The organism is Chengkuizengella axinellae (assembly GCF_030730905.1).
GTDB lineage: Bacteria > Bacillota > Bacilli > Paenibacillales > KCTC-33759 > Chengkuizengella > Chengkuizengella axinellae.
Genome location: NZ_JAVAMP010000006.1, coordinates 173,015 through 216,132, shown reverse-complemented (window position 1 = coordinate 216,132; position 43,118 = coordinate 173,015). Strand labels below are relative to the sequence as shown.

The 43,118-nt window shown below is 34.7% G+C and carries 53 protein-coding genes, 1 pseudogene and 1 riboswitch (1 of these 55 cut by a window edge); of the genes and pseudogenes, 42 read left to right on the top strand and 12 right to left on the bottom strand.

The annotated features are described in order from the left end of the window. The 6 genes and pseudogenes from Q5Y73_RS14210 to Q5Y73_RS14185 form a co-directional block, all read left to right on the top strand. Positions 1-823: pseudogene (locus Q5Y73_RS14210) on the top strand (hypothetical protein); the annotation flags it as partial. A 5-nt stretch (positions 824-828) separates the two neighbouring features. Then, on the top strand, positions 829-948 hold the full coding sequence (locus tag Q5Y73_RS14205; protein WP_305992574.1) for a CD1375 family protein: 120 nt from the start codon (positions 829-831) through the stop codon (positions 946-948). Between the two features lie 40 nt (positions 949-988). After that, complete coding sequence (locus Q5Y73_RS14200; RefSeq protein WP_305992573.1) at positions 989-1,126, top strand: CD1375 family protein; 138 nt, start codon at positions 989-991, stop codon at positions 1,124-1,126. A 34-nt stretch (positions 1,127-1,160) separates the two neighbouring features. After that, the gene (locus tag Q5Y73_RS14195; protein ID WP_305992572.1) at positions 1,161-1,478 is read left to right on the top strand and encodes a hypothetical protein; all 318 of its coding nucleotides are present in this window, start codon (positions 1,161-1,163) and stop codon (positions 1,476-1,478) included. Beyond that, entirely contained in the window at positions 1,479-2,261 is a 783-nt protein-coding gene (locus Q5Y73_RS14190; RefSeq protein ID WP_305992571.1) for a peptidoglycan recognition protein family protein, read from the top strand. It abuts the gene before it with no gap. Between the two features lies 1 nt (position 2,262). Beyond that, the gene (locus Q5Y73_RS14185) at positions 2,263-2,502 is read left to right on the top strand and encodes a hypothetical protein (RefSeq protein WP_305992570.1); all 240 of its coding nucleotides are present in this window, start codon (positions 2,263-2,265) and stop codon (positions 2,500-2,502) included. Positions 2,503-2,551: 49 nt separating this feature from the next. Here the strand turns inward: Q5Y73_RS14185 and Q5Y73_RS14180 are convergent, their stop codons facing one another. Continuing rightward, positions 2,552-3,070 carry a hypothetical protein gene (locus tag Q5Y73_RS14180; protein WP_305992569.1) on the bottom strand — a complete coding sequence of 173 codons (519 nt, stop codon included), beginning with the start codon at positions 3,068-3,070 and terminating at the stop codon, positions 2,552-2,554. Positions 3,071-3,168: 98 nt separating this feature from the next. Here Q5Y73_RS14180 and Q5Y73_RS14175 point away from each other — a divergent pair, with 98 nt between their 5' ends. Beyond that, on the top strand, positions 3,169-3,510 hold the full coding sequence (locus Q5Y73_RS14175) for a YolD-like family protein (RefSeq protein WP_305992568.1): 342 nt from the start codon (positions 3,169-3,171) through the stop codon (positions 3,508-3,510). Positions 3,511-3,749: 239 nt separating this feature from the next. Here the strand turns inward: Q5Y73_RS14175 and Q5Y73_RS14170 are convergent, their stop codons facing one another. Next, complete coding sequence (locus tag Q5Y73_RS14170) at positions 3,750-3,941, bottom strand: hypothetical protein (protein ID WP_305992567.1); 192 nt, start codon at positions 3,939-3,941, stop codon at positions 3,750-3,752. A gap of 75 nt (positions 3,942-4,016) precedes the next feature. After that, entirely contained in the window at positions 4,017-4,988 is a 972-nt protein-coding gene (locus Q5Y73_RS14165; RefSeq protein ID WP_305992566.1) for a radical SAM protein, read from the bottom strand. Between the two features lie 139 nt (positions 4,989-5,127). On the opposite strand from Q5Y73_RS14165, the gene Q5Y73_RS14160 reads away from it, so the two are divergent. Next, a complete protein-coding gene (locus tag Q5Y73_RS14160) occupies positions 5,128-5,673 on the top strand; it encodes a flavoprotein (RefSeq protein ID WP_305992565.1) in 546 nt (181 codons plus the stop codon). 430 nt (positions 5,674-6,103) lie between these two features. Beyond that, positions 6,104-6,253, top strand: a complete 150-nt coding sequence (locus tag Q5Y73_RS14155; RefSeq protein WP_305992564.1) for a hypothetical protein — start codon at positions 6,104-6,106, stop codon at positions 6,251-6,253. Between the two features lie 322 nt (positions 6,254-6,575). Here the strand turns inward: Q5Y73_RS14155 and Q5Y73_RS14150 are convergent, their stop codons facing one another. Continuing rightward, positions 6,576-6,800: a helix-turn-helix domain-containing protein gene (locus Q5Y73_RS14150; protein WP_305992563.1), complete on the bottom strand. Its 225-nt coding sequence runs from the start codon at positions 6,798-6,800 to the stop codon at positions 6,576-6,578. A 201-nt stretch (positions 6,801-7,001) separates the two neighbouring features. On the opposite strand from Q5Y73_RS14150, the gene Q5Y73_RS14145 reads away from it, so the two are divergent. From Q5Y73_RS14145 to Q5Y73_RS14125, 5 genes are read left to right on the top strand one after another with little or no spacing between them, the layout of a single operon-like run. Beyond that, positions 7,002-7,811, top strand: a complete 810-nt coding sequence (locus Q5Y73_RS14145; protein ID WP_305992562.1) for a ParM/StbA family protein — start codon at positions 7,002-7,004, stop codon at positions 7,809-7,811. After that, the gene (locus Q5Y73_RS14140) at positions 7,795-8,013 is read left to right on the top strand and encodes a hypothetical protein (RefSeq protein ID WP_305992561.1); all 219 of its coding nucleotides are present in this window, start codon (positions 7,795-7,797) and stop codon (positions 8,011-8,013) included. The genes Q5Y73_RS14145 and Q5Y73_RS14140 overlap by 17 nt, the downstream gene beginning before the upstream one ends. A 13-nt stretch (positions 8,014-8,026) precedes the next feature. Next, the gene (locus Q5Y73_RS14135; RefSeq protein WP_305992560.1) at positions 8,027-8,161 is read left to right on the top strand and encodes a hypothetical protein; all 135 of its coding nucleotides are present in this window, start codon (positions 8,027-8,029) and stop codon (positions 8,159-8,161) included. Between the two features lie 56 nt (positions 8,162-8,217). Further along, positions 8,218-8,499: a hypothetical protein gene (locus Q5Y73_RS14130; protein WP_305991682.1), complete on the top strand. Its 282-nt coding sequence runs from the start codon at positions 8,218-8,220 to the stop codon at positions 8,497-8,499. Beyond that, positions 8,492-8,950, top strand: coding sequence for a hypothetical protein (locus tag Q5Y73_RS14125; RefSeq protein ID WP_305992559.1), 459 nt, complete (start codon positions 8,492-8,494; stop codon positions 8,948-8,950). The genes Q5Y73_RS14130 and Q5Y73_RS14125 overlap by 8 nt, the downstream gene beginning before the upstream one ends. A 37-nt stretch (positions 8,951-8,987) precedes the next feature. Here the strand turns inward: Q5Y73_RS14125 and Q5Y73_RS14120 are convergent, their stop codons facing one another. Next, on the bottom strand, positions 8,988-9,431 hold the full coding sequence (locus tag Q5Y73_RS14120) for a hypothetical protein (RefSeq protein ID WP_305992558.1): 444 nt from the start codon (positions 9,429-9,431) through the stop codon (positions 8,988-8,990). A gap of 129 nt (positions 9,432-9,560) precedes the next feature. Here Q5Y73_RS14120 and Q5Y73_RS14115 point away from each other — a divergent pair, with 129 nt between their 5' ends. The 3 genes from Q5Y73_RS14115 to Q5Y73_RS14105 all read left to right on the top strand — a co-directional run bounded on the left by Q5Y73_RS14115 (position 9,561) and on the right by Q5Y73_RS14105 (position 11,335). Further along, complete coding sequence (locus tag Q5Y73_RS14115; protein WP_305992557.1) at positions 9,561-10,070, top strand: accessory gene regulator ArgB-like protein; 510 nt, start codon at positions 9,561-9,563, stop codon at positions 10,068-10,070. 40 nt (positions 10,071-10,110) lie between these two features. After that, positions 10,111-10,794: a hypothetical protein gene (locus tag Q5Y73_RS14110; protein ID WP_305992556.1), complete on the top strand. Its 684-nt coding sequence runs from the start codon at positions 10,111-10,113 to the stop codon at positions 10,792-10,794. A gap of 181 nt (positions 10,795-10,975) precedes the next feature. Beyond that, entirely contained in the window at positions 10,976-11,335 is a 360-nt protein-coding gene (locus tag Q5Y73_RS14105; protein WP_305992555.1) for a hypothetical protein, read from the top strand. Between the two features lie 327 nt (positions 11,336-11,662). Here Q5Y73_RS14105 and Q5Y73_RS14100 read toward each other — a convergent pair whose 3' ends face one another. After that, a complete protein-coding gene (locus tag Q5Y73_RS14100) occupies positions 11,663-11,902 on the bottom strand; it encodes a helix-turn-helix domain-containing protein (RefSeq protein ID WP_305992554.1) in 240 nt (79 codons plus the stop codon). Between the two features lie 232 nt (positions 11,903-12,134). On the opposite strand from Q5Y73_RS14100, the gene Q5Y73_RS14095 reads away from it, so the two are divergent. The 18 genes from Q5Y73_RS14095 to Q5Y73_RS14015 all read left to right on the top strand — a co-directional run bounded on the left by Q5Y73_RS14095 (position 12,135) and on the right by Q5Y73_RS14015 (position 28,422). Further along, positions 12,135-12,356, top strand: a complete 222-nt coding sequence (locus Q5Y73_RS14095) for a hypothetical protein (RefSeq protein ID WP_305992553.1) — start codon at positions 12,135-12,137, stop codon at positions 12,354-12,356. A gap of 208 nt (positions 12,357-12,564) precedes the next feature. Further along, positions 12,565-12,786, top strand: coding sequence for a Flp family type IVb pilin (locus Q5Y73_RS14090; protein ID WP_305992552.1), 222 nt, complete (start codon positions 12,565-12,567; stop codon positions 12,784-12,786). Positions 12,787-12,942: 156 nt separating this feature from the next. After that, on the top strand, positions 12,943-14,205 hold the full coding sequence (locus Q5Y73_RS14085) for a TadA family conjugal transfer-associated ATPase (protein ID WP_305992551.1): 1,263 nt from the start codon (positions 12,943-12,945) through the stop codon (positions 14,203-14,205). Positions 14,206-14,219: 14 nt separating this feature from the next. Continuing rightward, positions 14,220-14,594, top strand: coding sequence for a hypothetical protein (locus Q5Y73_RS14080; RefSeq protein WP_305992550.1), 375 nt, complete (start codon positions 14,220-14,222; stop codon positions 14,592-14,594). Positions 14,595-14,693: 99 nt separating this feature from the next. Then, positions 14,694-14,777, top strand: a complete 84-nt coding sequence (locus Q5Y73_RS24875) for a putative holin-like toxin (protein ID WP_371320215.1) — start codon at positions 14,694-14,696, stop codon at positions 14,775-14,777. Between the two features lie 219 nt (positions 14,778-14,996). After that, positions 14,997-16,526, top strand: coding sequence for an S-layer homology domain-containing protein (locus Q5Y73_RS14075; RefSeq protein ID WP_305992549.1), 1,530 nt, complete (start codon positions 14,997-14,999; stop codon positions 16,524-16,526). 2 nt (positions 16,527-16,528) lie between these two features. After that, positions 16,529-19,123 carry a hypothetical protein gene (locus Q5Y73_RS14070; protein ID WP_305992548.1) on the top strand — a complete coding sequence of 865 codons (2,595 nt, stop codon included), beginning with the start codon at positions 16,529-16,531 and terminating at the stop codon, positions 19,121-19,123. Positions 19,124-19,134: 11 nt separating this feature from the next. Continuing rightward, positions 19,135-20,460, top strand: coding sequence for a hypothetical protein (locus Q5Y73_RS14065; protein ID WP_305992547.1), 1,326 nt, complete (start codon positions 19,135-19,137; stop codon positions 20,458-20,460). A gap of 247 nt (positions 20,461-20,707) precedes the next feature. Next, positions 20,708-21,334, top strand: a complete 627-nt coding sequence (locus Q5Y73_RS14060; protein WP_305992546.1) for a Tad domain-containing protein — start codon at positions 20,708-20,710, stop codon at positions 21,332-21,334. A 10-nt stretch (positions 21,335-21,344) separates the two neighbouring features. Further along, complete coding sequence (locus Q5Y73_RS14055) at positions 21,345-21,770, top strand: TadE/TadG family type IV pilus assembly protein (protein ID WP_305992545.1); 426 nt, start codon at positions 21,345-21,347, stop codon at positions 21,768-21,770. Positions 21,771-21,781: 11 nt separating this feature from the next. Further along, entirely contained in the window at positions 21,782-22,183 is a 402-nt protein-coding gene (locus tag Q5Y73_RS14050; RefSeq protein ID WP_305992544.1) for a prepilin peptidase, read from the top strand. Next, positions 22,164-22,730, top strand: coding sequence for a TadE/TadG family type IV pilus assembly protein (locus Q5Y73_RS14045; RefSeq protein ID WP_305992543.1), 567 nt, complete (start codon positions 22,164-22,166; stop codon positions 22,728-22,730). Before Q5Y73_RS14050 ends, Q5Y73_RS14045 begins: the two co-directional genes overlap by 20 nt. Positions 22,731-22,760: 30 nt before the next feature. Then, positions 22,761-25,265: a glycine-rich protein gene (locus tag Q5Y73_RS14040; RefSeq protein ID WP_305992542.1), complete on the top strand. Its 2,505-nt coding sequence runs from the start codon at positions 22,761-22,763 to the stop codon at positions 25,263-25,265. 21 nt (positions 25,266-25,286) lie between these two features. Further along, the gene (locus tag Q5Y73_RS14035) at positions 25,287-25,520 is read left to right on the top strand and encodes a response regulator transcription factor (protein WP_305992541.1); all 234 of its coding nucleotides are present in this window, start codon (positions 25,287-25,289) and stop codon (positions 25,518-25,520) included. A 72-nt stretch (positions 25,521-25,592) separates the two neighbouring features. Then, complete coding sequence (locus tag Q5Y73_RS14030) at positions 25,593-25,886, top strand: acetyl-CoA acetyltransferase (RefSeq protein WP_305992540.1); 294 nt, start codon at positions 25,593-25,595, stop codon at positions 25,884-25,886. Positions 25,887-25,999: 113 nt separating this feature from the next. Beyond that, positions 26,000-26,335 carry a PadR family transcriptional regulator gene (locus tag Q5Y73_RS14025; RefSeq protein WP_305992539.1) on the top strand — a complete coding sequence of 112 codons (336 nt, stop codon included), beginning with the start codon at positions 26,000-26,002 and terminating at the stop codon, positions 26,333-26,335. Between the two features lies 1 nt (position 26,336). After that, a complete protein-coding gene (locus Q5Y73_RS14020; protein ID WP_305992538.1) occupies positions 26,337-27,044 on the top strand; it encodes a permease prefix domain 1-containing protein in 708 nt (235 codons plus the stop codon). A gap of 148 nt (positions 27,045-27,192) precedes the next feature. Next, the gene (locus Q5Y73_RS14015; RefSeq protein ID WP_371320212.1) at positions 27,193-28,422 is read left to right on the top strand and encodes a sugar efflux transporter; all 1,230 of its coding nucleotides are present in this window, start codon (positions 27,193-27,195) and stop codon (positions 28,420-28,422) included. 66 nt (positions 28,423-28,488) lie between these two features. Here Q5Y73_RS14015 and Q5Y73_RS14010 read toward each other — a convergent pair whose 3' ends face one another. Next, entirely contained in the window at positions 28,489-29,727 is a 1,239-nt protein-coding gene (locus Q5Y73_RS14010) for an MFS transporter (RefSeq protein WP_305992537.1), read from the bottom strand. Positions 29,728-29,775: 48 nt separating this feature from the next. On the opposite strand from Q5Y73_RS14010, the gene Q5Y73_RS14005 reads away from it, so the two are divergent. Both Q5Y73_RS14005 and Q5Y73_RS14000 read left to right on the top strand, forming a co-directional pair. After that, positions 29,776-30,090 (top strand): aminoglycoside 6-adenylyltransferase, encoded by a 315-nt coding sequence (locus Q5Y73_RS14005; protein WP_371320214.1) that lies wholly within the window; start codon positions 29,776-29,778, stop codon positions 30,088-30,090. 207 nt (positions 30,091-30,297) lie between these two features. Beyond that, positions 30,298-31,083 (top strand): CPBP family intramembrane glutamic endopeptidase, encoded by a 786-nt coding sequence (locus Q5Y73_RS14000; protein WP_305992536.1) that lies wholly within the window; start codon positions 30,298-30,300, stop codon positions 31,081-31,083. 176 nt (positions 31,084-31,259) lie between these two features. Here the strand turns inward: Q5Y73_RS14000 and Q5Y73_RS13995 are convergent, their stop codons facing one another. Next, positions 31,260-31,784 carry a DUF4871 domain-containing protein gene (locus tag Q5Y73_RS13995; RefSeq protein ID WP_305992535.1) on the bottom strand — a complete coding sequence of 175 codons (525 nt, stop codon included), beginning with the start codon at positions 31,782-31,784 and terminating at the stop codon, positions 31,260-31,262. Between the two features lie 223 nt (positions 31,785-32,007). On the opposite strand from Q5Y73_RS13995, the gene Q5Y73_RS13990 reads away from it, so the two are divergent. Then, the gene (locus Q5Y73_RS13990; RefSeq protein ID WP_305992534.1) at positions 32,008-32,601 is read left to right on the top strand and encodes a hypothetical protein; all 594 of its coding nucleotides are present in this window, start codon (positions 32,008-32,010) and stop codon (positions 32,599-32,601) included. Between the two features lie 86 nt (positions 32,602-32,687). Here the strand turns inward: Q5Y73_RS13990 and Q5Y73_RS13985 are convergent, their stop codons facing one another. Continuing rightward, on the bottom strand, positions 32,688-34,610 hold the full coding sequence (locus Q5Y73_RS13985; protein WP_305992533.1) for a glycoside hydrolase family 30 beta sandwich domain-containing protein: 1,923 nt from the start codon (positions 34,608-34,610) through the stop codon (positions 32,688-32,690). A 269-nt stretch (positions 34,611-34,879) separates the two neighbouring features. Here Q5Y73_RS13985 and Q5Y73_RS13980 point away from each other — a divergent pair, with 269 nt between their 5' ends. Then, the gene (locus Q5Y73_RS13980) at positions 34,880-35,362 is read left to right on the top strand and encodes a DinB family protein (RefSeq protein ID WP_305992532.1); all 483 of its coding nucleotides are present in this window, start codon (positions 34,880-34,882) and stop codon (positions 35,360-35,362) included. Positions 35,363-35,410: 48 nt separating this feature from the next. Here the strand turns inward: Q5Y73_RS13980 and Q5Y73_RS13975 are convergent, their stop codons facing one another. Both Q5Y73_RS13975 and Q5Y73_RS13970 read right to left on the bottom strand, forming a co-directional pair. Further along, complete coding sequence (locus tag Q5Y73_RS13975) at positions 35,411-36,916, bottom strand: glycoside hydrolase family 30 protein (RefSeq protein WP_371320211.1); 1,506 nt, start codon at positions 36,914-36,916, stop codon at positions 35,411-35,413. Positions 36,917-37,173: 257 nt separating this feature from the next. Continuing rightward, complete coding sequence (locus Q5Y73_RS13970; protein WP_305992530.1) at positions 37,174-39,150, bottom strand: HelD family protein; 1,977 nt, start codon at positions 39,148-39,150, stop codon at positions 37,174-37,176. A gap of 58 nt (positions 39,151-39,208) precedes the next feature. Here Q5Y73_RS13970 and Q5Y73_RS13965 point away from each other — a divergent pair. Further along, positions 39,209-40,563, top strand: a protein-coding gene (locus tag Q5Y73_RS13965; RefSeq protein WP_305992529.1) for an IS3 family transposase whose coding sequence is annotated in 2 segments (ribosomal slippage) — positions 39,209-39,662 and positions 39,662-40,563 — 1,356 coding nt in all. Because the reading frame shifts where the segments join, the coding sequence is not laid out codon by codon here. A gap of 33 nt (positions 40,564-40,596) precedes the next feature. Here Q5Y73_RS13965 and Q5Y73_RS13960 read toward each other — a convergent pair. Next, positions 40,597-40,734 carry a hypothetical protein gene (locus tag Q5Y73_RS13960; protein ID WP_305992528.1) on the bottom strand — a complete coding sequence of 46 codons (138 nt, stop codon included), beginning with the start codon at positions 40,732-40,734 and terminating at the stop codon, positions 40,597-40,599. Between the two features lie 208 nt (positions 40,735-40,942). Beyond that, positions 40,943-41,134, top strand: a riboswitch (cobalamin riboswitch). A gap of 193 nt (positions 41,135-41,327) precedes the next feature. Between Q5Y73_RS13960 and Q5Y73_RS13955 the strand changes: the two genes are divergently transcribed. Further along, entirely contained in the window at positions 41,328-42,332 is a 1,005-nt protein-coding gene (locus Q5Y73_RS13955) for a helical backbone metal receptor (protein ID WP_305992527.1), read from the top strand. Next, on the top strand, positions 42,333-43,118 hold the 5' portion of the coding sequence (locus tag Q5Y73_RS13950) for a FecCD family ABC transporter permease (protein ID WP_305992526.1). 252 nt of this gene lie beyond the right edge of the window; 786 of the gene's 1,038 nt are visible here — the first part of the coding sequence; it begins with the start codon at positions 42,333-42,335; the stop codon falls past the right edge of the window. It abuts the gene before it with no gap.

Genomic DNA, 43,118 nt, shown 5'->3' with positions numbered 1-43,118 from the left:
GCCACAGCCACTTGAAATAGTAATTAATGATGTACATTTAGAAGGTTTAATCAAACAAGTTCCTGATATCATCCAGCAGCATAAAACAGATGAAGAAGGGAATCTATTGTATTTACTTCCTCAGGAGCCTTTAGAGGTTGTTGAGCAGATCCCTAAAACCATTGAAACGACTGAGACAACAGATGATCCAGTAATGATTAAAAAGCCATATCGTGTACCAGTGCTTAATGAAAACGGAGTTCAAAAACAGTATGAGCAAACGGTTAGAGGCGAAACAACAGAAGTCACAGATGAACCGATTATGGAAAAGGTGTGGGATGAAGTAAATGAGCTTTACAATGATGTTCAAAAAGTAGATGAAGATGGAAACCCTTTGTATTGGGGATTAGTTGGTACTGGAAGAATGATTGATATATTCACCACTGAAGAAGTTGAGGAACAAAAAACGGATGATAATGGTGAACTGCTGTTTTACCAAGAAATCACCGAACCACATATAACATATGAGGACCAGGAGCCACTAGAGATAACAGAAGAACATGAATCTTGGACAGATCAGCTTACACCAGCTCTTGAAGATATTAACCAGGTTAAAACAATCAAATTTGAGGACCAACCATCTTTATTTACTCACGATGATATTGTTAATGCTCCAAAAGTTCCACCTTCAGAGATTGAAACCTTACAAGAAGATAACCTCATGATTATGGAAGCCGCAGCAGATATATACGAACAAAATTTACAGACTCAAGATGAACTTTTAAACACTATGGATGCACTCGCAACAGTATATGAACAAGTCTTGATATTACAAGGAGGTTAGTTCCTATGTGGGGAGATATTTATTACAAGTTAGTAAAAGAAGGGCGTAGAACCATTGACCAAGTACCAGAACATTTAAAGGAAGAAGTACAAACCAAACTGGATGCTGATAACGATGTTACTTAATTTAGCCTTACTCATATTACGCTTGAGAGGGGGTGTAAACATGGTTGATATTTATGTCGCTCTCATTATTTATGGACGTAGAACATTTGAACAGGTTCCATCTATTTTACAGACGAAAGTAGAGGAAGAACTAAACGCACTAGCTTTAAATACAGATGGATCACCGCAACGCCAGTAGGCGTATTTTTTATACCTTTTTAGGGGGTGGGGAAGTGGAAAACAATGAAATGTTGGCTGACATTAGAGAAAGAATTGCAGTAGTAGAAACCAACCAAGAGAACATAAATAAAGCAATCCTTTCTCTTGCTTCTAATACAGAGAAATTAGTCGCTAAATTAAATGAATCAGATGATATTGCAAAAGCTGCAGATCAAAGAGCAAAATCAGCACACCTTAGAATTGATGATATTAAAAAAGACATAGAAGACATTCAAAAAAATAAAAGATGGTGGAATCGTTTAGTAATCGGTGGGTTTATCACTGGAATTATATCTATTGCATTAAATTTTTTTAAGGAGGGATTTGGATAAATGACCTTTAAAAATAAATATCCAATCACTAAAAAATACCTCACTAAAGGAACAAAAAGACGATCAGGTTTTCAGATTCCAGAAGTGGGGTTTATCGTTGCTCATGATACAGGTAATGACGGATCTACAGCATTACAAAATATTGCTTATTACGAAAGATCAAATAATGTCATGAGTGCTTCTGCACATATATTTGTAGATGATACAGGGATTTATGAATGTATTCCATTACTAACTGGTGAAGCAGAAAAAGCTTGGCATGTGCTGTATGAGAAGCCCTTAGACAATCAAATTTTTGGGGATGATGCAAATGATATAGCTGCAGGAGTGGAACTGTGTTTTTCTCATCTGAGAGGAAGTATAAACAACGAGGAGTCTTATAAACGGTATGTGTGGGTTTTAGCTTATATATGTTTCAAATTTGAACTAGATCCTACAAAAGCAATTATTGGTCATCACATACTTGATCCACAACGTAAAACAGACCCACAAAACGCTTTATCTAAAATGGGTAAATCATATGACCAGTTATTACAGGATGTAGTCAAAGAATACTATGATTGTTTACCGAAGGAGGAAATCATATTGAAATTAAAATCATGGCAAATCAAAATGGCGCATATCGCGCTTGATAATTTGAATGAAAAAGGGTTAGTTAGTGATTCAGAAGATTGGAAAAAGAAAGTTGAGGACAAGCCCCAAGAGGTTTTGAATGACATCCCTTGGTTGTTTTTCGTTATGTTAGATCGATTATCAAATAAAACACTGGAAGGTGGAAATTAATATGGATTTTCAAGTATATGATATTGCAATTGTGCCGATTATAGTCGCTTTAGTTCATTTAGCAAAACAAATAGGGTTAAGTGCTAAGTATCAACCAGTATTATCCTTAGTTTTAGGTGTAGTTACTGGTATTGTTTATGTAGCTCCTAGTGATCCAAAACAAGCTATTCTAGTTGGTATTGTAATGGGATTAGCTGCTAGTGGATTATGGAGTGGTGCAAAGAATATAGTGCGGAAATGAGTTAATCCCCACTGGCTTAGTAGCTGGTGGGGAAAGCACATCTAAGTCTTCATTTTTTATATGCTATATATCCAACTGCACATGGTAAATTTTTATCCCAGTCATGTCTACCTCCTATTCGTACTTGACCAGGTCTTCGTTGTTCCATGTAAGTGTAACAATTTACGTCTCCGAAATGAGGACTACCTAAACTTGGATTCCATTCTGTAAAAGAACCTGCTATCGGACCATCGCCTTCAACATTTAATGTTGCTTTAAAAAAAACACTATTATTGCCTGATCCTACATATACATATGCCCATGTACAATAATCATTTTCTCCGTAAATGTACGGAATTTTACTTTCTACTTTGTTTATAAAACCTGTTGTTGTATGTTTGCCGATTTTGGGAGACATAAGATCCACAGTAGTTATTATTTCGGGTCCATCTTCAATTGGAATACAGCTTTCTAATTTCTCAATCCGATTCCTCAAGTCAATAATATCTATTCCTATTTGATAATCAGAAATTTTATAAACCTCCTCAAGAAATAAAATACGTACTTTAATATTATGCTCACAATTCATTAAAGCATACCTAATAATAATTTCTAAAAAAAAATATTTGAATTAAACAACTTACCTCTTATATAATAAGAACAAATGTTCCATTAGAGGTGAATCAAATGAAAGAAAATAAACTAACACCAGGATCTAATATGATGTGGGAGGGAAGTAGAATAATACTACCAGAACACAGAGAAATGATGAATCTTTATCAAAAAGAACGTAACCGAAAAACGAAACCAGAGTTAGCAGAAGAAGAAGTCAACATTATATCTGAGCAATTATCAGAATCTATGATAAATGAGAGTGAAATCACAATCGAATTGTTTACTGCTTTTGGAGAAAATACCTTAAAAACTGGTACAGTAACTAAATTCGATACTCAGCTTAGGCAAATTAAGCTTGAGTCAAAAGATGATTATGAATGGATCAAGTTTAGTGAAATACTAAGTGTGAGGTGATATTCTTATGAATACAAAATTAATCAAGTTAACAAAAATTATTAATGATTGGGACCCCTAATTTATTTCCTGATGCACCAAAAGATGGAAACACAATTGATAAAAAAACACAAAATTTTTTAGTTTCAATCTATGTATAGGATGAAAATGACGAGCTGTGAAGGGATTACTAGACAATTATAAAGAAAAGCTAACACTATAATAAGTGTTAGCTGCAATCTAGAATTATTGTTATCCTCTTAGCAAAAATTGTTATTAATAACACCAGCTGATATTAAATCCTCAGGCTTAATAACATGTCCCTCAGTATTCATAACATTATCCAAGTTTGAATTCATACTAACACCTTTAATAAAATCTATGATCTCTGGATGATTAATAGTAATTTTTCCTGTTTCATCAGCTGTAATTAGATTGTTTTCAGTAGCCATTATTTTACCTCCTAAATTGTTAATATTATCTAAACTTAAATAAAACGTTTTAAAAAAATAGTTCATTGATGAATTTTAGTCATTCAACAATGGACAACTTAAAGTTGCAAGGTCTAAAGTTGAAAAACCACGTAACCAATATGCTATTTTTTGTTCATTTAGTTCGAGAGTACCATTTGGGTTTAACTTCCCTATATTATTACGTGAATCATTTAAAGCAACAGTACATTTCCCTATACTACCATCTGCACGAATCGTTAAGGAGTTAGGTCTTGAAGCATAACAGACATACGGCTCTTCAGTCTCAACAAAATCTTTACCATAAAGTTTATGTTTTAGTGTTTTGAGCGCTATTTTTTTTTCTTCGAAGGAGAATACCTTTATTTTGTCATCATTTGGACCTCCTAAACGATCTATTGTCTTGAAGAGAACAGAAAAACGTATATCATGTATAAACTCCCGCTTAATATCTTCAATCAATTGATCAATTTGCGTAATCGTTTCGCTATCAAAATGCACACGAAGTGTGATTGTAACAGGCTCTGAACTATCACGAATACTTAGTAAGTTTTCCCAAATGATATCAAAAGTTTCTTTTCCTCCAGATAAAATTCTTGTACGATCATGTGTCTCCTTTGATCCATCAAGAGATATTTGGTAGTCTAAAACCCCCACTGCTGTCAATTTAGAAAATGTGGGAGGTGTTAAATAATATCCGTTAGTTGTCATAGAAGATCGATACTTTAATCCTGGATACATCTGTATCAGTTGAGAAGCATAAGCAGATATATCAAGAACAATATCATCCGCTATTAAAGGCTCTCCTCCAAACCAAGATATGTATAAATTATCTAGATCTGAGGCGCGTCGTTTAAATAAAGCTTTCACTCCTGAAATAGTATCTTTAGACATACGTCCAAGTGTGTAGTCTTCATAGCAATATGTGCATCTGAAGTTGCATTTTTCTGTAGGGAAAATAATAAACTCTTGTGATCTATCGGATAGATACTTACCGAGTACTGATATATCGAGAGCTGAGTTATTCATTAAAAATGATACACCTCCTTTTCAAAAAATATTATGGATAAACCAGTATAATATTATACATTTGAGACAATTATTTTTATTATAACTATAAAGTTACAATTTTTAAATAAACATTGAAAACATATGGAGGGTGAAATCTATGGATAATGATTTAAAGATATTAATTGGAGTAACAGGTACGATAGGTGCCATTAATTTACCTATATATCTGTCTTATATAAGAAAAAAAATAAATTGTTCTCTTGATATTATTTTAACTAAGAATGCTAAAAAATTTATTAGTCCACTTGCATTAATGTCTACTTGTGACCATGTTTATGATGATCTATTCCAATTTCAAGGATTAAAAGTTCCCCATGTTAATTTAGTAGTTAATATAACAAAGTTTCTTATTATCCCATGTTCGGCTAACTTTCTATATAAAATTGGAAATGGAGTGGGAGATGACTTATTAAGTTGTTGTGTTCTAAACTACGACAAAACAATTTATATTGCTCCAAATATGAATAATACAATGTGGAATAAACAAAGTGTTCAAAGAAATGTAAATAAAATAAAAAAAGATGGACACGTTTTGTTGAATGTTAGTGATAATGGATTCAAAGCTGCTAACAGAACCTTTGAACACACAGAAGCAGCATTACCCCAACCTGACGAATTGTTTGAAAGAGTCTTTGATTTATAAAATAAGGCTGTATTACCTGTATATTAAATCTTAACGGTAAAAAGTAATTACAATTATTATAGTGAAACATGTATTCCTTTCCTTAACTATTAGGTGTGTATAGCAATTTTAGAATACCCACCATTTTAAATTGATTAGTTTCACAATACATAGGGTTTCTCCCAACAAAACAATGTCGTATTACAAATAGTAATGTTTCTTTTTTGTATATGTAAAGGTGGCTATATAGAATGTAATAGTGGAGATACACAAGATATAAAGATTATTATGGCTAGGGATTATGATTCACCATTTGGAAGATAATAACCACCTTTATGGATGGTTATTTTTCGTTTAGGAGTAAAATATGCGCTTGTCTAAGATCACCTGTCCTATACCAAATCAGGTCTATTAACATAGTATATAGTATGAAAATATGGAGGTGAAAGATATGAGCTCATTTATAGCAGTGGTGTTAGTGTTGATTATTTTATTGGTTATAATTTTACTTGGGGTTAGAGATTATACACTGGAACAACAAATTGATTCTGGTAGTTTTGGAATTAATACTCCTGGAATAATACAAGCAGGAGGAATATAAAATCTTTTCTAACGATGCTCCAAATGATTTTTTTAAATATAAAAAAAACCACCGACTATTAAAAGTCAGTGGTTCGGCTTCATCCCTAGTGAAACCATGTGGAAAAATGAGCGCATACATTGTCGGTGGTATGCAGTTCAAGTGTAATTCTATTATATCAAAACTTCTAATATTTTACAAATAGTTGCATTCTAACAGCTTAAAGATAATAATTGCTCCATGTTTCTTTTAATTTTTAGTTTTTTACATTTATTATTGCAAAAGTTATGTTTCTTACTAATCTGCTTTTTACAGTATAAACATTTCATTTTTTCATCCCCTTTCATAAATCCCAAAATTGATCAGCTTTAACAGAAGGATCTACTTCTCTTAGGGCTTTTATTATTTTTTGAGCATTTCTATATGTAGGTACTCTATCATCATTTATTGCTAACTGACTAATGGTACCGTGACTTACACCACTTTTGTTAGAAATCCATTGTTGTTTCAAACCTTTCCTATCAATCCATTTACCAAAATTACTACGTGGTTTCCCCAATCCGAACATGAATTATCATTCCTCCCTTTAATTACTATCATTTTGTCCAAATTTATAACTAATTAAACATTTTGAAAATTAATTTGAATAACGGACAAGCAGTACCTCATAAGCTTTTAACAAATCGCAAAAAGATAATATCCAGATAACATCTAAACAACTATTTTAGGTGCTAGATAATATCTAGATAACATCCAAAGGAGTGGTGAAATGATTACGATCGGTGCAGACGTTGGGAAGTACAAAACAAAGATCAAATGGAGAGGAGGCATACAAAGTCATTTATCAAGTGTTTCAACATTCAGAGAGTTAAGAGGGGAAATACCTCTGGATGATCAAAACATGATCATAGAATACGAAAATCAAAAGTTTTTTGTGGGTGATCTTGCTGACAGGGAAGGGCAAAACTATCTTAACTCTCCAGATTGGCACAAATCGAACACAGTAACTTTAATTAATTTATTTGCAGCTGTAAGTAGAATACCTTCAACAGATTTTAGCATTGTGGTCGGTAATCCTTTTGGCATAAACACACCAAAGGAAAGAGAAAGGCTTAAAAGCATGATAGTTGGTACAAAACATTTTAAAGTCAATCACAAGGATTATAGAGTAACAATTCATAATGTTGGTGTGGCTCCTGAAGGGATGGCAGCTTATTACTCAGTACCATTACATAATGACTTAAACATCCTTGATTTTGGATCATCTACTATCCACGCTATCGCGATCCGCAATCGAAGGTTAACAGACAGCCGAAGCCATACCTTTGATTTTGGATTTGAAAGCTTAGTGGATACAGATTATAGATCAATTATGCAGGGTATTAAATTTAAGCTAGAAAAGAAATGGGGCGACTTTAACAAAAGGATCATGTTGATTGGTGGAATGGCTTCTGAAATGGATGCTTTTGTAAAAGAACAGTACCCAAACAGTCAAATAACAATTCACCATAATCAACACTTCGCTAACGCTCTAGGAATGTATGAAATGGGGAAGGTGGCATATGAAAGGGCAAATTAATGTTCAAGTAGTTTTCAACCCAAAGAATCAGCACCACATGAATATTTTAAGTTGGTTAAACGAGCAGAGTAAAAATCGTTCTTCATATATAAGAGAGTTATTGTTCAACAGGATGGAAGGAAAGGAAAAAGCGGTTGTTCACCCAGTCAATAAACCAGTTTCCAATAATGATGAAAGCGAGATTTTAAATTTATTAAATTAGGGAGGAAGTTAACATGAAAGATCAATTGAAACGATTGTTTGAAAAATTAGAACAAGAGGGAATTACAGTGTTAATTACTGCAGAAGGAGAGGAACAGCTAAAATTAGAGGATGATAAACCCTCTCCCCTATCAAAGAAACGAGTGTAACAGCGTAACATTGTAACACCTTCAAATTTTGAAATTACTAAGGAGGGAGCAAAACAATGTTCAAAAAGGACAGTAGGGGAGTAGGGGGGAAAAAGGTAAATAGGGTTAATGTTTCCCTTTCCAATTTTGATTTCATAAACCTAAAAAGATTATCAATTTCATGTGACCAAAGGCACACTTCACTAGCTGAATTTATTATTACTACAGCTTTGAACGATCCGCAATTTGTGAGAAGCGTACAGGATAAATATAACGTTAATGAATTTTATAGAGTCACACCATACCTAGATCATCAAACTGGAAAAAGAGAATTATTAGGAGGTGGGGGAGTTGGGTAGATGTAAAGTGTGTAACAATACTCAAAAAATGGTTGATCCTTGTCCAGAAGAAGATTGCAAAGATGGTATTGCAAATGGGAGCAAATGTGATGTGTGCAAAGGGAAAGGATCGGTTTATAACCCTTGTAGGTATTGCTACTATAAAATCAAGCCATCTAAACGATTTTATGAAGATGAAATCGAAGATGATGAAGAAGAATACGAAGAAGAATTTAATTTTAAAAAGTTGTTTTGGGGTGTAGCTATATTTACAGCATTTTATTACTTTGTAGTACGTGATCCAGCAGCAGTTTCAACAATTGAAAATCAATATGAGATTATAAGTGTATACAAAGGAGCAATCCAAGCATACGATTCTAGTGGTAATATAGTTCAATTCTTTGATAATAATTTAGTCAATCAAGCTCTTAACGGTTCACTTAAACAAGGTGATGTTATTAAAGTAAAATAGCAATATAAAAACCCAGTCATTATTGATTGGGTTTAGTTCATTTAGGAATTAACCATTGACCTTTTTTATCGATAAATGCCCCTTTAAACTCTCCTTTTTCTAGTCGTTCGATTATACTCTCTTCGGTAGAAGATAGACTGTCAGACATTTCTTTTACTGTGTAGTAGGAGTTCTTGTTGTATGATCTCGGTGGAATTACAACTACTTTTTCTAATAACTCAATAAGTTTATTTAGTCTAGTTTGATCTAATTCAACTTTTAATTGTGAAAATGGAATTTGCATTATATATCTTACTGTTATTCTATGGTCAAGGACGAGTGTTTTTTCTTCCATTTCAAAAACTTTGGGTAAATTATTTATTAATGCATCCCAATATGGAGCGCGAATCGCTACGACTCGTTTTAAAGGTATATCTATTGAACGTTTTAATAAAGTTATAAGTTGTTTTCTCTCTGTCATTTTAATGATTGTCTTTTTCAAATGCTAAATTTTCCTTTCTAGTTTTTTGTCTAATTATACACTGGAAAGAAAATGTATATAAAGAAGAAAAATATTCCATTGATTAGATTGTTGAATATATCTATAGTTGAATTTAGGGAGGACACAACAATGATAGAATCATTCGCAAACAAAATTTCCCAAGAAATAAAAAAACACGAACCCTCAGCCGATGTTGAAATAATGAACTACAGCTTAATTGTGTTATTGAATACTATTTTAGTGATTGTATTTACGGTAATTGCAGGGTTGTTATTAGGTGATTTGAAAGGTGCAATAGTAGCTATATCAAGCTTTGCATTATTAAGAATATTTTCGGGTGGATTTCATTTTAAGTCAGTTGATGTATGTACTATAGTTTCAGTGTTATTGTTTGTTCTTGCTTTTTTAATCAATTTATCACCAACATTAGTATTTACATTCAATGTCATTAGTTTGTTAATAGTATTGATTTTTTCTCCGTCAAATGTTCAAAAAAACACAAGGATACCTAAATCAGTTAATCCATACTTTAAAGTTATATCAGTTATAATTGTATCTAGCAATTTTGTTTTACAATCATCTGAAATTGCTTTTTGCTTTTTTATTCAAGCAATATCATTAATTAGGTTAAGGGTATAATACAGTTAAATTAAAATAAAAAAAGGTGGGATTAAAAAAAGTGAATTCAGAAGGCTATTTGTATCTATTTCTTGGGATTTTAGATACGTTTGCTATATTAGTGGTTATTTTCAAGCTTTTTACAATGCCTATATTAAGGTACTGGTTTCAAATATTTTCAATAGCATTTATTAATTCATTTTTATCTTATGTATTGCGAATTGAATGGGGTTTAGTATTGATTGACACATTTGTTCAATTGTTAATACTAATTAGTTTTTTTGTATTAGTTTTAAGAGTAAGGGTAGTGAAATCTTTTATTATTACTGTTGTGGGAGCTGCAACTTTTATCTTAATTCAACTTTTAGCAATCAATTTACTATCACTAGATATAGTGAATCAGACAGGGTTTATACAAATAGTTACTTCTGCAATATGTTACATATTAGCATTTATAATATTCTATTTTGATAAAGGTTTTAACTTTGTGGAGTTACCACCACATTCATTTTATGATCAACGCAGTGATTTAAGAAACTATAAAGTCATTTTTTTAGTATCGATATTAGTTATGTTTGCTATATCACTTGTTGTATTGTTTTTATTAGATAAAAATGACCCAACCTTTGTTTTCTTTCCACTATTTATATCTTTTGTCATAGTGCTTGTGTTTTCCAAAAAAAAAGATAGGCAAATAATAGAAGATAGAATTAATCAACATTCTAACTTTAAAGGCGACATTTAATTTCAGACAGGACAGGGGGAGTTAATTAATTATGGGCAAGACATCAAAAGAAAAATTCGCAACGAATATATCAAAAGCTTTATCTGCTTTTGCCATTCTATCAATTTTCATCACCAAATTTCTGATAAGTAACCCTAAACCGCCAAGAAAAATACTTATCAAGAAAAAGGGGTAAATAATATTGAGCAACGAAGATTATCTACATCATAGAGAAAAACCGTTACGTCTTAAAAACAAGAAAGGTGAAATATTATATCCTAATCCAAGTGATATATATAAAGTTAGCAAAGGTAATGATAAACTTTTATATCACAGTGATTATGACGGTATTTTGACAGACCCAGACTCTCTAAGAACGGGAATCATTTTTTTAGAGCAATTTGGGTTTCATCATACTCACCATGTGAATTTATTAAATATTAATAGACCAGATGCAAAATTTGATGGAAAAAGGGTATACTTTCGTAATGGAGATTATGGAAGGATAACAGATCAATATCTTCAATACCTCAAAAAAATAGGTTTCTTCAAAAAGAAGTAAAATAAGCCGATTATTAAAATATCGGCTTATTTTTTTGAAAATTCTTAAGTATAACACAAAAAAATAAAATTATAAATAGATTGAACAAACAAAGGGGGGCTTGTTTAAAAGATTTCCATTCGACAATTTTTCGACATTTTTCTTATGGTATTATATACATACTTTCAAAAATTACCCAAAATATTGTTGAACTTTGACAAAGAAAAGAGAAAAATTGAAAACGGTGAAATTTATTTAAAAAGAATGAGGAAGGAGGTGTGAAAAAATAAGAAATGAAAAAGTTTGACCTATTGGGGAAAACCCTCTTGGAAGGCGAGTAGATATTTTCTACTCAATGTCGCTTTCGTAATTAGGGACAACATCCCAATCGTATAGATCATCTATATAGCAATTTAAGACCATGCTTGCTTCTTTTGCTTTGTTTAGTGAAAAGGTTTTCTCTCCACTAATGATTTTGGAAACAAAAGAATCTGATACATTTATACGTTTTCCGAACTCTCTTTGATTCATCTTGTTCTGTTTCAGAAGTTCGGGTAAGCGACACCTTCCAGCTCGAAGGCGTGGCATAGGCTCTCCTCTAAAAAATAAAGTTTCCCTGACAATTGCAGCAACAATTATTAGGGACAAATGAAAAATAAAACATACTTGTATTATATCTATTCCCTCTTGATATTGTACACAGGGAACAAATGATCGATAATCTCTAAGTCAGATAAACCTTAAATCGATAACGTAGAACCAAATTAATACGTGTGGTTATTAAACTAACCCTCTTATAAGGAGTGAATTATATATAACTATGAATATTTTTACTTACACCATTGAAACAGATGAATTTACGAATCTAGGAATGCATGAAGGAGATATTCTAATTATCTTGCCTAGAATAAAATATAATAATGATGACCTAGTACTGACTGTCGATTTTGATTCAGAAAGAAAATATATAAAAATATTTCATGAGGTAGCTGTAGATGAACACGTTTTGGGAAGGGTTATGTCACGCGAAATGATTGTGTAAAAAATGTGTAAAAAAAAAACGATTTTAGTCTTGGTTAATCGAACCATGATGAATTGATACTTGCAGATAAAAACCATCCAAACGTTGATATATCAACTTTTGGATGGTTTTTATTAAATTTTAAAATTAACGTGTGGAGTCGTAATGTCGTTCATTCAGAACGGCTTTTTCTATTTATGAAGGGAAAATATTTAGGAGGATGATAAAAATGCAAGGATTTTCTGCAAGAACTTACTTGTTTGTACAAAAACTAAAAAATATGTTGAAAGGAAAAGAGGGTGACTTTGTTCAGCAAGGATTGTTATGGACACTGATCGCAATCGCAGGAATTGCAGCTCTTACCACAATGGGTAGTGCAATTGCAGATAAATTTGGTGATTTATCAGATACTTTCGGAGAGACAGATCCAGATGATATCAAAACGGAATAAGACAAATGGCTTCTATTCGCCTATAGTCACATTCTGAGACTAACAAAGTTAGTATATTAAGCATAAGTCTATCTTTCAGTGGGGGGCATGACTCAAGGCCTCTCCATTGATAGATAAGTAGTCTTAATAGAGGGTTGGAAAGGAGGAAAGAACGTTATGAAAACTTCCATTTTTAAAGATATGGATTCTCAAAGTGGGGATCAAATGAAAAGAGAAGAAATGACTCAACTGGCGAGACAATATCTTACTCAAGAAATACGTCAAAAATCACTAGATTTTTCTGAGGAAGAAAGGGTAGCTAAAAAGCTGCAGGATTTTCTTCAGAATAAAGGCTGCAATTATCAATTATGTACTCATATTGTAGATAGTATATTGGTAGATATTCGTGGATATGGTGTCATTGATTCTTTAGCTAATGACCCTTTAGTTACAGACATTATTATTCATAAACATAATGATATTACATATGAAAAAAACGGACAGAAGCACAATTATACAAAAGGTTTTCGAGATCAAAATCACTTGATGATGTTTATTGAAAAATTGGCTTATCTTGCAAAATCAAGAGTGGATATTTCTAATCCCTTAGCCACATTTACATTGCCTAGCGGGTGGCGGACAGCGGTATCTATTCCTCCAATCTCATTGCATCCAAGTGTTGCGATTCGGAAGTTCGCAAAGGTGCCAACAGTACAGCAATTGAGTGAAAATCAGTATTTTTCAGAAAAAGCGGGATTGTTTTTTAAAGCAATCATAGAAAGTAAAAGAAACATATTATTCATTGGCGGTATGGGTTCGGGTAAAACAACGATGATTGCGATTGCGAGCAGTTTATTCAAAGATGAAGAGCATCCTTTATTGATTGAAGAAGTGATGGAGTGCCCAATGGATGTCCCTCATTTAAGAAGATTAGTTGCAAGACCGCCTAGTGTTGAGGGTACAGGTGCCATTCCATTAGCGCTTCTGTTAAAACAGGGATTAATGATGAAGCCTACACGAGTGATCGTTTCAGAAGTTCGAGATGGTGCTATCTTTTATATGTTTCAAGCGATGCTTGTAGGTCACGAAGGTTCAATGTCAACAATCCATGCGAATTCAGCACAAGAAGCACTGATGAAACGGATACCATCCATGCTTTCTATGAGTAAGGAGGCTTCGTTATTATCCCAAGAAGAGAAAATCGCTTATGCGGCCTCTGCTTTGCATTTTATAGTCCATCTTGAGCAGGATCCTAAAACAGGGAAGCGTTATTGTAGAGCTATTAGTGAAATTGTAGAGGAACCAGAACCAAAAGTGATTGATGTTTTTGTTAGAACAGGAGAAACAATGAGAGCAACGGGACATATCCCTTATAGAGCAATAAAAGGCGCAGCTCATTATAAATATGAATATGAGATGGAATGGTTTAAAAAGAAATAGATTTGGAGGAGTTATTGCTGAAAGCTTTAGGGAAGTATCTAATACTTAGTTTATTATTTGTATGTATTTTAATTGCAACACTATATACCATGTCACAACTTGCATTAGAACAAGCTCAAACAAATATAAATGATGATAATACTGTACTTCATACTACACCAGACGAATTGAATAAACATACTCATTCTGGAAAGGTAATAGTGCAAAATGGTCAAAACATAGTTATACAAAGCGGTACTGCAGAAGAAACCTATCGTATAAACCAAAATACTAAAGTTCAAGCAGGGGTTGTTTCTGATGGAGATTTAAATATGGTTGTTCCAGGTGTGAAAGTGAATATATTAGCTTTTAACGGTGTTGCGAGAGTAGTTCATGTAAAGATTGAGTGAAAAATAATAGATGAAATGGAATATTATGCTATACTAGGAAGGTACAATAGTTGGCAAGGGCGGTAGGCAAATCCTCCACATAAAAGGAGGTGATGCCGAATGACAGTTTATCAAAGTATTTCAATAATGATTATGTTTGGAATACTCATTGTAGCCATTCTGTCGTTTAACCATAAAAAATAGACCGCCCACCTTCTTGCCATAGGAAGCGGTCTATTTTAATAGTACGTAAACCTACCGTTTTTAAACGGCTATTGTATGAAACCGTTAGGTGTTACAGCACCTAGCGGTTCTTAAGTAGTATATGAATCTTTTAAATATATTATACACTATTTATTTGTGAACCTACAAATTTACATTTTTATTTTTGAATAAATAATGACAGGAATGAGGTAATGATACTTGATTAAATTAATTAAATACATCTTGATACTTACATTTGTATTTTTAGTAGTTTCAACTAGTGCTATTGCAGGTGCATCCAGCTTTACAGATACGAAAAGTCATTGGGCTGAATCTTCTATAGAGAAAATGAGTGAAGAGGGTCATATTGGAGGTTATCCAGATGGCTCTTTCAAACCAGAAGGTCAAATTACAAGAGCGGAGTTTACAGCAATATTAACTAGAATAGTAGGAATTGATGAAGTAAAGAATCCATTTCAAGATGCAAACGATGCAAAATGGGCTGATGGGATCATCGGTGGAGCAGAAGAAGTAGGGATGATAGAGAAGTCCGAATATGGAAGTAACTTTAACCCAAATACACCAATTACCCGTTTAGAAATGGCGAAAATGATTGCTAGAGCCTTTGTTTTAGAAGATGAATATGAAGGAAAGTTTGATACTTATATTTCATATGATCAGAACGATTTGATTTTTAAAGACGCAAAAGATATTAAGGATAAGGATGCGCAATACGTAGCATTCGCTACAGACTTAGAAATTATCGGAGGCTATCCAGACAAAACGTTTAAACCATCCAATCAAGCAACAAGAGCAGAAGCAGTGGTTATGTTGCTTAGATTTATGGATAACGATATAGACGATAGTGGCTCAACGAGTGGAAGTGGAGATATCCATCCAAATCCAGATGATAGTGTGAGTGAAAACCCTGCGTATGATCCCAATCTTAGTGAAGTGAATCAGTGGATTAATACTACTAGAATCTCACCTTCATACCTTAAATATAGAGCTTGGATTAAAGCTGATATAGAAAATGGAACAGCTCGCCCTCGTGACGTGCATGATTTTAGGTTCAACGTAGAAGAGCTTCTTTGGAACTATTATCAAGGTGAAATTCCTTTAAACAGTTATGAAGAAGAAGTCATGGAACGAATTGCACACAGCAAAGATGAACCTTCATGGGAGGACATGTCCGAGTATGATAAAGCTCGTTACAGCTCTTATAGTGGAGATATATCCGAAGCAATGTTGTTAAGCTTTAGTTTTGATAAAAACGATAATTTAGATTGGGTTGTCGTCCGTCCTGTAGGCATGCGACATGCTTTTAAAATTACTGTAGATGATCCTTTGGGAAGTGTTGTACTTAATAGAGCATGGGCAGGAAGGCAAGATGATAAATTTGACGCTGTTTTTGCAGAAGTAGCTACTCCTCAATTGTTAAATCAAATCATTGAAACAGGGGCTGTTATTGGTGTTTACCAAAACTCAAATCCCGATGATGTACCAGATCACATGGGACTTCCAGCTTTAGCTGAAGACTGGAATCTAAGAGAAAGGGAGATCAGACGCACACACTCTGATAACGTCGTAAAAACGATTTACGGCGGAGACTTTGCACTTGAAATAGGGGGGATCTTCAAAACAAATGCTGACATTGTTTCTGGAAGCACCATCATTCCGAAAGAGTTTCTAGAAATTAAACCGTACACCAAAGGCTCTGTCAAAACGAATCCTTTGGAGTTGTATTAATCATGAAAGTTAAAAAATCATATATCAGATTAGGTATAGGGATGCTTACAATGATTTTGTTCATTGTGGGCATCCTTCCTCTTTTTGCGAGTGGACCCTTTGATATCCATCTAACCACTAATTACAGTGATTGGTATGAAATTGAACCCCCATTAAGTTTCAAAGAGCAGACAGGTGGAATTGTATACGCTATAACAATAGAGGACGTAAAAGCTAAAATGCAAATAACCTCTGAGGGATCTAAAGTCATGTTAAACTACCAAGATATTTTTAAAAATGACCCTATAATCAATGATGCATGGGACGCAACAGTTTCTTATATTACACCAAATACAAGACAAGCTTCCCAACTACAAAATGATATGTTCTCATCTTGGACATGGTGGGTGAGAAATGCTTCTAACATTTATGTTGATCCTGAGGATTATGTCTTCTTCGAGGAATTAAAACAATTTGTAGGTCAGATCAAAGAACCAGAACTATTTTATTGGCAAGGAGTTACCTATATTGCTGATGGTATGGTTATCGGAGCGTTTGAAGGGAAGAAAGCTACGATACAAGTAGATCAATATTTACAAGACGGAACTGAGGATTCATACGGTATATTTAAAGTTGATTTAAGACTAGTGGTAAAAGCACAATATGACATGCTAGGTTTCGTACATACTACAAAAACGTATTGGTTTAATCACTTTACCGAAGTATCTTTGAAGCAGTTTGCCTTTTCTGCTACGAATACCGCTCTAAGTGGAGGGCCAAGAAATAGTGCTGACGTTGTTGGAGACCTAGAGGTTTTAGATCGTGACGATACACTTAACGTCACTTTGTTGAGTACCTTCAACGCAGCTTCCCCAACTGACAACTATAATGAAGATCAATGGATAAAAGACAGGAAAAATCCAAAAGCACACGGTCCAATGAACGTACCGACCTATTTATATTCAATCTATATAAATTATGACCCCACAACAGATGAATTTAGCTTACACAATGAAGCCCTTGTAGAAACATCAACAATATGGTCAACCCAATTATCTTCTGAATCACCACGAGTAAGTACAAAAATCAACCCTGACTACGGAGATTATGTCTTAATTATACCTATATTGAATGTTTTTCGATTCTATGAAGACATCGGGAATCCAGATAATAAATCCAAAGTAGGCGCAGTAAATTGGAGTGATGTGACTAATAAACTTGAGACAAAATTTAAAGAAGTTCTATCAGGTGGAGACAGTGAAAATCGAGGTTTTCGCAAGATCGTCAACGATATCAATATCAAGTATGAAAAGAATCTCGATGACATAGCGATATCGGATAATCTAGCAAATCAAGCCTTTGATCAGATCATGGAAAAAATGAAGATCGGATATGAATCGATTGATTTATCCCAATATCATGATATTCCTTATATTTCAGACAACAGAGTTCAATCCTTAATGCATGATAGACTCCTTCCCGCAACTCCTGAAGGAAGAGCAGAGATTATATCCTTTGCTAAAAATGCAGATCTAGCGAATGGAAATCAAATTGAGTTAGATCAACAGATGAAACGATTATATGAAAAGCATTATGAAGTTCAAGATATTGTAGATGCGTGGTTCTCAGACTCACAAGAACTCATGACAAGAAACATTCTTGCAGTCCCGTTTAAAGTTAAAGAATCAGATGACTTAGAAATTGTCATTACAGATACAGGAATTACACCGAAAGTTGCAAATCAAAACGAGGCTATTGGGATGGAGGAATATGAGAATCAAGCGCAATTTAATAAAGAACCGAGTCAATCCAGTTATGGTATTCCTGGAAAACAATATACTGCAACACTAACGTTAACAAACAATTCTGACTTTCCAGTAACCAATATGGTGCTTAGAAATTATGTGGTTAGTTCCCAACCAGGTGGAGGGAATGCACCAATCATATATAACTCTACAGATGAGCAAAACATGGGTATGTTTTTTGGAAAACAATATGCTTTTGAAGATAATAATGGAATTAAAATGGTACCAACTTACCCAGCCAACGCACAAGTAGATCCCTCACTTGTAAACGTGAAACAATTTAATACAACAGGGAAGAATGCAGGGTTTTTAGATGCAGGGGAGACCTTTGAAACAACCTTTCAATGGCGCATGCCCACAGAAACACAAAATCCAGACAAAGACCCCATCTACCTTTATGTGACGGTAGGGGAAGAAATAGATCAGCATAGCGCTATGATCCAGTCAGGTGGAAGTGGAAATGTAAACTGGGAACCTGCATTTAAAAACACACTGCTTCAATACACTGTAGATGGCACCCCAGCAACACTCATTTCCTTTACACCAAGTGAAATCAAACCTAGAAATGAAAGTCCAGAAATTACAGATCGTGATGATCATACCGTGGCCATTCAGTTAGATGTCGCTGATCCAAACTCTGATCCGGACATCATTCCAAAACAAGATTTAAGAGATGAAATGGACTTCCTACGCTTTGCTGAAATCACGACAGAAACAGAACGAGAAGTAGAAGAATGGGTCGAGGATGGATATTGGGCCAATCTTGGAAGTGGAACAGTCAACTATAAAAGAACACAATGGATTGTGGATTAGGGGTGGAATATATGAAAAAAACAACTCTTCTTTTCATCCTTCTATTTTGTTTAGTTACAACAACCATAGTCTATGCAGGCACTTACGTAACAGAGGAATTAAAAGATGAACATGGAAACACGTGGGTCGTCAACGGTTTGTGGGAAGAAGTTGATGGACAGCGTGTTTTTTATCCATCCCCACCGACTGGTCAAGTTTGGGTAGACACTTCAAGATTTGAAACCCAAACTCAAATCATTGAGAAAACAGAATACATTACGGTGAGAGATACAATTCATACACCAACTGCAACCCTTAGACAAGCAGCTGTAGGGAATCATGAAATCATTATGACGCTGAACAACCCAAACTACTTTAACATTAAAGTGAATGTACACATTAAAAATTTAAGTCCAGATTCAGAAGTGAGAAATGAATTCATGGAACAAGAAGTCAATGATCTAGTGCTAAATCCAGGAACGAGGGAATTAACTTTTGATAGTGTGAAAAGGCATGAAGGTTTTACAAACTATGAAATTATTGTACGAGTGACTGAGAATCTACATCCTGATGTGCATCCAGATTATGAACAAATTCGTGAACTCGGCTCATGGTACCCTGATGTGCCACTATATATTGAATTTTTATATCCTGAAGTGACGCTCAATACAAATAACGCAAGTTCTGAAGGATCATTTGGAACGGACTGGACATTTCGGAATCCAAATACAATCGATTTTGAATATAAGTTAGAAATTGATGATGCGAGAGGAAGAAAAACACTAGAAACAGGAATGATTTCCCCTGGACAAACGATAAGAGGGTCAGAGATTGCTATTCCAACAAAGGACCGCACGAATACGCAAACGTTTATAGGTACCTTTGATTATTCAAGATCGGCTCCTTCTATTAAAGAAAGTCAAGATTCATTTACATATATTATTGCATCAGCGGGAATTTCATTGTCTAGTAGTCAATCCGATGTTGCCATGCAAACAGATGTGAAATCAGAATCCACAGGCTGTACATATGGACCAGATAAACATGATGTAACATACACATGGTTTGGAGCCAGTTATACGGTTTCATCCAGTGTTTCTAACAATAGTAATATTCCTATTTCAGTTACCGTTAATGTTGGACCAAGCAGTCAAAGTTACAACTTAACTCCTAATGGCTCTACATCTGGACCTTCTACAAGTGAAACAACAGAAAACGATGTAACCATTGATGGAGATACAAAATGGTATACGCACACAGATAGTGATCGTGAAAAAATATCTGTTACAGGGTGGAAGAAAACCGCTGAAGAGCGTTTTTCATGTAACCCCCCTCCTCAAGATTCGAGTAATAACTAAAAGAATGTTCATTTAATACGACCAAGTTTCTTACATTCAATTAAGTTTTAACTAAAAATCTAATACAGCTTTGAGAAAGGGATGGGAATCGAACATCCTTATTTGCACTTTAAGATTTTCAAAAAATTTACTTGAATAAGGTATAAGTGTAACTACCCCTTCTGTCTTCACCTGCAAGGCTCGCCAATCAGCGAGTTTTCTTTATGTTTCAGAAAAAATGATCAATAAATCAAAGGAGGCTTTAAGGTTGAAAAAAGTACTGGGTGGTCAAAGAGGATACTTGCTTATGGCTGCTTATATCATTCCAGTTTTAATTGGTTTAGCTGCTTTAGTTCTAGAGTTTAATCAGCTAAGAGTGATTCATAATGAATTGCAGGCCGTTGTAGATGCTGCTGCTTTGGCAGGAGTGTTAAGAGCTGAGATTAATACAGAAATCATTTATGAAAATGAGTATGACAATGACGGAAATCTTACAGACATAGTCCCTGTGGTTGAGAACTATACGATTATTAACAGTCAGCAAGAAGCGTTTAACTATGCTTATAAATCATTCAGAAAAAACATGGATGTACTTGGTTGGGGAGATGATGGAGGTACTAGAATTACCGTATATACCAGTGAATTATATGGTGAAATACTGGCAAGTGGAATGTCAGATGCGATTACGGGAATAGGGGTAACTGATGATCGTAGAGATTACAGCGATGTAGATCAATATTATTTTAAAGCAACAATACATGTCAAAACGGCTTTGATTGCTCCTGCACTCCGAATGTTAGCCTTTATTTCAGGAACAGATTCACCGGTGGATGAGTTAGGCGAAATTGTCATGGAAGCAGATGCGGTATCTAGAACCAAAATACAGATTGAATAGGGGGATAGATTTGAAAAATATAATCAAAAACAAACGAGGATCATTAATGGAGGCTGCACTTGTTTTACCTATTTTAGTTTTTATCATTGCTTTTGTATTTGATATGGGAATTCGTTTAATCGTTTTGCAAGGGACATCTGCGGCGAGTCGTGAGGCAGCTAGAGATTTTGCCAGATTCCAGAATATATCACAAGCTACGCAGATTGCCACTGGATCATTTAATAGTCTAACAAGTAATTTAGCACAGATAAAAGATGTTGAAATTAGTTTAACACATGATGGGATGAGCGACTATGCAATCGTAACAGTCACTTCCGAATTGACAGCAAATGCTTTTTCTTTTGTGTGGTCCATGATGGAAGTTGATATCCAGAATGAATTGGAAAGAAGCGTTGTTTATCCTATTGAAATTAAAGACGGTACAAAAATATTTTAAAGGAGACTAAAATGAGTATTTTTCTAAATATTGTATTCTGGTCTGTTTTTTTATTTGTCGCTATATTTGATGCACGTTATAAAATCATTCCCAATACGGTGCCTATCATCTTAGGTATATCTGGTTTCTTTTTATTGGGTCAACCGATGTACTCGCTCTATGGTGCATTCATTGGTGGAGGGATTCTACTAATAATGGCTTTATTCAATCAAGATTGGGTTGGCGGAGGAGATGTGAAGATACTATTAGGCTTAGGTATCGCTTTTGGCTTAGGGGTGATGTGGATTTTATGGATCGCATGTTTATTAGCTTTAGCTTTTACCTTAATAATGAGAAGAAAATCGATGGCTTTTGCCCCATTTTTGTTTTTATCAGCATTGGGGGTGCAGTTAATTGCTGTTTTTGCAGTTTAACAAGATCAAAGGCATGATCAAAAATAACAAAGGAGATTTTATTCAGTATGCTTTAGCTATCCCTATTGTATTTGGATTGATATATGGGGGTGTGATTCTTTTTGGGGTAGTAAGCGCAAAACAAACTGTAGGAGAGGCAGCATGGGCAGCGGTAAGAGAATATGCTGTTTCTAGGAGCAGCGGTAAAACAAAACAGATTGCTGAAGAAATTATAACCGCGCATTTACCTGTAAATAGTGTGAGTTCGGTTGGTCAGGAATCAAATCTACCTAATGGTTATATACAAGGGATTTTATATAAAGAAGGAGACCACTATCGTTTAAATGCACTAGGAAATCTAGATCTATATGTGCTTGATGAAAATTTAAAAACACAATTAGACCTTTATATAAACAAAAACGTATCTCTAATGGTGAAGGAAGTCACAATGGAAGCGGATATAGATCATGATGCATATACAGAAGGAACGATAGAGGATACAGAAACAAACCATTCATATATAGGAGAATCTGAAATGGTCAGCGGTGTAATTTTAGATAGTGAGTAAATTGAGTCACAAAGGAAAAAGGAGGAGAGCATGTTTAAAAAAAATGCAGTCTATTTATTGATCTTCATTCTTATATTCTATCCCTTATCTAAAGGAACAGCAGTTGAGATCGTAGAGTTGAACTCTAACGGCCAAACAACCTATACATTTAAAAATACATCAACAGGTTCTTCAGGTACGATTCAAACATGGACTGTGCCAGAAACGGCAGAATACACCATTGAAGCATGGGGGGCTGAAGGAGGGAGATATGGCGGTAAAGGTGCTTATGTATCTGGAACATTTGAGCTGACTGCCGAGGACAGTATAAAGATTCTTGTGGGACAAGAAGGGAGTTACTCCAATAGTGCGCCAAGTGGTGGTGGAGGTACTTTTGTAGTTGCAAATTCAGATTTGCCATTAATCATTGCTGGTGGAGGCGGAGGTGCATGTTACAGCACAACTTCAAGTGATGGAAAAGGTACATACTCTTCTTCTCCTGACGGTGGTAATTCAGGGGGAGATGGTGCAGCAGGAGGTGGTGGATTCAGTTTAGATGGAGAAGATGGACATACAACGCATGGGGGATACAGCTTTTTAAACGGAGGATACGGTGGGCCAGGTGATGATGGAGGTGCTTCAGGTGGTTTTGGTGGAGGCGGAGGTGGAGATGACGATGATGAGAGCTGTTCAGGTCCGGGAGGAGGCGGTGGATACCGAGGGGGCAACGGTGGTTCGAACGGTTCATATGCAACTGGGGGATATTCATACAATGCGGGATCAAATCAAGCTAGCAGTTCAGGATCTAGATCTGCCCATGGTCTCGTTGTAATAACACTGGAATCTGAGTTCCTTGTTTTATGGGATGCTGGAAATGATGAAAATTATAATGCAACCTTTAATCATACTTCTATTGGTAGAAATGGTACGATTCAAGTTTGGACCGCACCCTATACAGCAACATATCGAATTGAGGTTTGGGGAGCACAGGGTGGAAATTCGGAAGGAGGCAATGGGGGGAAAGGGGCAAGTATAGGAGGGGATTTTATGATTAGTGCAGGGGAGTCCTTTAGCATCCTTGTCGGTCAACAAGGTGAAAACTTAGATAATTGTAATACTGGTGGTGGAGGTGGTTCCTTTGTATGGAAAACACACAATGAACAATTGTTTATAGCAGCAGGTGGAGGTGGTGGTGCTGGACATAAAGAAGCTGGTATGGATGGTACGGTTTTAAATTCTGGAACGTTAGGTAATAGCAGCAGTACATCTAATCAAGTAGGACATCCAGGTTCAAGTGGACATGGTGGGAATAAAGGTGCAGCTGGGTGGTATTCAAATGGAACAAATCAAAGCGGGGATGATGGAATAGCTCAAGGTGGCAACAGACCATTATCTGGTGGAGCAGGTGGTTCAGCAGGTACGAGCAGCACAGGGGATGGTGGTTTTGGAGGTGGAGCAGGTGGACTAGGCGAACCTTGCAGTAACTTTGGCGCTGGAGGTGGGGGTGGATACTCCGGTGGTGCTAGTTATTATGGTAATGGAAGTGGTGGCGGAGGTGGTGGTTCTTATAATAGTGGAACGAACCAATCCAATGCTTCTGGTGCAAGAACAGGTCACGGTTTAGTTACAATAACTGTGCAAAGCGTGGGTCATGTTGAAGGGAATCAATTTCCTAATTTGATCACAGTGGATGATAACTTTCCTATAAATATAAATCTCTCAAACCCGAATAGGGGCATTAGTTGGAAAAATGTAGATCTCATCATTGAATTCATAGATCGTCATGATCAAAAAACAATGTTGCAATATAACGTACCTGATACAAATTCTTCTGTAAGCCGTGAATTAAATATAGATATAAATGTTCCTTCTCTCGTAGGAGGGGAATATACCGTTAGATATAAATTACAAGATCGCTTTGGGAATTTAGCTGATAAGATGCAAGAATTCTCTGATATCAACGTATCAACTGGTTTAAAGGTAGATTTTTCTGAAGATAATTTATTTCCATCAGAATGGCTTGTTAATGAAAAGAAGAGAGTAGAAATATCCTTTAAAAACTTAGAAGATAAAACATTAGAACGGGATGCAACTGTTGTTAAACTTGAATGGTATATTGAAGATTCTCTTGAACATGATCAATCCATTCAAATGAATACAAACCTATCCTCGTATAACAGGATGATGTTTACAGCATGGATTATACCTCCTTCGGTTTCTGGTACTTACAAATTAGTATATACCGTAATCAATGGAGGAGTGGACAGTAGTCAGCAGCAACAATTTACAAATATTGAAGTTAAAGGAGCTGCTTCTGAGTGGCGAATATTCGATTTCTCACTTGTAGATGAAAATAATATATATTGGACAGGCAGGAGATTTGATAAGGATCATGATATTACTATTGATGCATCTAGTAATCCTGTACGTGTTACCGTTGAATATAGGGTGCCATTAATGTTCCCTGTTGTCCGTTATCTTGGGGGCGGGACTTGGGAACCAATGCTCACTGTTAAATCTACAGCGGAAATGAAAATAGAGGAACCTGAATTTTAAAAGTTAAGGAGGCCAGTAATCATGGAATTGGATGCATTAAAATTAACAGTATATAATTTACAGGAAAAATATAGACTAACACCTCGTGAGAAAGAGGTGTTAATCCTGCTTGCTAAAACTGGACTGGATAATAAAGAAATAGGGAATGAATTGTGTATCAGTGAGAAGACTGTGAAAAATCACATTGGGAATATGTTTTCAAAAATGAATATTAAATCAACACGACAGCTTTTTTCAATGATTATAAATCACTGAGATAAATTTTTCACAGTCCCATAAGGAAATACATAAAATGAATGTCAATAAGTTTCGGAGGTGTTAATTATAATGATAAGTAATGTTCAACCACAATTGATTTGGCAGAACGAACCACATAAAGTACAACTTTTGAGGCAAATGAGAGATGAAGCGAAAGCCATTTGTTATAGGAATATCAACCGACATGTTAGTATCCAGACCATAGATGGAGAATTACACGAAGGAACCATTGTAAAAGTGGATCGAGATCATCTATATTTACGAGTTCATTCCAATCAACATCGTACCAGACAATATTTTGATGGGGGATTTATTATTCCTTTAGTTTTATTCAATTTATTGACGATTTCACTACTATACTAATGGGGCATTTGAGCCCCTCTTTCCACATTTTACATAACAAAGTATTTTTTTAATTTAATACCTTGCATTATAGAGTAATATATATTATTATAATTTCATCAGGAGGTGATGGAATGGAAATCAACAAAGAAGTACTCAAAGGACATATAGACACATTAATCCTCTCGATGTTATCTCTTCGAGATATGTATGGTTATGAACTAGCTAAAATGGTACGAGAAAAAAGCGATAATCAGTTTGAATTAAAAGAAGGAACATTATACTTATCTTTAAAACGATTAGAGAAAAATAAATGGATTGAATCGTATTGGAGCGATGAACAAGGACCAGGTGGACGAAGAAAATATTATAAATTAACCACACTGGGGGAAGAGGGATTAGAATTGAAACGGACGGAATGGAAATTTGTAAAAAATATGATGGATTCATTTTTGGAAGGAGGAAATTAACATGAAACAAATAGATCAATATATAAATTCCATATACAAAGAGACAAGTGGAAACAATCAAGATACAAAGGAACTGAAAGAAGAGATGAGATCACATCTTATTGAAGCCGTACATGAGCTGAAGGAAGAGGGATACGCTGAACAAGAAGCGATCAATATTGCCATTGAACGTTTTGGAGGCGAACAAGAAGTCAGTTCTATCATATTAAAACTCACGAAAGTAAAGAAAAAATTTGAAAAGAAGATCATATTATCAGCAGTAGCTATTCTTTTGCTTGGTACTGTTTTGAGTGTAGTATTTTTACTCATGGACTGGCATAATACAACGGAGAGACAGGAATTTGCAAATAGTGTGCTTGGAAAACTAGGTGCGGAGCAAGAAATTTCTGAGGAAACTGAGCAATTTATGACCTCTGTTTTAGAAAGTAATATAAACTTTTATGAAATGAGTGCAACTTTTGTTAAAGACGATCCATGGAAAGAGTTTTCTGGAGGCAGTGAATATCATAATAAGGACAGAGCTTGGTTTACAAATTGGTTAATTAAAGATGGTGAGGATTACAGAAATGGATACTGGATCGTAGATATATGGATGACGAAATTCACATACCTTTCTGTAGGTATATTAGGTGGAAGTATAAGTATTTTCTTGGCACTGCTTTTGGTATGGATCATTATGAAAAGATATCGCATTAAGAGGGAAGTATAAGCAGGATTTTCAATAAAACTGGAAATATGATCAATTGATAAAAAAATAGATATAACATATAATCATCTAATAGATTCAAAAATCCGTATGTTTTACGGATTCTTTTTTTTGTGTTTTTAATGACAAACAATCCAGGAGAGACACTGACATGAATTTTATTGATCAAACATCTAAGATTTTAAAGATACCAGAATATAAATCTTTAATTTTATTAAATATTTTGTTCGGGATATCAGCTTCATTTATTTTCCCATATAATTCGATGTTTGGGATAGATGAAGTAGGCATGAGTAATATGTCATTTGGGATATTTATGACGATCTCAGCAATTGTTGGCATATTTATCAGTACGTATATTGGAAAGCTATCTGATGGACGATATACGAGGAAAAGCATTTTAATTGTGGTAACGATTTCAGCGTTTATTGCCTACGTATTATATGCGTACATTCGCGATTATTTCTTATTATTGTTTGTGGCTTCCTTTTTTATAGGGATAGCTTCATCAGGTTTTCCACAAGTATTTGCATATGCTAGAGAAGCGGTAGGTCGTGCAAACTTACCTTCTAAAGAAATGCCGTATGCGATGAACTTATTTCGAATGTTCTTTGCTTTATCATGGACAGTAGGACCAGCTTTGGCTGCATTTGTTTTATTACGATATGATTTTACAGGATTATTTTTAGTTGCTGCTGCTGGTTATTTAATCATCTTATTTTTTGTCATTAAGTTTCTAAAACATCATAATCCAAAAGCTTCTAAACCTAAAGAACCTGTTAATCTAAGGAAATTTATAGTACGTCCTTATATTTTTGCTAATTTATTTGCTTTTATACTTATTGCATCAGCCAATTCAATCAATATGATGAATATGCCCCAATTTATAACAAAAGTCTTGCACGGAACAGAAACACATGTGGGTTTGGCATTTAGTATACCACCTATATTTGAGATTCCATTTATGCTTGGATTTGGTTTGTTGGCTGCAAGAATAGACAGTAGTGTTTTAATAAAACTAGGCGTCTTCATAGCAACGATTTATTTTTCTATCTTAATGTTTGTAGATGCGCCGTGGCAGATTTATGTAATTCAAATTTTAAGTGCAGCATACATCTCCATTACAAATGGGATTGCAATCAGTTATTTCCAAGATTTTATTCCAGATGAACCGGGCACAGCAACAACACTTTACATGAATACATCCAAGATAGGAAGTACGATAGGATTTTTACTATTTGGTGCAGTATCCCAATATTATGGGTACCGTGAAGTTGTAATTTTATGTATGATTTTTATGGCGGTTGCATTTTTAGTTTTACTATTATTTAGAAAAGATAAAAGTTTTGTGTTTCATAGACGCAAAAGAGTTTCAGTATGATTCTCTTACTCTTATGATCAAACTTTGCTTCAAATCATAATTTTTTAAAAGCACCGCTTTAGGCAATTAGTTAGATACATTCTGATTGCTTAATGAGGTGTTTTGTTGTTTTTTCCATGGGAACATCCATCTTAAGGTTATGAGGATCAATATGAATCCTACTGCCCAATAAATCCATTTCATGTCTAGATAAGAATAAACAAAATAACCTAATAACGGACCTAATGCTGCTCCAATATCTGTAGCAACTGAGTGGAATGTGACGACAGATTCTCTCTGTGTAGTTTGATTTGCAGCGTCTAAAGCAAGTGCATCGATTAATGTAGTTAATATGGTGGCTGTCATTTGAATTCCGATTAGAACAATCAACCAGATGATAAAATGGAGTTGGAGCGGAAGTAATGAAAATAAGAGAGCAGAGCAAATTAAAGTACCTACCAACAAGGGCTGCCTTCCTTTGGGACCATCTGATTTTCTGCCAAACCAAGGTGCTAACCATGGCTCCCATGACCACCTTAATGCTTGAATGACTCCAGCAATAGCAGCAGCACCAAAACTGATGCCCCAATACATAACATTCCCGTGAAGGGTGTGAATTAAATAGCTTAAAGTTGATGTAAATAATCCTTGGTATATCATAGCGATGACTAGTCCTGTAGTTAAAGTCCAGAATACATGTTGATTGTTCCATATCAATCGTTTCATATGTCCTGTTATATGGCCTGACTTTGGAAGATGATTCGATGTTTTAATTGACGGATCTATGTATTTAAAAATGAAAATCAATCCTGTAAAGGAAAGAATAGAAAATAGAATTGAGACTACAGAAACGTTGAATAAAACAGCTAAGACGCCTCCGAAAAGCATACCAAATAAACTACCTAATCGATATAATCCATTATAAGTTCCCATAAATCTGCCTCGATTTCCATCATTAGATACATTCATAATGAAAAAGAATGCACCAATTCTAAAAAAAGACCAAGCGATGCCCCACATGCACCTTGCTGTGAATAATAACCAGAATCCCTCTAAACTATATAAGAAAGTGGTTAAACTAGCTAATAGTACAGCTATTGTCATTCCGTTTCTAAAATGAATTCTTTGATATAACCACCCTATCATGGGGTTCATAGGCAACCGAACAAATCGATTGACAGACAATAAAATACCTACCTCCCACAATGAATGAAGACCCATCTCTTTCCAATATATAGGGAGTACGATATATAACATGGAATCCCCTAATAATGCCAATGCTGTTATAATGGAAATGATTTTGACGTTAATTATATTTTGTCTCATAGATATCTCCTTGGGTTGTACTTCAGACTATTTATATTAAGATAAGCAATAGTAACATTCGGAAATCGTATTGATCTCCACATCGAGACAAAAGAATCTATGATGGATGGGTATGTGGAAGATAAACTAACGATTCCTTTACTAGATAAGGACAACTGTCTACCACTCATTCCTGACCCTACAGATGTTGATTATTATGTAAAAAAAACAACAGAATCGCTTTACATGAGTTATTGCAATGACTTTTGGTGGTGCTTACAAAACGTTGCAAAAGGGATTTGGCGTGATGAATTATCCATATCTGAAGTATGTAAGAAAGTTACCTATAGATGCAAAGGAAATATTTTAATTAATAGCCCCTAGTGGAGACCTTCTCTATCATTATTCTACGATATGGCGCTTTTTTTATGATCCGGGGCAGGTTCTAAAGAGTAGATTGTGAAGTGAGAAAGGAATTAAGGTATAGAATCTTGAACTATTAGCTATGCATTTAAGAGCCATTATCTTAAATAAGAAGTGAAGAGCGGTGATATAGAAATGAATATTACGTTTTGGATTAAGAAGGGTTTAATGGTTACATTATCTTGGAAGAATATATTTTTTGTATTATTGGCTAGCTTGTTTTTCATAGGTATTATTGTTATATCATTAAATATATTGAGTGGGAGTTTATTAGTGCTCTTTATTTTGCTCATTATCCATGCTTTAGCAGGCAAATACCGTTTTTTGACCTCATTATTTATATCCTTTCTATTGAGCTTTTTAGTATATCAATATGTTAATAACTATATTGATAGTCGAGACATGTCATTAGAAATAAAAACTTTAATAAAAAGAAGTATGCTCATTTTCATTGTTTTTGGATTAGTGTTTACAAAAATTTTCTATAAGCAAAGAACATTTGCCTTTACAAAGTTGCCAAAATGGAACAAGCGCATTACGCTGCCATTCCATACTATTAAACTATCTAATTTTTTACTAATCGGATTAATAGTATCAAGTACAATTTTTATACCACTGTTTATCTATAAAGAAATAAGCTATGTTAAACAAATGTTGGTTTTTGGGATTTTATTTTCCGTAATAAACGCTTCACTTGAAGAAATAATTTGGAGAGATATTTTGTTATCCAGTTTAAAAAGATATGTCTCCACATTTTATGCTATCGTTATCACGAGTGTAGGGTTTGGTCTTTTACATATTTCAATTGGAATACCGCTAATCATAAGTTTACTGTTTTCTTTGGGAGGACTTTTCTATGCAACTGTAGTGTTAAAAACCAATAGTATATATCCAGCCATAGTTTTTCACTTTGTCATAAATTTAGGAATGGTTTTTAATGGATGGATAATTTAAAGTTATACGTATATGATATCTTTAATAATCTGACGCTCTTTTTGAATATAGAAGGCGTCCTAAATTAGAGCCTTGATACAATACTCAATTCTTGTAAGTATATAGACTATTCCACAATCTGACGCAGATAGAAAATATAATGATCAAACTTTATTTAAGCCATTTTTGTACACAATTTAAGTCATTTCATGAACTTTGACATAAATTGAAGCATAGGGTTGGCTTTTATCTTGCCCTATAAAAACATCAAATCTCCACATTCCACTTTTGGGCAATGACATACCAGATGGGATTTTATGAATGATAGTGTCAGGTTTATCTACTCTATATTTATATGATGTTAAAGTTGAAGAGAGCATATAAATAGATTCTTCTTCATCTTCGTGGGTTGCATAAATTTCTACTTCTCCTTCTAACTTTTCATCTTCGTCCCAAATATGCCACATATATTTCTGAGTTTTGTCAGGATAAAATTTAGATACCTCATCATCGTCATATATGAATCCAATGCGTCCTTCTTCCCCGATCATTGTATAAATATCATACTCAAACAGAGGGCTCTGTTCCCAACTTTTCGTTTGCTCTTCTATTTTAACACTGGTAACCAACTCCTCCTTTTTTTTTATGATAAATTTATTACAACCTGCAATATTCAAAATCAAAATAATACTAAAAATGATATACGAAAATGATCTAAACATTATATAGACCTCCTTAGAACCTTGACTCATGAATTAATTAACCCACTTAATTTTACCATAAATTACTATAATAGAGTTAAATAACTTCCCTAATCATTTATGCTAAAATTAGTATTTAAAGTTATGAAATAGTGTTGCATTAACTAAAGTGTTTCTTCAGCTATACATATTTATGACAAGGGAAAATAACTAGTAATTGTTTCAAGAAAGGATAAAAATTCTAATGATCATTATACAGATGATGGAACCAGCAGAAGGGGTGTATTTAGAAGCTTCAAAGGATTTTACATCCTTTAGAAAAATGGCTCTAAAAATGAAACCGAAACTTCGTATGAAAGAAAATGATTATTATTTTATTGGAATCTATAAAGGTTATCTTTATGGACTTTCTGATGCTAACCGTTTGAAATATCTAGTTGTAACAAACACAGGTAATATTGTAAAAGATATAGATATTAGTGTAAGGGTATTATGTTTATACAATTTGCTTTTTCATGCTTGGGCCTTAAAAGAGGATATTAAAGGCACTTTAAATGGGCATTTAAAATTTAAAGAAGATACTGTCCCACAATTTGTGGAGGCAATTGAACAATATTTAAAAGCTGTTGAAAAGGTAATCTACCCTAGTCAGCAAAAAGTCCAACAATACAAAGACGATTTAAAAATGTTGAAAGAAATGTGTTATGTAAAACCTAAAAAAAGGAAAAAACTTTCTTACATAAATAAACCACAAATAAACATCAGCCATCCCTTTAAGAAAAAGAGGCTGGGACATAAGTTGAAATCTAGCTGGTTTTTGTACAATAAGCATAATTAAAACCGCATGAAATCAAGGTTTATAAATTTGATTTCATGCGGTTTATTCATTTTTGCTGGGTTTTGTCCCAGCCTCTTGCTTAATAACTATTGAATAAAGTATTGGAATTTTTCCCATCCATCAATGGAGTTTCGATTAGCAATTAAAGGACTGTTTCCTCCATCTTCAGCAGTAACATACAATCCATTTGCGTTTGCTTGAAGAGAGAAGGTCCCATCACCATTATCAATCCATCTAAATTGCTCCCAACCTTGAATAGTATCACGATTGGCGATTAAATCGCTATCACCACCATTTTCCGCAGTTACATATTTTCCATTTGCTAATGACTTCAGAGCTATAAAACCATCTCCTCCATCAACGACTTCAAATTGTTCCCAACCTTGAGCAGCATCACGGTTGGCGATCAAAGGACTGATTCCTTCATCTTCAGCAGAAACAAACTTGTCGTTCGCCATCGCTTTGATTGCAATGATAGAACCGATAGGTGCATCGGAACCTGTATTTCCATTTCCAGGCTCTGTTTTTAACCATGTATACGTTCCTACGGTTTTGGCAGGAATAGTAGAAAGAATTTCTTTTCCACCGGATAATATTTTGAACGTTTGAACACTATCTGTTTGGTTGATGACAACGGATACAATGCTGTTGTCAGGGTTTAAAAAGGAGACATTAGTCACTGTATTAGCTGAACCATAATTGCTGTCAATGCGCTTTGCTCCATCTTGGATGAACTTCGAGAATTGAGCAATAAAGTTGTATTCAGGTGTTGTCCAATATGTGTCTCTGTTGTCTGGACTCTGAATAAGCATAGTAGGATCTGGAGTGCCTGTCCATTGTTCAGGTGCGATGTTTTGATCCAACATTGTCACCCAAGCATTATAAGAGATGGCCCAATTGCGGAAATATTGTGCAATACGATCTGCACCACTTGTGCCCCATACGGTACGTTCCGTTACGAGTACGTTTTTATTTGAGTAGTTATTATGAACTTCTGTCATTCGTGTTGGTTCACCAGCATAATCATGAAAAGCTACACCATCAACGGCTGCATTTGCTTCCGGGTGGTTTAGGATTTCAGGGATGTAATCCCAAACTTGCTCAAAGTTATGATCAAAACTCCATAGTTTGGTCGTTATACCGTGAGTATCAAATTCGCTTTTTAATGCTAAAATGATTTCTCTTTCGTTCTCAGGTGTAAGCTGCATACTAGGGTAATCTGGTGCTGCATAAAGAGGCTCATTTTGAATCGTCATTGCATAAATTGGAATACCTAATTCTTCATAAGCTTGAATAGCTTTACGATAATACGCTGCTAAATCATTATGGTGCTCCCATTTCAGAAAACCTCCAATTAAACTGTTGTTTGTTTTCATCCACGCAGGTGCAGACCAAGAGCTTGCAAAGATTTTGATTGGATTTCCTGTTTCATTACCTATTTCAATCGCTTGCTGAACTGTAGAAATGATATTGAAATCGATATCTTTTTGAATGGAAAATTGACCAGGAATGTCTTCGTAAGAATAAAATTCACGACCTGTAAAATCTGAAGCACCGAATGTAATTCTAAATACATTCATTCCAGCTCCATTAACAGGATCAATTAGTTTGCGAAGCACTTCATCACGTTTTTCAGCTGACATTAAGGATAAATTGTATATTGTTGATTCTTCCAAAGATGTACCTACTCCTAATATCGTCTGATATTCTATTTCTGGATTCACTTGAATTGTAGTTACATTTGCTCCACTTGGATCAGTTAAAGGAATATCTGCTTGTTTACTTAATTGATATTCAACACCAGACATAGCGAATGCTGGATTCGTATACCAACTTCCACTTTTCGGTGCAGTATTGCTAGACTCTGAACTAAAGTAAACCTCTACTGTAGATTCGGCAGCGCTTACATGATTAGGTGTAGATATTGAGAAAATAAGTGAAGTAAAGGCTAGTGCAAAGACAAGTGATAAAATAATAGCTCTTTTAACAGTTTGCTGTGTTGTTACCATGTGTAAATCCTCCTAGAAAATATGTTTAAAGTATATTTAATAACGACTAACTATCAACCCTTCCTCCTTTCACCATTCATTTATGGAATCGTTTTCATTTTATGATTATACTAGTAAAATACTAATTATTCAATCTATTAATTAGTATTTTGGATGAAAATAGAATTCAAAAAGACGGTTCAAATATGGATATAATAAACATACGTATATTACAAGCGGGCAGAATTAAAAAGTAGTTTAAGAAATTAATCAACTAAGGAGTGTTTTTAATGAATCATATGATACTTGAGTTTTTTGAATATCATGCATGGTCTTATCAACAATTGATTCGACATTTAAAGGAATTGCCTGAAGATGCGCTAACAAGTAAATTTGATGCAGGATTTGAGTCTATAGATCGTGTGTTAGAACATGTCCTTTTTGTAGATCGTTTGTGGCATGCTAGATTAATTGGGGTTAAGCATAAGCAGACTCAACACTATTCATTAAATGAATATAGAGAGCAGTTTGCAGACATACATACCTTTTATAGAACTTTTTTTTCTGAACAAAAGGATCTAAATAAAGAGATAGAGATGGTTAGCCAAAGGACAGGAGATAGATTGAAAAATACGATTGGAGAAATTATACTTACAGTTGTAAATCACGGAAGTTATCATAGAGGGAATATCACTACAATGTTAAGAAGGTTGAAATATGAAACGAATGCAACAGATTATGCTTACTATTTGAAACATAAGGGAGGAAAATGAATAAAAATAGTCCCGCCAGGGGGACTATTTTTATAGAAATATTAGTGACTAATCTGCTTTAGCCCATGTATATGTTCCAACCGTTTTAGCAGGAATTGTTGCAAGAAGCTCGTTTTCCTCTGATAAAATCTTAAAGGTTTGATCTGTATCTGTTTGATTGATAACTATAGAAACGATTGTTCCGTCTGGATTTAAGAAAGATACATTTGTTACAGTATCAGCTGCACCATAATCACTCTCGATACGTTTAGCCCCTTCTTGTAAAAACTTCGTATATTGAGCTATAAAGTTGTATTCAGGTGTAATCCAATACATGTCACGATCCTCAGGATTCTGTATTAACATCGTTGGATCAGGTGTACCAGTCCATTGTTCAGGTGCAATGTTTTGATCCAGCATCGTCACCCAAGCATTATAAGATGTCGCCCAATTTCGAATGTATTGAGCTATACGATCGGCTCCTTCAGTACCCCATACAGTACGTTCAGTTACTAACACATTTTTCTCTGGGTACTTATCGTGAACTTGAGACATAACTGTTGGTTCACCACTATAATCATGAAAAGCTACACCGTCAACAGCTGCAAATGCCTCGGGATCATCTAATATTGCTGGAATGTAGCTCCAAGCCTGTCCAAAGTTATGGTCAAATGTCCAAAGCTTAGTTGTAATATTATTTTCTTCAAACTCTTTCTTTAGAGCAAGGATAATATCTCGCTCATCTTCAGCCACAAGTCTCATGCTTGGGTAATCAGGTGCAGCGTATAATGGTTCGTTTTGTATTGTCATCGCGTAGATTGGAATACCTTGTTCTTCATATGCTTGAACCGCTTTGCGATAATACACTGCTAGATCATCGATGTATTCTAATTCTAGAAATCCACCGATTAAACTATTACTGCTTTTCATCCATGCTGGAGGAGACCAAGAGCTTGCATAGATTTTAATTGGATTGCCAGTTTCTTCACCAATTGCAATGGCTTCTTTAACTGTAGCAACGATATTATTATCAATATCTTTTTGAATAGAGAATTCACCCTGTGTATCCTCGTAAGTATAAAATTCTTGTCCAGTAAAATCTGATGTACCGAATGTAATTCTGAATGTACTCATGCCAGCTCCATTTTCAGGATCAATAAGCTTGCGAAGTACTCCATCTCTTTTTTCAGGCGACATTAAGGATAAATTATAAATCGTTGACTCTTCTAATGAAGTTCCAATACCTAACATAGTTTGGTATTCAACGTTAGGGTCAACGTTAATTGTAGTTACATTTTGATCACTTGGCTTTGTTAATGGGATATCTTCTTGTTTGCTCAATTCATACTGAACACCTTCCATTGCAAAGGCTGGATCAGTATACCAGCTCGCGTTTTTTGGCGGAGTGTTGGAAGATTCAGAACTTAAAAAAACTTGGGCTGTACTGTTTGAAGCCGTTAAATTTCGAATTGCAAAGATAGCAATAATAACAATAGCAGCAATGAATACCACTGATATGATCTTACGATTTGATTGTTTTGTTTTGGTCATATGTATGTCCTCCTTAGTTTGCATTGTCTAATTGTAATTCATCTTTACCGTCTTATGCAGCAAATAAACTGAAATCGTTTTCAGCTTTTGATTATACCAATTCTATTATATTTTTACAAGTGAACATAGTTTGTCAGAGTAATGCTAGGTGGGAATTGAAGAGTTACTTGATAAAAGGGTTATAGTTGTCTGTAATTTTAATCCAGAGCTAGATACAAGATATACATCTATGATTAACGTTTCTAGCTCTTGGATGAACGCTTTCTAGTTATTCTTTTTATTTAAGAAATGAGTGGAGAGGGGTTATTCGAATAAAGGAGATATAGTTTATGTAATGCTCTGGTACATGCGACATACAGTAATTTGATATTCAGCTCATTTTTTGGATAATGCTCTTCATCGACATCTACAATGATAACCACATCGAACTCAAGTCCTTTTGCTAAGAAAGCAGGAACTATAGATATCCCCCCGTCATAGTTTTCCAAGTTGCTCGTGATTAGATGACACTGAAGTCCTTCTTCCGATAGTAAACGATGAAGCTTAGTACACTCTTCATCAGTTCTACCTACGATAGCAATAGAATGGACATTCTTTTCTTTTTCCACTATATTCTTTATTTTATTTGGCAGCTTTTCCTTAGGTGTATGGTTGATTGAAACTTCCTGTCCACTTCTCACAACAGGTGTAGCTAGTAACAAAGACTGTTCTGAAAAGGATATAATCTTGTTTGAAAATTGTATGATCTCTGCTGTAGAACGATAGCTAACTTGAAGTTGAAAATACGAAGTTTCTTCCTCACTAAATAATTGTCTAATTTCTTTCCAATCATTGATTCCATGATAGGAATGAATGCCTTGTGCTAAATCACCTAAAATTGAAAATGAATGATTTCTGACATGTTCTTTCAGAACGATCACTTGAAAAGGTGAATAATCCTGGGCCTCATCAATGACGATGTGATCATATTTAAAATCCGATTTTATTCCATACAAATAGTTATGGATGTAAAGTAATGCTGCTAAATCTTCAAAATGAAGTTCCTTATTTTTTAAGGATTTTTTTGTTTCTTGTTTTATTATTTCAGGTATCAGAAGTGTTATGTTGGACAAAACTGAGGAAGGTTTAGAGAAAATTTCTGAGTAAAAATCAACTGCAGTGAAAGCAGTCCATTTTTTAAAATAACTTCTTATCACTTTATTGGCTTGCGATTTTAATTTCTTTTGAATGCCTTTATCTATATATTTTAGTTCTGAATTCTTAAATCTAGTGATTCTTTTAGTTACATGATCACGTCGAATCATAAGTGGAAAGATTTGATATTCTTCATAAAACCATTTGTGAATCGTTTCTCTACTCAATATTTTGCCTTCCCATAGTTCTAAATCCATATCAGGAATGCAATGTTCTTCATAAGTACTTAAACATTGGAGTATAATTTGTTGAAATTGAAGTGAGCCTTTATATCTTTCAGTACTAACATCCGTGATTGCAAGCTGATCATCTCCAATCTTAAACCATTTTTCATATTGCCCTTGAATGGAATGTACTTTTATTTTTGAGGGGAAATCTATAATTTCCAAAGCCCATTCATAAAAAGTATATTGTTGTACTCTACCAATTCCCAACTCTGGTAGTACATTAGATATATAGTCTAAAAACATTTTATTAGGAGCAAAAATAATTAGATTTTCTGCTTTGATTTGATCACGATAATGATAAAGGAGATAGGCAAGTCGGTGTAGTGCTACGGTTGTTTTTCCACTGCCTGCAACACCTTGGATAATTAATGCCATGTTTTTTGGAGAACGGATAATTTTGTCTTGTTCTTCTTGAATGGTTGAGACGATATCCTTGAGTTTATCATCTTTATTTTCTTGAAGTCTGTAGATCAAAAACTCGTCTGATACACCTTCAAAATGCTCTTGACCACGAACATAGCTGTCCACCACTCGATCTAAGGTTTGATTTCGTATGACAATATTCCTTTTTAAATGAATATTCCCTTCTACGAATCCATCTGGCGATTCGTATGATACCGGTTCTTCACCTCCATTAAAGGAGTAAAATAAACTTGCAATGGGAGACCTCCAATCAACAACAATAATTTCCCTACTGTCTATATCTTCAATTCCAAATTTACCGATATAGATATTTTGTAGACTTTCAATGTTAGGAAATTGCTCTTCAAAGTCGATTCTTCCGAAATAAGGAGCAGATAAACTGCCGTTTAAATGATCAAGCTTTTCTAAACGCATGTTTGAACTGCACCCCAATTGTTAGACACAATCTAACAGATGGAGGTGCAGTTCTTCTATGGCTAAATTTACTGCCGAAGATAAATTAAAAGCAGTTAAGTATTACTTAAATGGAAAAGAGAGTTCTTATAAGATAGCTGAAACTATGGGGACTGACAATAAAGCAATCCTTAAATGGGTTAAGCAATTTGAATACCATGGTGCTGAAGCCTTCACTAAGCCATATACAAATTACACAAAACAATTTAAACTAGAGGTACTAAATTACATGATTGAGAATGGTACGTCCTTAAACGAAACGGCTGCGATTTTTAAGATACCTGAACCTTCAACCATTAGTGTATGGAGAAGGAAGTTTGAAACACAAGGATTAGATGCCCTTCAATCAAAGAAAAAGGGGCGTCTATCCTTGAAAAAAGAATCTAATCAACATCAGAAACTATCATTTATTAAAGGCTCAAGAGAAGAACTTGAAGCACGAATCAAACAATTGGAAATGGAAAATGAGTATCTAAAAAAGTTGAATGCCTTAGTTCAAACCAAAGAAAAATCACCAAACAAGACAAAGCACAAGTAGTCTATGGATTAAGGCATAAATATCCGGTGAAAGCACTTGTAAAGCTCGCTGGTATTCCACGGAGCACTTACTACGATCTAGTGAAACGTATGAATCGTCCAGAACGAGACGCTAATTTAAAAGTTGAAATAAAGGCAATCTATGAAGAACACGAAGGGCGTTATGGATACCGCCGTATTCGTGATGAGCTGACGAATCGGGGACAAAAGGTGAATCATAAAAAAGTGCAGCGCATCATGAAAGAACTTGGCTTAAAATGCTTGGTACGTATGAAAAAGTATAAATCATATAAAGGCACAGTGGGGAAGATTGCTCCCAATATTTTAAACCGCAATTTTACGGCAAACGCACCAAATGAAAAATGGACAACAGACATTACAGAATTTAAATTATTTGGTCAGAAACTTTATTTATCTCCAGTTATAGATTTATTTAATGGAGAGATCATCACGTATACCATAGGTTTCAGACCAACCTATTCACTAGTTTCAGACATGTTGGAGAAAGCATTTGAACGTTTACCTGAGGATCACCAACTACTCATGCATTCAGACCAAGGATGGCATTATCAGATGAAGCAGTATCGCCAAGCACTTGAATCAAGAGGTATAGTCCAAAGTATGTCTCGTAAAGCGAACTGTTACGACAACTCTGTTATAGAAAATTTCTTTGGAATTATGAAATCTGAGTTGCTCTACCTTATGGAATTTGAAAGTGTTGAGCATTTCAAAATGGAATTACAAAAATATATCAACTACTATAATACGAAACGGATTAAGGCAAAATTAAAAATGAGTCCGGTGCAATACCGAACCCATTATACTTATGCTGCCTAATAAAATAAACGTGTCTAACTTTTAGGGGTCACTTCAGTTTGCCAAGGTGTTTTCTACATCATCATCTCCAACATACATTGGGATTTTATCTAACTTTTCAATTGAGGATTTTATTTTTTTATTCACGTTTTCAAGATGAATTTGCTCCTCTTTAAAAGACGACTGTGTCATTTGATTTCTCCAATCTATCATTTTTCTTTCTGCCTGGATAGGTTATTGTATCATAATATGTCTCAAGTTCAACCTAAAATTTCCATCCGTCTTTGTCTTCGTGTTAGGTGCTCGTCATCACGGTAGTTTTCTATAAAAGATTGTACAATCCCCCTATTTAACATATAATGAAATAAGAGATGAAATGGTTATTATTATATATATACAATTTAATATTTTATTTATAGGTGCCTAATATACAATTGTTTATTTAGGTTAAAAGGGAAGCTCGGTGAGAATCCGACACGGTCCCGCCACTGTAAATGAGGACGACCTCAAATGATCCACTGTTCTATCGAATGGGAAGGAGAGGAAGTTGCAACTCATGAGTCAGGAGACCTGCCTATAGTGAAAGTGCGATGATCCTTCGAGGAAAAGGTAGCTGCAAATCGACAAGGTTTAGTATGCCCTTTATTCTTCACGGATAAAGGGCTTTTATATGTTCTTAGGTTAGTTTATCCTCCTCAAAAAGAGATTGGAATGATAGATGATAGAGTTCCTTCCTTTTTGTATGGATTAAATACATATATATATAAAGGGTGGAGAAAAAGAAAATGAAGAAATTAACATTGATGTTACTTGTATTAGTATTTGCATTCAGTTTAGCTGCATGTGGGAACAATCCAAGTGAAGTAAGTGAACAGGTAGAGCAAGATCAAGGTACTCAGTCTGGTACTGAATCTGAAGAATCAAAAGAAGAATCTGAAACAAATGCAGAAGAAACAGAAGGTAGTCAAACCGATAATGCCTTAACATTTACAGATGCTTCAGGTAAAGAAGTGAGTTTTGAAGCAGCTCCAGTACGTATCGTATCTCTAGCACCAAGTGTTACAGAGATTTTATTTGCGTTGGGATTAGATGAAAAGATTGTTGGTGTTACTGAATTTGATGATTATCCAGAAGCAGCAACAACTAAGCCGAAAATTGGTGGTATCTTAGATGGGAATACAGAAGCGATTCTTGCAGCTGAACCCGATCTAGTCATTGGTGGACTTTCTTTAAACGAAGAGATCATAAGAGGGTTAGATGAGTTGGGTATTAAAGTGTTCACTGTAGAACCCAAATCTATTGACGAAGTTATGGAAGTCGTTAAGTTACTAGGTGAAATTACCAATACAAAAGAACAAGCCGAAGTTGTAGTTGTAAAAATGTCTGAAGAAAAACAAAAAGTCATTGATGCCGTATCTGATTTGTCTGAAGCAGATAAAAAGAAAGTATACCTTGAGTTTTCAGAAGGTTGGACCGTTGGCAGCGGTGAGTTTATGAGTGAGTTAATCGAACTTGCTGGTGGGATTAATGTTGCAGCTGATCAAGAAGGCTGGATTCAAATCAGTGAAGAGAAAATTATTGCAGATAATCCAGATTCGATCATCTATACAACAAAGTATATGGATTTAAAACCTGTGATTATGGAACGTAATGGTTGGAGTGAAATTACTGCAATTAAAGAGGATCAGCTGATTGGTGTAAATGATGATTTAATTAGTCGTCCAGGTCCTCGTATTACACAAGGTTTAATAGAAATTGCAAAAGGAATTTATCCTGAATTGGTGAAATAAATGAAACATAAACTTTTTGTTTGGGGAGGAGCAGGTATACTGCTTCTTCTTCTTTCCATCGTCTTAAGCTTATCTATGGGTTCAGCACATATTCCTGTATCTCAAGTATGGCGTATTTTATTACACCAGCTTCCCATAATAGGTCAGCATATTCCAGTAGATTGGCCAGTATCTTCAGAAAAAATCATTTTGCAGGTTCGTTTCCCCCGCATCATATTAGGTATTATAGTTGGAGCTTGTTTGTCTTTAGCAGGAGCTGGCTTCCAAGGCGTTCTAAGAAATCCGCTTGCTGATCCTTTTACGTTAGGAGTAGCTACAGGTGCTTCAGTTGGAGCTTCATTTTTAATTTTGTTTGGTTTGCAATTTCTGTGGTTAGGTCAATGGACTGTACCGATTGTTGCTTTTTTATCAGGGATGTTAAGTTTACTTTTTGTATTTAAATTAGCAGGTATTCAAGGGAAGTTTCGAGTGGAGACAGTTATTTTATCAGGTGTTGTGGTTCAAGCATTCTTAGGCTCTATCGTGTCCTTCATGATCACTTTATCTGATGATGTTATTAATCGAATCATCTTTTGGTTAATGGGTAGTTTAGCACTACGAGGTTGGGACTTTTCTATAATTTTAGTCCCTTATTTTTTAATAGGATTGATGGTATTACTAGGGCATGGTCGTGTTCTGAATCTATTTGCTTTAGGTGAAAGACAGGCAGCGCATCTTGGTGTTAATGTAGACCGTTCAAAGTGGATCGTCCTTATTTTTTCTACTCTCATTTCTGCAGCTGCTGTT

Bases quoted from the DNA above. Each gene is read 5' to 3' on its own strand.
- Q5Y73_RS14205 (WP_305992574.1), top strand. From the start codon at position 829: ATGTGGGGAGATATTTATTACAAGTTAGTAAAAGAAGGGCGTAGAACC.
- Q5Y73_RS14200 (WP_305992573.1), top strand. From the start codon at position 989: ATGGTTGATATTTATGTCGCTCTCATTATTTATGGACGTAGAACATTT.
- Q5Y73_RS14190 (WP_305992571.1), top strand. From the start codon at position 1,479: ATGACCTTTAAAAATAAATATCCAATCACTAAAAAATACCTCACTAAA.
- Q5Y73_RS14185 (WP_305992570.1), top strand. From the start codon at position 2,263: ATGGATTTTCAAGTATATGATATTGCAATTGTGCCGATTATAGTCGCT.
- Q5Y73_RS14180 (WP_305992569.1), bottom strand. From the start codon at position 3,070: ATGAATTGTGAGCATAATATTAAAGTACGTATTTTATTTCTTGAGGAG.
- Q5Y73_RS14175 (WP_305992568.1), top strand. From the start codon at position 3,169: ATGAAAGAAAATAAACTAACACCAGGATCTAATATGATGTGGGAGGGA.
- Q5Y73_RS14170 (WP_305992567.1), bottom strand. From the start codon at position 3,941: ATGGCTACTGAAAACAATCTAATTACAGCTGATGAAACAGGAAAAATT.
- Q5Y73_RS14165 (WP_305992566.1), bottom strand. From the start codon at position 4,988: ATGAATAACTCAGCTCTCGATATATCAGTACTCGGTAAGTATCTATCC.
- Q5Y73_RS14160 (WP_305992565.1), top strand. From the start codon at position 5,128: ATGGATAATGATTTAAAGATATTAATTGGAGTAACAGGTACGATAGGT.
- Q5Y73_RS14155 (WP_305992564.1), top strand. From the start codon at position 6,104: ATGAGCTCATTTATAGCAGTGGTGTTAGTGTTGATTATTTTATTGGTT.
- Q5Y73_RS14150 (WP_305992563.1), bottom strand. From the start codon at position 6,800: ATGTTCGGATTGGGGAAACCACGTAGTAATTTTGGTAAATGGATTGAT.
- Q5Y73_RS14145 (WP_305992562.1), top strand. From the start codon at position 7,002: ATGATTACGATCGGTGCAGACGTTGGGAAGTACAAAACAAAGATCAAA.
- Q5Y73_RS14140 (WP_305992561.1), top strand. From the start codon at position 7,795: ATGAAAGGGCAAATTAATGTTCAAGTAGTTTTCAACCCAAAGAATCAG.
- Q5Y73_RS14135 (WP_305992560.1), top strand. From the start codon at position 8,027: ATGAAAGATCAATTGAAACGATTGTTTGAAAAATTAGAACAAGAGGGA.
- Q5Y73_RS14130 (WP_305991682.1), top strand. From the start codon at position 8,218: ATGTTCAAAAAGGACAGTAGGGGAGTAGGGGGGAAAAAGGTAAATAGG.
- Q5Y73_RS14115 (WP_305992557.1), top strand. From the start codon at position 9,561: ATGATAGAATCATTCGCAAACAAAATTTCCCAAGAAATAAAAAAACAC.
- Q5Y73_RS14100 (WP_305992554.1), bottom strand. From the start codon at position 11,902: ATGCCACGCCTTCGAGCTGGAAGGTGTCGCTTACCCGAACTTCTGAAA.
- Q5Y73_RS14095 (WP_305992553.1), top strand. From the start codon at position 12,135: ATGAATATTTTTACTTACACCATTGAAACAGATGAATTTACGAATCTA.
- Q5Y73_RS14090 (WP_305992552.1), top strand. From the start codon at position 12,565: ATGCAAGGATTTTCTGCAAGAACTTACTTGTTTGTACAAAAACTAAAA.
- Q5Y73_RS14085 (WP_305992551.1), top strand. From the start codon at position 12,943: ATGAAAACTTCCATTTTTAAAGATATGGATTCTCAAAGTGGGGATCAA.
- Q5Y73_RS24875 (WP_371320215.1), top strand. From the start codon at position 14,694: ATGACAGTTTATCAAAGTATTTCAATAATGATTATGTTTGGAATACTC.
- Q5Y73_RS14070 (WP_305992548.1), top strand. From the start codon at position 16,529: ATGAAAGTTAAAAAATCATATATCAGATTAGGTATAGGGATGCTTACA.
- Q5Y73_RS14065 (WP_305992547.1), top strand. From the start codon at position 19,135: ATGAAAAAAACAACTCTTCTTTTCATCCTTCTATTTTGTTTAGTTACA.
- Q5Y73_RS14050 (WP_305992544.1), top strand. From the start codon at position 21,782: ATGAGTATTTTTCTAAATATTGTATTCTGGTCTGTTTTTTTATTTGTC.
- Q5Y73_RS14040 (WP_305992542.1), top strand. From the start codon at position 22,761: ATGTTTAAAAAAAATGCAGTCTATTTATTGATCTTCATTCTTATATTC.
- Q5Y73_RS14035 (WP_305992541.1), top strand. From the start codon at position 25,287: ATGGAATTGGATGCATTAAAATTAACAGTATATAATTTACAGGAAAAA.
- Q5Y73_RS14030 (WP_305992540.1), top strand. From the start codon at position 25,593: ATGATAAGTAATGTTCAACCACAATTGATTTGGCAGAACGAACCACAT.
- Q5Y73_RS14025 (WP_305992539.1), top strand. From the start codon at position 26,000: ATGGAAATCAACAAAGAAGTACTCAAAGGACATATAGACACATTAATC.
- Q5Y73_RS14020 (WP_305992538.1), top strand. From the start codon at position 26,337: ATGAAACAAATAGATCAATATATAAATTCCATATACAAAGAGACAAGT.
- Q5Y73_RS14015 (WP_371320212.1), top strand. From the start codon at position 27,193: ATGAATTTTATTGATCAAACATCTAAGATTTTAAAGATACCAGAATAT.
- Q5Y73_RS14010 (WP_305992537.1), bottom strand. From the start codon at position 29,727: ATGAGACAAAATATAATTAACGTCAAAATCATTTCCATTATAACAGCA.
- Q5Y73_RS14000 (WP_305992536.1), top strand. From the start codon at position 30,298: ATGGTTACATTATCTTGGAAGAATATATTTTTTGTATTATTGGCTAGC.
- Q5Y73_RS13995 (WP_305992535.1), bottom strand. From the start codon at position 31,784: ATGTTTAGATCATTTTCGTATATCATTTTTAGTATTATTTTGATTTTG.
- Q5Y73_RS13990 (WP_305992534.1), top strand. From the start codon at position 32,008: ATGATCATTATACAGATGATGGAACCAGCAGAAGGGGTGTATTTAGAA.
- Q5Y73_RS13985 (WP_305992533.1), bottom strand. From the start codon at position 34,610: ATGGTAACAACACAGCAAACTGTTAAAAGAGCTATTATTTTATCACTT.
- Q5Y73_RS13980 (WP_305992532.1), top strand. From the start codon at position 34,880: ATGAATCATATGATACTTGAGTTTTTTGAATATCATGCATGGTCTTAT.
- Q5Y73_RS13975 (WP_371320211.1), bottom strand. From the start codon at position 36,916: ATGCAAACTAAGGAGGACATACATATGACCAAAACAAAACAATCAAAT.
- Q5Y73_RS13970 (WP_305992530.1), bottom strand. From the start codon at position 39,150: ATGCGTTTAGAAAAGCTTGATCATTTAAACGGCAGTTTATCTGCTCCT.
- Q5Y73_RS13960 (WP_305992528.1), bottom strand. From the start codon at position 40,734: ATGACACAGTCGTCTTTTAAAGAGGAGCAAATTCATCTTGAAAACGTG.
- Q5Y73_RS13955 (WP_305992527.1), top strand. From the start codon at position 41,328: ATGAAGAAATTAACATTGATGTTACTTGTATTAGTATTTGCATTCAGT.